Below are 56,797 nucleotides of genomic sequence, written 5' to 3'. Positions count from 1 at the left end.
TTTATTGGAGAAAAGAGTAGGGGTATATCGTTAACATATAAAAAAGAAGCTAAATGAGATTAGCTTCTTTTTTATGTTTTATTTATTTCCACCAATCATCAAACATTGACGCTGGTACTTGTCTTTTATGCTCACTCACTGTGTAACGTTTTTCAATTTTCTCTGCAACGTCAGCTGGAACTGCTTTACCTTCTAAATAATCATCTAATTGATCATAAGTAATACCTAACTCTGTTTCGTCAGCTTGACCTGGTTTTTCATCTAATAAATCAGCTGTTGGCATTTTTAAGTAAAGTCGCTCGTCTGCACCTAACTCTTGTAATAATGCACGTCCTTGGCGCTTCGTTAATCCCGTTAATGGTAATAAATCTGCACCACCATCTCCGAATTTTGTAAAGAACCCTGTTACAGCTTCTGCAGCGTGATCTGTTCCGATAACAAGTAGCCCTTTTTGTCCACCAATTGCATATTGAGTAACCATACGGATACGTGCTTTCACGTTACCTTTATTGAAATCTGTTAATGATTCACCCAATAAGTTTTCATATTGATTTGAAAAAGCATCAACAGTCGAAGCAATATCAAATGCAACAGATTGATCTGCTTGAATGAATTGTAATGCTAATTGTGCATCATCTTCATCTTTTTGTACTTTATAAGGAAGACGCACGGCGATAAACGTTGCATTACCACCTTCATTACGAATTTCTTCAACTGCAAGTTGTGCTAAGCGTCCTGCTAATGTAGAGTCTTGTCCGCCGCTAATACCAAGTACAAATCCTTTTGCACCTGTTTTTTTTACATAATCCTTTAAGAAATCAACTCGTTTACGAATTTCAATTTTTGGATCAATTACAGGCTGAACATGTAATGCTTTCATAATCTGTTCTTGTAATGTCATTATGTTTCCTCCTATTCATATTAAAGCGGTAAATAAGTTTATATGTATAATGGTACATACTTCTATCCTTTATTATTTCGCAAAATTAACGAATATACAATAGGATGTGTGTATGAATATGAATGTAGTCATTATAAATAAAGTACTACGTATAAGCAATTTTTTTAAACCTTTCAAAACTGTAAGGTTTTTGTCATTTGAATCGATGGAAGGTATTTCCGTACTTTACTAATATAAAAACATAGTTAGTAGAAAGAAGGGCGGAGAAGTAATATGAACATTAGAGAACTCGCATATCGGAATGTAACGCGAAATAGACGGACATACTCAGCCTATTTTTTGAGTAGTGCATTTGCTATTATGGCCTTTTTTGTGTATTCATTTTTTGCGTTTCATCCGGCATTAAGTGCAGGAGAATTGGGTCAGTACGTATTCGTAAGTATGTCTTTTGCACAGTCTATTATTTACTTATTTACATTCTTCTTTATTTTATATTCGATGGGAATGTTTTTAAAAACGAGAAAGCGTGAGCTAGGAATTTTAATGATGCTAGGTATGACGAAATATCAATTAAAGCGTCTTATCTTTTTTGAAAATATTATGATTGGAATAGGGGCAATTATTTTTGGTATTCTTTCAGGTATGTTATTTTCAGGGGTATTACTATTTGTCGCCCCGATGATATTAAAACTAGATATCTCCTTATCCTATTACATACCGATGAAAGCAATTGTTGTAACAAGTATTATGTTTTTCATATTATTTATGATCATATCATTGTTTAGTGCAGGAATGATTCGTAAAAATAAAATTATGAAGTTGTTTAGAGGGTCAGCAGAGGCAAAACCGGAACCGAAAGCATCAATCATTTCTTCAATATTAGCAGTAGTATTGCTTAGCGCTGGCTATGTAGGAGCTCTTCTATCGCATGGCGCAATGGTATTTATTATGATGATTCCTGTTACAACGGTAGTTATTATTGGGACGTATTTGTTGTACAAGCAGCTGAGTGTCTTTATTATTCGATTATGTAAAAAAAGTAAACGTTTCTATTGGACACAGACTAATATTATTACGTTATCAGATTTAGCGTATCGCATGAGAGATAACGCAAGAATGTTCTTTATTGTAACCATTATTTCTACTGTAGCATTTTCCGCAATAGGGACATTAGTCGGCTTCGCATCCATGACGAAAGGGATAATGGAGAGACCAATTGCGTTTCATTACCATTCTAAGCAAGGGAATAGTAACGAATCACAACATATACAAATGATTGACAAAGGATTAAAGAAACATAATATAGCAGCTTCAAAAACTAATATTTCGACAAAGAAAACGGAGGAACAGTCGTTAAGAAGCGCCACTTTTATAAAAGAATCAGATTATAAGGAATATGCAAAGTTAACAGGAGAACCATTTAATACTGTAGCAAATAAAGAGGTTGTATTTTTGTCAGCTGATATACCAGGGCCAGCGATGAAAGAAAGAAAAGAAATTACTTTACCCAATATGAATGAAAGTTTAAAGGTGAAAAAAGTTACTTCATCTTCATTGGGGAAAATATTAAGAGGAAATGTTTATGTAATCTCTAATAATCAATATGATTCATTACAAGATGGATTTATAGAGACAAAAGATTATATGTATAAAACTGAAAGAACGAAAGATGAGATTGAAATTGGTAAAGAGCTTACTCATCAAATTAAACCGTATCAAGAACAGTCAACGTTTAGTGCGGAAGAGTACGAACAAAACCAAAGTTTACAAATTGCAGGACCGATTTTATTTGTAGGTTTCTTTATTGGTATAGTATTTTTCGTTTGCGCAGGAAGTTTCCTTTACTTCCGTTTATTCTCCGATTTGGAGGATGATGTTCGCTTGTTCGAAATGATTCGAAAAGTTGGATTGACGAGTGGGGAATTATCGAAGGTAGTTACAATTCGATTGGCGCTTTTATTCTTCGTTCCAATTGGTGTTGCAACATTACATGGGGCAGTAGCCTTAACTGCGTTAGGGCAAATGTTTGAGTACTCATTGTTTAAAGAAAATACAGTTGTATTAAGTATTTTCATAGGTATTCAAATTGTATACTTCTTACTTATAAGATCAAGTTATGTAAAACAATTGAAAGAGAGATTACGTATGCATTAAATGTGTTTTTTTAACTCGAGTACAAAATTTTCTAAAAAGAGGCAAGTATTGCCAAAAAGTGATAAAATGGAAAAAGCGAGGTGAAAAAATTAATATAGAGTAAGGGGGGGAGAAATATGAAAGCAACAGGAGTTATTCGAAAAGTAGACGAATTAGGACGAATTGTTATCCCTAAAGAATTACGCGATGTATTGGGAATACAAATCAAATCACCGCTTGAAATTTTTGTAGAAGCAGATAAAATCATTTTACAAAAATATCAACCTTACAATGCTTGCCAAATCACAGGTGATGTTTCAGAACAGAACATATCATTAGCAAATGGAAATATTACTGTTGGGATAGAGGGAGCGGAATATTTAGTAAAAGAAATAGAAAAGTTTTTAAACAAGAGTGAGGTTTAGTCTTAATTTATATTATTTTTCAAATTACATATCATTCTTTTAAAAGACTGTAAGAGGACCATTAATTGGTTCTCTTATTTTGGTTAGTAGTTGAACGACATGGGGTGTTACTTCCTACAAATCATAGGGAAAATAAAAAAGTAGTATAGAGTTAGTAAATGATGTTGAGAAATATTTGAAAAGAAGGAAAACAAAAAGAATAAAACGAATGTTACATTTACAAGTATTCAAAAGTGGTCTGAAATGAAAATAATACATTTTCAGGAGGGATTACGATGAGTAGTACAGTGAATAAACAAAAAGGTATACAATTGATTCCGTTTACCGTAAATAAGGTGGTAGAACAAGTAAATGAAATTCCACCAGGTGTACAAATGATTCACGCTCCGCAAGTATGGGAAAAGAGTGTGAAGGGGCAAGATGTAGTCGTTGCCGTATTAGATACAGGGTGTGATACTAATCATATAGATTTAAAAGATCGTATTATCGACGGAAGAAATTTCACAAAAGATTATGAAGCTGATCCAAATGTGTATCTTGATAATAACGGACATGGTACTCATGTAGCGGGGACGATTGCCGCGACTGAAAATGGTGTCGGTGTATTAGGAGTTGCACCACTTGCTAAAATGTTAGTATTAAAAGTTTTAGCGGGAGATGGTTCTGGAAGTTATGAGCAAATTATTGAGGCAATTCATTATGCTGTAAATTGGAGAGGGCCGAATCAAGAGAAAGTGAGAATTATTTCAATGTCACTTGGTGGTCCGCAAGATGTTCCAGAATTACATGAAGCAATTCAAAATGCGGTAAAGCAGGATGTTCTCGTTGTATGTGCTGCTGGAAATAATGGAGATTGCGATGATGAAACAGAAGAATTAGATTTCCCAGGTGCTTATTCTGAGGTAATTGAAGTTGGTGCTGTGAATTTAGAGCGGAAGATTGCATGTTTTAGTAATTCAAATCAAGAAATTGATCTAGTAGCGCCAGGTGATGAAATATTATCTACGTATCCAGATGGGAAATATGCTGTGTTAAGTGGAACTTCCATGGCGACGCCGCATGTTGCTGGGGCGCTCGCCTTGCTCATTAAACAGTGTGAGAAAGAATACGGTCGAAAGTTATCAGAGCCGGAAATATATGCACAACTCATTAAAAGAACTGTACCTTTAGGGTACGAACGTACATCTGAAGGGAATGGATTAATAGATTTATTAAAAGAATAGCCATATTAAAAAACATCTCATATGAATATGAGATGTTTTTTAATATGGCTCTGTCGCATGTAATACAACTTGTAACAAACCTGGGAATCTAGCATTTAAATCTTCTTGACGAATTGAAATGAAACGTTGTGTTCCTTCAAGGCGTGTGTACATAACACCTGACTCACGTAAAACTTTGAAATGGTGAGATAAAGTTGATTTCGCAATAGGAATGTTTAAAGCACCACAAGATTGTTCATTTTTCTTTAGTAACATATTTACAATTTGTAAACGGATTTGATCGCTAAGTGCATATAAGACAGAAGAAAATTGAATTTCTTCTCGATTTGGATGATAGAGTGTACGCATATTTCACCTACTTGTATAAGTTAAGATATTTGCACTATAACATATAAAGTGATATATTTCTATTGTTCAAATATATTCGAACAATAGAAATATAGGGGGAGAAAAAATGAAGTATACAAAATTGCAAAAGGCAGGACTAAATATTTCAAAGTTGGGTTTAGGTACAAATGCAGTAGGGGGACATAATTTATATGCTGATGTGAATGAAGAAGAGGGAAAGCAATTAGTAGAAGAAGCTATTCAGCAAGGGATTACATTTTTTGATACAGCAGATTCATATGGTTTCGGTAGATCAGAGGAATTAGTAGGAGAAGTATTAAAGGGAACACGTCATGAGTTTATACTTGCTACAAAAGGTGGAATTCAACCGTTGTTAAATGGAGAAACTTATATTAACAATGAACCAAGTTATTTAAGAAATGCTGTGGAGAATAGCTTAAGAAGATTACAGACTGATTATATTGATTTATATTATTTACATTTTACAAATCCTGAAACAAGTTACATAGATTCAATCGGAGAGCTTACTCGTTTAAAAGAAGAAGGGAAAATTCGTTCAATTGGAATATCGAACGTAAACATAGAACAATTAAAAGAAGCGAACCAACATGGTCATATAGATGTTGTACAATCTCCGTACAATATGTTAGAACGTACGGCTGAGGAAGAACTGTTGCCGTATTGTATAGAAGCGGGTATTTCATTTATTCCATATGGGCCTCTTGCTTTTGGAATATTAGGTGGAAAATATACAGAAGATTTTAAATTGAACGAAGTCGATTGGCGCCAAAATGTAAATCTATTTGAAGAAAATACATATAAGAGTAATTTTAAGAAAGTGGAAAAGTTAAAAGGGCAAGCTAAAGAAAATGATATTGAAGTGTCTCATTTAGCGTTAGCATGGTTATTAAATAAAGAAGGAATTGATACAGTTATACCTGGTGGAAAGCGGGCAGAGCAAATAAGAGAAAGTGTGAAAGCGGTAGACGTTTCATTGAATGAAAGAGTCATGAAAGAAATCCAATCTATTTTAGAAGATTAGTGAAACAGAGGGATAGTACCCTCTGTTTATATAAGGAGAAGGTCTAAATGAATAGAGTACTAGCTGTATTTTTCACGATAATGTTTATGATCGGTACAGATACTTTCTTAATTTCACCACTGTTGCCGACATTACAACAGGTGTATCATGTTTCAACCGAGTTGTCAGGATGGATGGTGAGTTCGTATGCTTTAGGGTATGCTGGATTTGCGCTTATTGCTGGTCCTATATCAGATGGATTAAACAGAAAAAAAAGTGATGGTACTAGGTATGAGTTTTTTTGCAATAAGTACGTTTTTGTGTGGAATTGCACCGAGTTTTTTATGGATGCTAACATTTAGATTTTTAGCAGGTGTAAGTGCAGCTTTTGTATCTCCACAAGTGTGGGCATCCATTCCGCTCCTTATAGAGAAAAAGCAAATTGTGAAAGCAATTGGGGTTGCAACAGCAGGGTTATCAATCTCTCAAATTTTAGGGCTGCCACTGGGAGCTTATTTAGCAACGATACATTATACAATCCCATTCTATTTCATTGGTATATTATCAGCACTACTTGTTATTCTTATTTATGTTGTATTACCAGAAATACAGTCGGTTCATATAGGTGGAAATAAAAAAGTGATTTTACAGCGTTATAAACAATTACTTACAGATTCAAAGGTTTCACTTTCTTATTTTGCATACTTTGTTTTTCAAACCGGAAATTTTGCTGCATTTTCATTTTTTGGTGTATGGCTTTCCATTCAATTTGGCTTACAAGTTCATGAAGTAGGTACAGCTATGCTCGTAGTAGGATTAGGAAATTTAACTGGTAATATTTTTGGTCCTAGAATCGTAAATAAAATTGGTTATAACCTTTCTTTCTACGGTGGAATTATATTTACAGCAGTGCTATATGTATTACTTCCACATGTAAAGAACATTGTATTGGTGGAGTTATTGTTCTTTGCTTTGTTTTTTGTGACAGGAATTTTGTTTGTATTAATGATGAGGCACTTACAAAACATGTCTAGTGTAGCAAGAGGAACAGGTGCTGCCCTTGCTAACGCCTCGATGTACATTGGCCAAATGATTGGTGCGGTAATAGCAGGAATGTTATTTGCAACATCTCACAATTTTATACTAGTAGGTAGCTTTACAGCGTTATTATATGTTGTAGCTTTATTTCTGTTTAGAAAAGGTGAAAACATTAGTAAAGATAATGAAAAAGGAATTGCATCATAAAGTTTTAGTAAATCAAAAAACAATTTTTTAGGATAAGTTAAAAAGGTGCTTTTTGATTGCATAGTTGCTGTATTTTTAATAATTCGTCGTTGAGCTGTATGATTGAAAAGGATTTGTAATAAAATTATGGGAAAATAAAAAAACCCTATATAGATAGGGGTTTATATATCGGCATATAGCTCCTCGGAAAAGGATATACTTAGTTTAACATATAGGAGTACTTATAATTGTGAAATAGATGTGAAAGTAATGTGAAAAATGTTGTAATAAAAAGCACTGTTTTAGCTAATGTAGCTAAAACAGTGCTTTTCTCTTTGATTGAACAGTTGCAGCATTTTCATCATGTATACCTGCATCTTTAATAATTCGTTGTTTTGCTTTATTTAATAGATGGTTTACTGCTTCACCAAAATAGTTAGCTTCGCTTTTTGTGCGGGCTTCTCGTAAACATTTATAGTTTTCTAGCAGTTCCTCTTTTTCGGAGTTTGTTAAGAAATCTTCTATTTTCTTTTTTGTCATACGAAACACCCTTTCTCCTGACAAACGACGCAATAGAAAATATTTATTTCTCATTATAACAATAATTTTAAAAGAAAGTATACACTAACGTCGCAATAATTTGTCAATTTCTTGAATCTTCTCATCAGCTTTCCCAATTTGCGTATTTTTAGCCTGTTCGCCACCAAGAGCTTGATGTAGTAAGAAAGTTTGACCGGAAATAGCAGTTACAATGGATACTTTTATAATTTCTTTTATTGCGGTGACATCGAATAAAACGAGTCCAAGAAGTGCAGCTAGGCTACCGGTAAAAACATCAGTTAAAAATCCAAAGTGAAAAAAAGTTTTCAAACGGCGTGGAAGCAATAACTTACCTTGGTTATTGATTAGATGGGAAACGAAGCCAGTAATGCCACCAACGAGAACAGCGGTTAGCCATTGATACATTTCCATCGAATCCACTCCTTTTAGTGAATAAGATTCGATTATTTTATATTGATTCCTTTTAATATTTCATATAAGCATATTGAGAAAGTTTGTTTGGGTATATTTTGTATTCAATTTAATTATAACAGAAAATTTCGATAGATTTCAGTCTATTATATGAATCATTTTTACAATAATATGAATGCAGAAAGGGGTGCGTCATATGAATATAGATTATCGAATAAGAAGTGTAGATGGTTATACAAAAAAAATAGGGGAATTAGTAAGCATGCTTGAGCATACGAGAGCTGTAACATTAGGCGAAGTAAAAAATTTATCAGTTGAGCAATTAGATTTAATTATGCAGAGCAGCGGAAATTCAATTGGCGCCTTATTAAAGCATATAGCAGCTATTGAAAAAGTTCATCAGCTTATTTCATTTCAAGATCGTGACTTTACAAAAGAAGAATTAGAAATATGGGAAGATGCATTGTATTTAGGGGAAGCAGGTAGAGCCATCTGTGGTCATGAAATACAGTATTATGTACAACTTCTACAAAGTGTTCGAGAAGAATCTCTGAAGTATTTAAGTGAACAAGGTAATGAGTGGCTCATGTCAGAAAGAAAGTGGCCTAACGGTGTAGTATATAACCAGCACTATCTTTGGTTTCATGTGCTAGAAGATGAAATTAGTCACCGAGGACAAATTAGAATGCTCAAAAATGAGTTATTTGAAAATTACGTTAAATGATGTAGCTTTTTATAGGAGAATTCCATATAATGAGAGTAATTAAAATAAGAACGGGGTGATGTATTATGGCGAAAATAACTTATATGAATAATAAACCAAATACAAAGGTGGATGGAAAGGGCGAAACGATATAAGTGAGCGCACTATCCTTCCACTTAGCTTAAACTAGGGAGGATATCAATTTGAATCAAAATATTTTAGAATCGTATGGCTGGGATTCTTTTTTTGGGGAACAAGCTGTAGAGAACTTTGAAGTAGGGCGTATTTTACTTGAGCATAAGCATATATATCGAATTATTTGTAATGATGGTGAATATATGGCAGAACTGTCTGGAAAGTTTCGGCATGAAGCAGTAACGAAGGGAGATTATCCAGCTGTTGGTGATTGGGTGTATATAAAGAAAATAGAGAATGAAAAGAAAGCTATCATTCATCGTATTTTTCCGAGAAGAAGCTCTTTTTCTAGACAAGAAGCTGGTACTCGAACGGAAGAACAAGTAATAGCAGCAAATGTAGATTATTTATTTTTAGTGAATGCACTTAATCATGATTTTAATGTTAGAAGGATGGAACGTTATTTATTATTAGCGTATGAAAGTGGCGCTATGCCAGTTATTGTTTTAACAAAGAGTAGTATATGTAATGATGTAGAACAGAAAATTGTAGAAACGGAAGCTATAGCAATTGGTGTTCCTATTTTCGTTGTTGATAGTTTAGAGCATACAGGTATTGATTCGTTGAAACAATTCGTTTCTTCAGGGAAAACAATTGCTTTAGTTGGGTCATCAGGGGTAGGAAAGTCAACTTTGTTAAATGCGCTAATAGGAATTGAGGTAGCAAAAACGGGAGATATACGTGAAGAGGATAGTAGGGGGAGGCATACGACAACGCATCGAGAGTTATTTCAATTGCCAAGTGGCGCTCTCGTAATTGATACGCCCGGCATGAGAGAATTGCAACTTTGGGAAGGAAGCGAAGCGATTCAAACAACATTCTCTGATATTGAAAAACTTGCGACAACATGCCGTTTTCGTGATTGTAAGCATGAGAATGAACCAGGATGCGCGGTGCATAGTGCAATTGATAACGGACTTATTACGATAGATCGTTTGAAAAGCTATAAAAAATTACAAAGAGAACTGGCGTATTTTATGAGAAAACAAGATGTAATCCTTGCCAGAGCAGAGCGTGATAAGTGGAAAAAGCTTTCTAAACAACATAAAAAAATGTAAAAACCAAAGGGTGCCCTTTTGGTTTTTTCTATTTGTAAATTTTATAATAATATTATTCATATATATAGACAAAGGGAACTTAATTGTTTAAACTTTACAAAGTATTCATCATAATAGGTTATGAAAATAATAATTAGGGATTGGGAAATATTCATAATTAACTCAATTTAACTTTTAAATTTGAAAATTAGGAGGTTCATAATGGGGAAACTATTAAATTTGTTTCGTGATATGAAAGTAGCAAAAAAGCTATTAATTTCATTCTTTGTAATTTTAATTACGGCTGTGTCTATTATCGGAGGCATGTCTTATCAAACAGCCAAAAAGAATTTTGAATCGCAAATTAAGAGTAGTGCCAACGACAATATAAAAATACTGGATAATTTAATCAATCAAATGATTGATGCAAAATTTAATGATGTGAATAATTTTGCACGGGTGATTCAGGGGAATATGTATCAAGGAGATAATCAGGATGAATTAAGAAAAATGTTATCTCAATATATAAATTTAAATAAAGATGTTGAACAAGTATATGTTGCCGGAAATGATAAAAAATTTGTACAAGAACCAAATATACAAATGGCAGCAGACTATGATCCAACAGAGCGTTCTTGGTATAAAGATGCGGTTGCAAAACAAGGTGGTATTGTTGTTACTGAGCCATATAAGGCAAAAGGAAATGGACATATTGTCGTAACAATCGCAAAACAAACAGAAGATAAAAATGGGGTTGTTGCGCTAGATTTAAGTTTAGATAATTTATTAAAAACATCAAAGTTAATTAATATTGGTAAAAAAGGATATGCCTTCATTTTAGATGGAAAGCAAAAAATAATTGCTCATCCACAAGAAAAATCAGGGGAAAAAGCGGCTGATTCTTGGGCAAAGAAAATTTATGAAGATAATCACGGTGCTTTTTCATATTCTTATGGCGGTAGTGAAAAGAATATGGTATTTGCTACAAATGTAAAAACAGGTTGGAAAATTGGTGGGACTATGTACTCAAGTGAAGTAATTGAAGCTGCTCAACCTGTATTTTATAATATGTTAATTGTTATGCTTATCTCATTAGTAATAGGTGGAGCACTTATTTATTTTGTAACACTTTCAATTACGAAGCCTTTAAAGAGATTAGTTGTTACCTCTAAAGAAATAAGTGAAGGGGATTTAACGCAAACAATTGAAATTCATTCTAATGATGAAATCGGCCAACTTGCTAAAGGATTTAATGAGATGACGAATTCGTTACGGACGTTAATCGGAAGAATTAACGATTCAGCTGGGCATGTTGCAGCGGCATCAGAAGAGCTAACTGCAAGTGTAAGGCAAGCAAGTGAAGCGACTGAGCAAATCACAATCGCAATGGATGAAATATCAAGTGGGGCAACGACGCAAACAACAAGCGTAGAAAATGGCGCTATGTTACTGTTTAATGTAACGGAAGGAATTCAGCATGTAGCAAATAGTTCATCATCTATTAATACGGCTTCTGCACATACTCGTGAAAAAGCAGAAGATGGTGGGAAACTAGTAGGAAGAACAGTAAACCAGATGCAGTCTATTGCAGAATCTGTGTCACAATCAGATGCAGTTATACAATTACTAAATAATAAATCAAAACAAATTGGTGATATTTTAGAAGTAATTCAAAATATTGCAGATCAAACAAACCTTCTAGCTTTAAATGCGGCGATTGAAGCCGCAAGAGCCGGTGAGCATGGAAGAGGTTTCGCAATTGTTGCAGATGAAGTACGTAAATTGGCAGAGCAGTCTAGCGTATCTTCTAGTGAAATTAGTAAATTAATATGTGAAATACAAGATGATATGGGTAAGACAGTCAAATCTATGAATCATGTAAATGAGGAAGTTCAATCTGGACTTGTTATCGCAAATGAAACGAAGCAAAACTTTGCTGAAATTTTACAATCTACAAATGAAATAGCTAATCAAATTAAGACGATGGTTGAAACGGCTAATGGAATGTCAAAAGGGGCAAATGAAGTATCTATTTCGGTAGGACAAATTGCAATGACAGCGCAAAATAATGCGACAAGCACACAAAACGTTGCGGCTTCAGCTGAAGAACAGCTAGCTTCGATGGAGGAAATTGGATCCGCAGCGGGCACGTTATCTCAAATGGCTGAAGAGTTACAAGGACTAATTGACAGATTTAAAGTTTAATAGAGAACAGACTATCCCCTAGTAGCATTATGCCACTAGAGGGTAGTCTGTTTTATTGTGTAAAATCAAATAGGGATGTAGACTTCCTTTATGACGTTTAAAATGGCATTTTGCATAATGTTTGTCGAAAAATAGAGGTATTTGTTAGCTTTGTGTATAATTATTAACGTATAGAATACAAATAAAAGGAGAGTATTATGGGAGTGTATTGGGGGACAAAAAGACATTCTTGGCTTAGTTACGTCTCATTTTGGCTAAGTATTTCATTTTTTATTGTTTTTCTAATTGAAGTGTTTATATTAAAAACACTTTCGAATAGCTCGGTACAAATTGTTAAATATTTTTATTTTATACTTGTACCAGTAAATATTTTTCTTAGTTTAAAGTTACTATTTAAGAAGAATGAAAAGAAAGCGTTACCTATTTTTAGTTTCATTGTCTCATTATTATTTGCAATTTTAATAATCGTATTAGTTTTAGCAGCTATAGGGAAGTTCTTTTAAGGGGAGTGGTATAAGTCACTCTCCTTTTTTATTTGTGGTAGTCTTACTATATGTAAAAATGTGAATGTTGTGAGCTAATAAAAGCGGAGAGTAGACAATATTTGTATGGATTAAAGTCTTACGTTATTTGAACTTGTAAGAGTGTATGGAGTAATGAGGTAATATACATAATAATGGAGATAGAATTAGTTATTTTATAAGTATGTATAAAGCAAATGAATACGGTAAGAACGGTGATATATGGTACAATAGCTATGGATAGTGATAGAGATAAAGGGTATATAAAATACTCATCGTTTTTTAGTAAGAGAGGGGTTATCTTATGCTATACGAGGATTTGGAGACATTATTTCAAACAGCTCCGAAAGAAGATAGAGGCGGATGGAAATATATAATCCAAGAACAAAATAATACATTTAAAATTGTTGATGAAATACTGAAAAATCAAATGAGTGTCGAATTGTATTTTAATGAATACGATGAGGTGAAAATCACTTTATATAAAGATGGAATTCCCATTACGACTATGCAAAGAATTGCGATTTCAAAAGTTGAATTAGACGAAGATGAAGAAGGTATCCAATTTGTTTTAGAGCGCATGCCTAGTCGAATGATTCGGTTGCAGTTAAAGCCATATTTAGCATTAGAAATGGGGCCGTACTGGGAAGTATGTGATGATTGTGAATGAGCATAAAAAAGCATCCAATAACATGGATGCTTTTTTATGTTTTTTGAAGTTGTTTAAACGCAATGATTGGAAGTATAACAATACTTACCCATCCGATGATAGGATATAGAATGTGAAGTAAGTCACTGTAACCGATGTAACTAAAGCAATAACTAATTAGTAAAATGAAGAAAATAATATTGTGATTTTTCCACCCAGTAATAGATTGCATCTGTTTTGTCATACCGAACACATTACCAACTAAAGTTGTGAAAACTTCACCGAAAATAATGAGAACGAAGAAGAAGTGAAAAGTTGCATTAAATCTTCTTATGACTTCAGCCATTGGGATGTTATATTGATAAAATTGATCGACTGATAAGATTGCTAAATGGCTGCATAATAAAATTAAAGAAAGTCCAGCACCACCTAAAATCCCACCCCAAAAAATGGCTTTTCGATCCTTTACTTCACTGGCTAATGGGACGAGAACACTTTGGGCGAGAGAAAGATTTAAGGCGACATATGTAATAGGGCTAGTAATCCATTTCATATTCCAACTCTCTGCAGGAATAGTGTTATTAATGGAAGGTGTGCTGTGAAGAAAGGTTGTAATAGCAAGTCCGATAATAAAAATCATCATAATAGGTACGACAAGTGTATTTACTTCAAAAACACCTTGTAATCCGCGGCTACTTATAATGAGACAAGCGATAACTGTAATGAGAATACCGAGTTGTCTTGGTAAGCGAAGTTGCTCTTCAAATACTGCACCAGCTCCTGATAACATAACGCTCGTTACGCCGAATAAAACGAGTAATAATAATGTGTTTACAACATTCCCAAATACATCCCCAAATAAATATTTGTTAAATTCTTGCGCTGAAAATGCCCCAATTTGTGATGAAAGTAACATCATCTTTGTGCCGAGCCAAATAAAAAAAAATCCACTTACACATATGCCAATGGTCCCGTATAATCCATTCACTGTGAAAAATTCAACAATTTCTCGTCCAGTAGCAAATCCAGCTCCAACGACAGTTCCGATATAAGTAGCAGCTACTTTCTTTGCTACTTGCCATTGTTGATTGTCCATGTTATCCCTCTTTCTACTATGATGAGCTTGATGTACTATTATGCATATGTATGAGCTTGGACAATTAGACGTATGAAGTGTTTGAAAAAATACATGAATTAAATGATATTAGGGAAGTATTAAAGGTGTTAAAACTTTGTTACATATAAGCCGATTGTTCGAAAGGAAAGGGAATGTATGGTAAAATGTAATTAGGTTATTAAAAGATAAACATTACAAAATGATAAGAGGAGTGGATTGTATGGGTACGAAAACAAATGTTGTTGAAGTATTAAACAAGCAGGTAGCAAACTGGAATGTGTTATATGTGAAACTACATAATTATCATTGGTATGTGACAGGGCCACACTTCTTTACATTACATGAGAAATTTGAAGAGTTTTATAATGAAGCTGGAACGTATATTGATGAGTTAGCAGAACGTATTTTAGCTTTAGAAGGTAAACCATTAGCGACAATGAAAGAATATCTCGCAACATCTAGTGTCAGCGAAGGGACAAGCAAAGAATCTGCAGAAGAAATGGTGCAAACATTAGTGAATGATTATTCTGCACTTATTCAAGAATTAAAAGAAGGTATGGAAGTTGCGGGCGAAGCTGGCGATGAAACATCAGCTGACATGCTGTTAGCAATTCATACAACATTAGAACAACATGTATGGATGCTAAGTGCATTCTTAAAATAACGATAAAAAATATAAAGAAACCCATTGAAAAATTATTTCAATGGGTTTTTTTATGATTTTTCAGTTTTCTTTTATGCTATAATATAGTAAAAAGGAGGCGATGCGATGTTTCGCTTTTTCAGAACTGGAAAAGAAGAGCGGGAAATTACGAAAGATGAATTAGAACAAGCGATGGCTCAGTTTTTAGAAACGAATGCTAATATCGTTTATACAGTATTAGTAAATGAAGATTATACAGTAAATTATGATTTGTTAAAACCGTATTTACCTGCATTTCCAACAAATGATTTTCTCATAACGAAGGAAACGCTTGAGGTATTTGAACATACAGCAGAAAATTTAAACCTAGTGAAAGAAATTGATGTCGTACAAAAGGCAGTAGATCAATACGTAACAGAAAAAGAAATGTTCCCAATTGTTGAAGGTAGCGAAGATCGCCTCATATGCGGAATGAAACTAGGACCTTACTTAAATCGTAGCTTAAAAAGAGACTTATATATTTCAGAAAAACATTATTTAGTTTCAAGTAAACCAGATAGAAAAAAACAAAAGAGCGGGTAAACGTAATGAAAACAACAATACATATATTGTTGTCTTTTTTTGTTTGTTAAAATATTGACTTTTCAGTTTATTAATATTTATATTAAATGTATTGGATAGGGAAGGATAACTATTAAGTATCATTCGGAGAATAAGATATTGCTAGGGCGAGTTATATAAAATCTTCACAAAGTGGTATAAAGATTCGCAAAATAAATATTATAAAAAGTTTCGGGGGAATTGGTACATGAAAAATAGTATGACTTACATTCAATTATTAAATGAAACGTTACGTTGTTATGCAAATAAAGGAAGTTTTGAAGCGTACAATTATATAATGGAAAACGCTACAGGTGTAATAGGGAATGAGGCGCAAATATATAATTTTAAGTATGCGCTCGCAAGTGCATCAGGACTTGAAAAAGAAGCATTACATTTAATGAGGGAGGCCATTATAGAAAAGGGATTCTGGTATGGAAATGAATATTTAATTTCCGACGAAGATTTAAAATCACTACATAAATTTGAAGAATTTCATACAATGGTGCAATTATGTAAAGAAAGAGAAGAATTAGCACATAAAAAGGAAAGACCAGATGTGAAATATATATACAGCAAGAAAGAGGGGAATCTACTACTTACATTACATGGTGACCAAGAAAATATTCAAATAGTAGAGCCATATTGGAAATCAGTTTTGACACAAGATTACACGTTAGCTTTACCACAGTCTTCACAAATTCAGTTTTCAGATGGATTTGTTTGGGATGATATAGAGAGAGGGAAAGAAGAATTAAAAGAGCATTACAATAAGTTTATAGAAAATCATACAGTAGAAAATGTAATAATTGGCGGTTTTTCTGCAGGGGCAAGAGTAGCTTTATATACGATTTTGCAAAAAGATATAGATGTGGATGGTTTTGTTTTTATAGCACCGTGGCTTCCCGAGATTGAAGAATGGGATGAGTTGCTAAGAGTGCTGCAGGATAAACATATAAAAGGATATATAGTATGCGGGGATCAAGATGGAGATTGTTTCGAATCCACGCAGCAATTTGTACGATTATTAAGAGATAAGAATATAGAACATAAGTATAAAGTTGTGCCTAACTTAAATCATGATTATCCTATTAACTTTGATGAGCTATTAAAAGAAGCTATTGAATATATAGGAAATAAAAACAATAAGTAGTAAGAAAAAGAGATGCATCATATGTGATGCATCTCTTTTTAGAGTTATAAATTAAAAGCATTTGCTAGTAAGCGATAAGACTTTAATTTATGTTCAAATTGATGGGTAATCGTGACAATCATAAATTCGTCAGTATTGTATGCTTTGCTTAAGTTTATTATTTTTTCTTTTACAGAAGACGGATCACCAACAATCATACGTTGACGATTTTCTTTTATACGGAATAAATCATAAGCACTGTATGAATAATTTTGAGCAGTTTCAATAGAAGGTGTACCAGTAGTTCGTTTTCCTTGCTCTAATAATAAGATTGATAAATCTAAACTAGAAGCAATTTTTTCCGCTTCTTCATTTGTTTCTCCGCATATAACAAAGATGGCAACGATTGAATTAGGCTTATCTCCTAAAAATGAAGGCTGATATTGTTCTTGGTAAGCCCTCATAACTTCAGGGCCTCCGAAGCCATTAATAAATTGTGCAAATGCGAAAGAAGCTCCATTGTTTGCAGCAATTTTAGCGCTCTCTCCGCTAGAACCGAGCATCCACATTTCAGGAGATGTTGGGATAACTGGAGTGGCTTTTAAGTTTGCATAGTGATGGTTTTCTGGTATTTGATCATGTAAGTACATTGCAACGTCTGCAATTTGTTCTGGATATTGATCAAGTGAGACCATTTTCCCTTCTTGAAGTGCGCGAGTTGCTATTGGCATACCACCAGGAGCTCTACCAACACCGAGATCGATGCGGTTCGGATACAGTGCTTCTAGAACACGGAAATTCTCAGCAACTTTATATGGGCTATAATGTGGTAACATAACACCACCTGAACCGACTCTAATACGATCCGTTTTTGCGGCAATATGAGAAATAAGTATTTCTGGACTTGAACCAGCTAAGCTTACGGAATTATGATGTTCGGATACCCAAAAACGTGTGAATCCGAGTTTTTCAACTTCTTGTGCAAGCGTAACTGTATGTGAAAAAGCTTGGGCTGCTGTGCTACCATCTGAAATAGGTGATTGGTCTAATACACTTAACTTGATCATAGAATATACCTCTCAATCTTAATGTACATCCTATTATATATTTACTTATGAAAAATGCGTAGTGAAATGCTCAAAATGAAAAGTGGATAATCCTATTTCCGCTTTTAATGAGAAAATCCGCGTTCATAATGATTCATTTCAACCAGATTTAAAATATATTCATAGTTGTCAACTTCACATTTTAGCTGTTCACGTTCTTTTTCAGATAGTGTCATATTGCTAAGTTTTTTACATAAGTTTTGTTTCTTTAATTCTAAATGCTTTTTTGTAGCGTGGTAATCATAAGTATGTTTCATTTTTTAGTCACTCCTTCGTTGCGATTGCTATATTATACGAAGCATAAAGAAATATGAAATCTGTCTCTTATGTACTTTTAGTGAATATTCAAATTGCAATGGTGTTATGTTTATGGAGATTTATGAATAAAATGCACTAAACCACTAACGTCTATTTGATGAAGTAAGGGGTGGAATTGTGCAGAAAGATATAATGTATAACACTGAAATGGATGAAGCGTTAAAAGTTATAGATAAAGGATTGAAGAAGACGATAAATCCAAAACAAATTATTGTAGTGGGAGCTGGTATGGCTGGATTAGTTTCAGCATCTTTATTAAAGGCTGCAGGACATGATGTGAAAATTTTTGAAGCAAACAACCGGGTAGGTGGCCGTATAGAAACGGTTAGAATGGAAGATACCGGATTATATTTAGATGTCGGAGCAATGAGAATTCCGTATTCGCATACATTAACGATGGCGTATATAAGAAAATTTGGGCTACAGGTGGGTCCTTTTATTAATAGAAATGAGACGGATATTATATACGTAAATGGACGGAAAACGACGTTGAAACAATATGAAAAGGATCCAAATATTTTAAGGTATCCTGTGGAAATGAATGAAGTGGGAAAAACGTCTGAAGAACTATTGTTATTAGCAGTACAGCCGATAATAAATTTTATTAAAAGAAATCCAGAGAAAAATTGGGATGTTGTAGTGAAGGATTTTGGGAGATATTCCACAGGACAATTTTTGAAGTATCACCCTTATCAGTATAATACTTACTTTTCGCCAGTAACAATTGAGATGATTGGTGTTCTATTAGATTTAGAAGGTTTTTTGGAACGATCGTTTGTAGAGACTTTACGCTTTCTATACATTATGCAAGAGGAGAGCGGATTTTGTGAAATTGTGGGCGGGAACGATAGATTGCCAAAGTCATTTTTACCGCAATTAGAAGAGAATATTATATATAATCAAAAATTAATGAAGCTACATCAACACGATAATGGTGTGACAGCTTTCTATCGGAACGAGGAAACTTTTGAATATAGCAGTATTACAGGAGATTTAGTTATTGTTACCATTCCGTTTTCGACAATGCGTTTTGTAGAAGTAGATCCGTTTGATTCTATATCTCATGAAAAATGGAAAGCAATTCGTGAATTACATTATATGCCTGCGACGAAAATAGGAATTCAATTTAAAAGCCGATTTTGGGAAGAACAAGGACAATTAGGTGGCAGAATTATAACAGATTTGCCAATTCGTTATGCCTATTATCCAAGTTATGGAATTGGTGAGAAAGGACCGGCTATGATGTTAGGTAGCTATACATGGTCTTATGACGCATTGTTATGGGATGGTTTATCAAAAGGTGATCGTATTTATTACGCATTACACAACTTAGCAACAATATTAGGTGGTCAAGTGTATGATGAGTTCATATCTGGAATATCAAAAAGCTGGACATTGGATCCGTATGCGCTTGGAGGATTTGCACTTTTTCAAGCAGGTCAAGAATCTGAGCTGCAACCAGCGATTGTCAAACCAGAGGGGAGAATATTCTTCGCTGGAGATCATACAACGCTATATCACGGATGGATTCAAGGTGCGATTGAATCTGGAATTCGTGTAGCGGCGGAAGTGAATGAGTAAAAGGTTTTCAATTCAGAAAATTCTTTACTATATAACTTGAGATGGATATTATTATATATAAAAGAATTATGGGGAGTGTTTACAGTGAATCCGTTATTATTCGATTTTCCTTCTGAATTTTATACTGACAGGCTTTTTATTCGAATGCCGAAACCAGGAGATGGTAAAGTTGTATATGATGCAATTCAGGCTTCAATACAAGAACTAAAACCTTGGATGGTGTTTGCACAAAAAGAGCAAACAGAGCAAGAAATAGAAGAAAGTATTAGAAAATCACATATTCAATTTTTGCAACGTGAGGATTTAAGATTACTAGTATTTTCGAAAGAAACAGGTGAATTTATTGCTTCAGCCGGATTACATCGTATTAATTGGGATATACCTCAATTTGAAATCGGATATTGGATTGATACAAGGTTTAGCGGAAAAGGCTATATGGTAGAGGCTGCGAAAGGTATAACGGATTACGCTTTTTCTGAATTGAAAGCAAACCGTGTAGAAATTCGTTGTGATTCTTTAAATAAGAAGAGTAGAGCGATACCTGAGAAATTAGGCTTTAAGTTAGAAGGTACGTTAGAAAGTGCGAGTGTTGCGGTAGATGGAAACGGATTAAGGGATATGTGTGTATTTGCCATGACTAGAAATACATATGAAAAAGAAGAGCTGTAAGAAAACAGCTCTTCTTTTTATGCATTATGGTACAGGATGCCCATTAGAGCTTTCGAAAATTGTAAACCATTGTTGACGGTCTAAGTTAACGTTTGTAGCAAGAGCAGCCGTTTTTACGCGATCTAATTTACCAGAGCCAACGATTGGCATCATATTAGCTGGATGAGCAAGTAACCAAGCATACATAACCGTATCGATACTAGAAACACCTAGCTCAGTAGCAACTTTTTGCATAGTTTCACGTACACGTACGGCGCGTTCTGATTGACCAGTAAAGATTTCCCCACCAGCAAGAGGTGACCAAATCATTGGATTGATTCGTTTTTCTTGGCATAAATCAATTGTCCCTTTTTCAAAATGCTCAAGCTGCAATGCAGAAACTTCAATCTGGTTCGTAATAAGCGGGAAATCTAAGTACGAACTTAACATATTAAATTGTGAAGGTAAGAAGTTAGATACACCGAAGTGACGAACTTTTCCTTCTTGTTTTAATTGTGAAAATGCTTTTGCCACTTCATTTGGATCCATAAAAGGATCGGGACGATGAATAAGTAATACGTCAATATAATTTGTATGTAAATTTTTAAGTGATGCTTCTACACTTTGCATAATATGCTCTGCACTAGTATTGTAGTGAGCAACATATCGCTCTGGAAATTTCGGTGATGGGGGAGCGATTCCACACTTTGTAATAATTTGCATGTTTTCTCGTAAGGAAGGCTTTAATTGTAAAGCTTCGCCAAATAAACCTTCACACGTATATCCGCCGTAAATATCAGCGTGATCAAAAGTAGTAATTCCCATATCCATACAATCTTCAATGAAAGAAAGTAATTCTTGTTTCGTCATATTCCATTCTGCTAAACGCCAAAATCCTTGAATAATACGAGAAAATTCTAGCGTTTCAGCCATTTGAACTCGCTCCATTATAAGTACCCCCTTGATGAATAATAATGTTTTGAAAAGGCTTTCTTACTACATGTTATTATATAGTTAATTAGGTGTACAGACAATAAATATGTTTTGCTACAAAAATGATTTTCTCTATATGCTATAATGTAGAAACATATAGCTATAAGGAGAGGTACGAAATGATTCCAGTAACAATATTAACTGGTTTTCTTGGATCAGGGAAAACGACTTTATTAAATCGTATTTTATCAGAAAATCACGGTAAGAAATTAGCGGTGATTGTAAATGAAATAGGGCAAATTGGCATTGATAATCAGTTGATTATGAATGTAGAAGAAGAAATTATGGAAATGACAAATGGCTGTTTATGCTGTACTGTACGTGAAGATTTACTTGTTGCTTTAAAACAGTTACTGGACGTAAAAGCAGAAGGGAAAATGGATTTTGATGGTTTAGTAATTGAAACGACTGGACTTGCAAATCCAGGGCCGATTATTCAAACATTCTTTTTAGATCCAGTCATTCAATCTGCATACCAAATTAACGGTGTTGTAACGGTGGTAGATAGTTATCATATACATAAACATTTTGAAAAAGGATTAGAGGCAAAAGAGCAAATTGCGTTTGCGGATGTCGTTTTAGTAAATAAATTAGATTTAATTGAAGAGAGTGAGAAAGAAAATCTCTTGCATGAAATTCAAGGAATTAACCCGACTGCAAAGTTAATTGAGGCGACTAACTGTGAGGTAGATATACCATCTTTATTACAAATCCAAACGTTTAAAACGAAAGATACGTTGCAAATTTACCCTCATAAAGAACATAATCACTTAGAAGGTGTGAAATCATTTGTATTACGTGAAGAACGTCCGCTGGATTTACAAAAGCTTAATGAGTGGATGTCAGCTGTCGTTCAAGAGCTAGGGGAATATTTATATCGTTACAAAGGAATTTTATCGATAGACGGAGTAGATAAACGTATCGTTTTCCAAGGTGTACATACGTTATTTGCCGCTTCGTACGATAGAGAGTGGCAAGAGGGCGAAGAGCGAGTAAGTGAAGTAGTTTTCATCGGAAGAGATATTAATAAAGAGTGGTTCCAAGAACATTTTGAAGAGTGTGTGAAATAAGTCTGCGTAAATTGCAGGCTTATTTTTATGAGCATTCTATTAGATTACAAAACAGAATTAAATAAGGGAAAGAAATTAAAAATTGATACATGTATAATAAAAAGCCTGTTTTCACAGGCTTGTATTTTCGTCTATTAGTAACTCCATTACAACACCTACAACTGGACCTTCATCATCAATATCACCATTTAAGCGGAAACCAAATGATTCATACAGTCCCATTGCAAGTTTGTTGTCTGGATGTAAACTTAAGTAAATTATTTTGCATTCAAATTTTTCTTGTAAGAATTGAATGAGTAAGCGAAGGAAACGTTTTGCGTATCCTTTTCCTTGATATTGTTGGTCAATCATAAAGCGATCGAGCCATACACTTTTATGTTTTACTGAATACCATCCATACATTGCATAACCTACAAGTGTTTCTCCATCATATAAACCTACTGACGTTCCGTTTCCTTCATATAATGATTCTGCTAAAGAAAACGCGTTACTTTCAATAAATTGTTGCTGATCTTTTGCGACGTCTAAAGCAACTACTGAACGCCAATTTTTTGCTGTTACTTCACAAATGTGAAGATTCATAATTCCAACTCACCTTCTAAATTAATATAGCTTTAAAGCTAATATGGATAATTTTACTTGTTATTTTGGTCAAGTCAAGGATAAATACATAAAAAGGCAGCTGAATACTAGATTCAGCTGCCTAGAAAATATAATGGATTAGTTTGTTGCTTCTTTCAATGTGTTTACGTTTTCTTCCATTAAAGTGAAGTAATCTTTATTATTTTTTGCATCATCTTCAGAAACAGTAGCTAAGTGATTTAAGCGTAAAACTTTTGTACCAGTTTCTTTTTGAATAACAGATGCTACTTTTGGAGTAGAGAACGTTTCGAATAAAATATATTTTAGATTATGTTCTTTTACTGTTTTTGTAATGTCAGCAAGCTGTTTTTGAGATGGTTCATCAGAAGCTGAAATTCCAGCGATAGGAATTTGTTTTAGGCCGTATCGTTGTTCCCAGTAACCATAGGCAGCATGAGAAACTAAAATTTCTTTCGTTTTTGCGTTCGCTACAGCTGCCTTAAATTGATCGTCTAAATCAGTAAATTTAGTTTGAAGTGCTGCGAAGTTTTTTTCGAATTCTTGTTTATGTTCAGGTTGTAATTCTACAAGTGCATTTTTAATTTTTTCTGCCTGTTTCATTGCTAGAGTAGGGTCTAACCAAATATGCGGGTCTTTATCGTGATGGTGTTCATCTTCTTTATGGCCATCTCCATGATCATGATGCTCTTCTTCAGTAGAAGCACGAAGCTCAATACCTTTAGATGCATTTACAATTTTAACATTTTCTTTTTGTAATGTTTTTTCCATTTTTTCAGCAAATGGTTCTAATTCAGCGCCGTTATAAACGAATAAATTGGCTTTTGCAACTTGTACTGTTTGTTTTTGACTTGGTTCAAATGTATGTGAATCTGCACCAGGTGGGTAAATTGCTTCAACATTTACATAGTCGCCACCGATTTTCTTTGCGAAATCAGCAAGTGGGAAAATCGTTGTATAAACTGTTAGCTTTCCATCTTTCTTGGCATTACTTTCTTTTTTATTTGAGCAGCCAGCGAAAATTAAGGTAAAAATAAGTAAGAATGAAAATATAGTCAATCTTTTAGGCATGAAGTTCTCCTCTTTTCTTTTTTACGGATATATTTTCCCCAATTATAGAAGAAAAATATCATTTTAATACAAAACGGAATAATTACGTTTTAGTTTGCGAACTTAGTATAATACATCTTTAATAAAGTTGCAATAAATAATAATCATTCCGATTTGTTTTTGTTATAAAGTTGTCAAATAAAGGTGTATTATTTTTGCAAATGCATGCATATGTGACAACGCTGTTTTCATATATTGAAAAGGAGGTAAAGAGGGGGATGAGCGCTTGGGTTACTTAATGGAAGCTATTTTATTAATATTAGCGGTAGTATTGCCATTATCTTTCGTATTAATTTTTTTAAGAAGATTAATAAGTAATTTAGGGGACGCTACAACAATAACGAAATTACAAGAGAGAGATGAGAAAAAAGAGTGAGTAAAGCACTATGCGTACGCATAGTGTTTTACTTGTGGTAAAATAAGAGCAGGAAACTCCTAAAGGTTGTATTTTACTGAAGGAGAGAAAAGTAAAATAAGAGGTATATGCATATATGAATAAGCGAACAGCGTTAATACTTGGTGCAAGTGGTTTAGTTGGACAAGAGATAACGCGTCTATTACTTGAATCAGATTACTACGATTCGGTTACTATTTTTGTAAGAGAGCCAATGCAATTTCAACATGAGAAGTTACAGCAGAAACAAGTTGATTTTTCGGTATTAGAGGAATATAAAGAGTTCTTTGCTGTGGATGATGTTTTTAGTTGCTTAGGAACAACAATAAAAAAAGCAAAAACAAAAGCAAATTTTAAAAAAGTAGATTATGAATATACGTTACGAGCTGCTTGTTTAGCTGAAAAACAAGGGGTGCAAAATTTCCTTGTTGTGTCTTCTATGGGAGCGAATCCTAAATCATTTTTCTTTTATTCACAAGTGAAAGGAAAAATGGAAGAAGAATTGCAAAAGTTAGTAATCGGTGGTATTCACATTTTTAGACCATCATTATTAGTAGGAAACCGACAAGAATTTCGTTTCGGCGAACGAATGGCTGAAAAGTTATCTCGTATTATTCCTTTTATTTTTAAAGGGGCTTTCAAAAAGTATAAACCAATTTCAGCTAAAGATGTGGCGAAAGGTATGTATATAACCGCGCTGCGAGAAGAATCGGGTATCCATACTTATAATTCAAATGAAATTACAACGATAGAATAAATAAAACCGAGAAGAATGACTTCTCGGTTTTATTTATTCGTATGAATTTTTCCTGGTGCTCGCTTATATTGGTGAGGTTCTTGCAATTCAAAGCCAAGTTCATTGGCCGCTATTCTTGGGAAGTACGGATTGCGAAGTAATTCACGTCCGATGAAAATTAAATCTGCTTCGTTATTATTTAAAATTTGCTCTGCTTGTGACCCAGTCGTAATCAATCCCACTGCACCAGTTGCAATGTTAGCATGCTCTTTAATATGTTTAGCATATTGTACTTGATACCCAGGATAAACATCGATGCGTGCAGGGACAACAGCTCCAGAGCTACAATCGATTAAATCTACTCCTTGTTCTTTCATCCATTTTGTATACTGAACATAATCTTGAACTGTTAACCCTTCAGGATGATAATCATTTGCTGAAATACGGACAAATAACGGTCCGTTCCAAACTTCATTTATCGAGTCAATGATTTCGCGTAAGAAACGATAGCGGTTTTCAGGTGAACCACCATATTCATCAGTCCGCTTATTGGAAAGCGGAGAAAGAAATTCATTAATAAGATAACCGTGAGCACCGTGTATTTCAATAACATCAAATCCAGCTTGTTTTGATCGTACTGCAGCTTGCTGAAAAGCTAATACAGTATTTTTAATTTGGTGTTTGCTCATTTCTATTGGCATTTTCATTGTTTCATTAAATGGAATGGCTGAAGGAGCTAACGCATCTGTTTCTAATTCTGCTTTTCTTCCGGCGTGAGCGAGTTGAATGGCAGCTTTTGCGCCGTTATCATGTATAAAAGTAGTCGTTTTATGTAAGCCTTCAATTAGGTTGTCATCCCAAATACCTAAATCTTTGTTAGAAATTCGTCCTTCAGCTAACACCGCAGTTGCTTCAACCATAACTAAACCTACTTGGCCAGCAGCGCGAGTTCCATAATGAATGAGATGAAAATTCGTAACGCTGCCATCCTCATTCCCCGATGAATACATACACATAGGCGACATAACGATACGATTTTTTAGTGTAACGTTCTTAATTGTATAAGGTGAAAAAAGCTTGGAATTCATCAAATAGCCTCCTTGATTGAATTTTCTTATATTTTACCATTCTCTTTTTTGTTTCTCTAATAAAACGCTTATACGAAAAATTTTGTATATTCGTGTTACAATGACTAATATGAACTGAATTGGAGGATGGCATATGTACCAGGCTTATTATGAAAGCGAAGTAGGTTTGCTTGAAATTACAGCGAATCAAGAAGGAATTACGTCTGTTATATTTGTTGATGAACGACAAGAAGAAAATAAAAATGAAATGATAGAACAATGTATAAATGAGTTAGATGAATATTTTAAAGGGAAAAGAAAAGAGTTTACGGTCCCGCTGTCTGCGGAGGGAACAGCATTTCAAAAAAATGTATGGGATGCACTTTATACTATTCCATACGGCGTAAGTGCTTCATATTTAGATATTGCAGAGAAAGTTGGAAATATAAAAGCTGTACGGGCAATAGGAGGGGCAAATAGTCGAAATCCAATTTCAATAATTGTTCCATGTCACCGTGTAATAGGAAAGAGTGGAAAGCTTGTTGGATATGCTGGTGGTTTATGGAGGAAAGAGTGGTTATTAAAACACGAAGGTATTTTGAAATGACGTATGGATGGGAAGAGGGATTGTTTTGAAATGTATAAATTGTGGGCAACCTTGCGAGGAGGAACAGTTAAATTGTGCAAGTTGTCAGCGAAACTTGGATAATGAACAAGAGGAAGGTAGCTCGTTAATAGATAAAGAACTAGAAGTATATGTAGGGAGACAATATCCGTATTACAAAAGGAAATGGGAACTTGAGAATAAGCGGATTGCTAGGTGGAGTTGGAATGGTTGGGCTGCTATTTTCAATATAGGCTGGCTAGGATATCGTAAGTATTATGTACCAGCTGCTTTATTTATGTTGTTATTAGTAGCGTGTGATGCATTTTCGTATTATATGGGATTTAATGTAGCGTTGCCAATCATTAATATGGTGCCTCTTACGTTTTTATTACTCATTTTTATTCTGTTTGGAATGGGGATTTTTGCAAATGGATTATACTATCAATTTGCGGAAAGATGTATATACCGAATAAAAGCAAGAGAAATAAAAGATAAATCAGTTGAAAACTATCTAATCAATGATAGCGGCGGAACGAGCAAAATGGGAGCGACAATTGTTACTATTTTAGCAGTTGCTAGCATATTTTTTAGTCATTTCTTTTTTCCGACTGATCGAGACGTTATTCAAAAGGTTCGTACAAGCTCGCTTTATGAATATCCTTTCTTTTCAATAGGTGAATCTTTCGAAAATTATTTTCAAAATTCAGGTTGGATATATTATCGTGGAACGGAAGGGTTAGAATTAGTAGAATTCCAAGGATATAACACCGGAACGCCAAGACAAAAGGTGAAGATTCAATTTGTTGTCGATTATAAATTAGGTGAAGTGGAACCATACTCACTTATGGTTAATGGTGAATCTAAAACTGAAGAAGAGTTTTTGAAGCTGATGGAAGAAATATTTAAAGTTCAAAATCCATTTGATATAGAGGATGGATTACAAGTAAATGCTATTCAAGAAAGCGGCTGGAAAGAAATTTCCGATCGCTTTTTTCTATGTTTGTTAAAATAAATATTTAAAATAATCAGAATCTTTTGTATAATGAAATATATTATATAGGATTTAACTTATACATATAGATTGGGGGAAGGAAGAATGAAGAGAAAGACAACAACAATTGCTGCACTTGCGTTAACGACGAGTGTATTGGTTGCAGGATGTGGGAATGGTGAGAAGGCTTCGACAACGAAGAAAGAATCGAATAAGGGAATGGCTGATAAACAAGTTTTAAATTTGCTAGAAACAGCTGAAATTCCTTCAATGGATACATCTAAATCAACGGATTCTGTATCTTTCCGTGTATTTGTAAATGCAATGGAAGGTTTATATCGTCTAGATAAAGATAATAAACCAACACCAGGTATGGCAAAAGATGTGAAGATTAGTGAAGATAAAAAGACATATACATTTGAATTACGTGATGCGAAATGGTCAAATGGTGATCCAGTTCGAGCACAAGATTTTGTATATGCATGGCAACGTACATTAGATAAAGCAATAGCGGCAGAATATGCATTCATTTTATTTGATGTGAAAAATGCACAGAAAGTAAATAAAGGTGAATTACCAGCAGATCAATTGGGTGTTAAAGCGAAGGATGATAAAACGTTGGTAGTAGAATTAGAGCAACCAACACCTTATTTTCTTGAGCTTACGTCGTTCCCTACATTTTTCCCATTAAATGAAAAATATGTGAAAGAGCAAGGAGATAAATACGGATTAGAAGCAGATAAATTAGTATATAATGGACCATTTACAATGAGTCAATGGAAACATGAACAAAATTATCAGTTAAAGAAAAATCCTAATTATTGGGATAAAGATACTGTAAAGTTAGACGAAATTAATGTAAGTATTGTGAAGGAAACAAGCACGGGAGTAAATTTATATGATAGTGATCAAGCAGATCGAGTTATTTTAACTTCTGAATTTGTTGATAAATATAAAAAGAATAAGCCAGATGAATTTAAAACGAAGTTAGATCCACGCATATATTTCTTACGTTTTAACCAAAAAAATGCAACATTTAAAAACCAAAAAGTACGTGAAGCGATTGATTTAGCATACGATAAAAAAGGAATTGCTGATGTCATTTTAAATGACGGTTCATTGCCAGCATATTTCTTAGTACCTGAAAAATTCACGACAGGTCCGGATGGAAAAGATTTCCGCTCTGTAAATAAAAACTTCCGTGATAGTAAAGATAACGCAGAGAAAGCCAAAAAATTATGGGAAGAAGCGAAGAAAGAGCTTGGGCAAGATACAATTACGGTTGAATTACTAAACGATGATAACGGTAGCCGTAAAAAAGTAGGCGACTTTATTAAGGAAGAACTAGAGAAAAACTTGCCTGGTATTAAAGTGAATTTGAAACAGCAACCATACAAGCAGAAGCTAGATTTAGAAAAGAAATTCCAATATGAATTCTCATTATCTGCATGGAGTCCTGATTATCCGGATCCAATGACTTATATTGATATGTTTGTTACTGGAAGCTCATTTAATGAAATGGATTATTCTAATCCGAAGTATGATGATTTAGTAGCGAAATCAAAAGGAGAGCTATTAAAAGATGATAAAGCACGCTGGAATGCACTTGCGGAAGCTGAAAAAATCTTAATTGGTCAAGACGCAGCAATTTCTCCTACGTACCAACAAAGTACAGCTTATTTAGAGAAGCCGTTTGTAAAAGGCATTGCTAACCATACGTTTGGCGGGGACTTCAGTTATAAATGGGCATATATTACAAAAAAATAGTATAATAAAAGATGAGTGAATTTTCGCTCATCTTTTATTTGTATAAGGAGGAATTATAGTTGTTAAGGGGAATCAATCATATTTGTTTTTCGGTATCTAATTTAGAAAACTCTATTATGTTTTATGAAAAAGTATTAGAAGGAGAATTATTAGTTAAAGGAAGAAAATTGGCTTATTTTAACATATGTGGAGTATGGATAGCGCTTAATGAAGAGACGCATATTCCGAGAAATGAGATTCATCAATCTTATACGCACATTGCATTTTCTGTTGAACAAGAAGACTTTAAATGTCTAATACAGCGATTAGAAGAAAATGATGTTCATATTTTACAAGGAAGAGAACGTGATGTAAGAGATTGCGAATCTATATACTTTGTTGATCCTGACGGTCATAAATTTGAGTTTCACTCAGGGACACTGCAAGACCGTTTAAATTATTATAGAGATGAGAAACCTCATATGACATTTTATTAGGGAGGGATAGCATTTGCATGCACTTGTAATTGGTGGAACAGGAATGCTAAAGAAAGTTTCTATGTGGCTTTGTGAGAAAGGATTTTATGTTTCTATTATCGGGCGAGATGAAGTGAATTTAGAAAATGTTAAGCGAATGAGTTCTGCACCAGAAAATATTACATGCCTTTCGTTAGATTATCATAATGATGAAGATGTAAAGCTAGCTATTAAAAGTACAATTAAGAAAAATGGCCCGATCACATTAGTTGTTGCATGGGTACACACAAGTGCAAAGCATGCACTATCAAATATTTGTAAAGAACTAGATTTGTCGTCTAAAACATATAGTTTATTTCATATTTTAGGTAGTAAAGCATCACGTATGCCTGCACAAAAAATAGGGAGTACGCGATGTATTTATTATAGAATTATTTTAGGTTTTATTTTAGAAGATACATATGGAAGATGGCTTACTCATGAAGAGATAGCTGATGGAGTTATAAAAGGGATTGAAAGTAAACGAGCGGAGTGGATTGTAGGGAGAGTTGAACCGTGGGAATTACGACCAACATGGTGAGGGGGAGTAAGAAATGAAAACAACTATATATGTAACAAGGCATGGTGAAACAGAGTGGAATGTAGCGAAGCGAATGCAGGGACGAAAAAATTCTGCTTTAACTGAAAATGGTATAGTTCAGGCGAAACAATTAGGGAATCGAATGAAAGATTTACCAATCCATGCGATCTATAGTAGTCCGAGCGAAAGAACACTTCATACGGCAGAGTTAATAAAAGGGGAACGTGATATACCCATTATAGCGGATGAGCATTTCTATGAAATCAACATGGGTATATGGGAAGGACAAACAATCGCGGATATAGAAAAGCAATTTCCAGAAGAAGTACATCTATTTTGGAATGAGCCACATCTTTTTCAGTCAACATCAGGCGAAAATTTCGAGGCCGTTTATGAAAGAGTAATTGAAGGGATGCAGCTTCTTTTAGAGAGGCATAAAGGACAAAACATATTGATTGTTTCTCATGCGGCAGCAGCAAAATTACTTATAGGGCATTTCGCGGGAATGGAAATAGAAAATGTGTGGGATGATCCATTTATGCATAGTGCCAGTTTGAGCATAATAGAATTTGAAGAGGGTATTGGTAAAGTGAAACAATTTGCAGATATAAGTCACTTTCAATAAATGTAAAAAAGGCCGCAAAACGGCCTTTTTTGGGTGGTATAAAAACTAGCAGTTACGTTTTTTATACCAGAAGTGATCGAATTTCTTATTTTTGCAAGATGGGAATTTATGTCCGCCTTTGCAATCATTCCATTTGTGTCCGCTATCGTGACAGTCTTTACCATGATCACATGAATCATCGCAAGAGTGACCGTGTCTGTTAGGGAAGAATTCGCATTTTTTACAGAAACTTCGTTTTGTCCAGAAAAATTTCTTTTCAAAGCGTATGCATTTTGTAATGAATGTACAATGTTTTCTGCGAGTCCGCTTTGTAACTAATACGCATTCTTTTCTACGCGTTACTTTCGTAACGAACGTCCATTTTTGAACACGTACACGTGTACATTTCGTAACAAATGTCCATTTTTTTACATGCGTACATTTTGTAACGAACGTACAATGTTTCACGCGAGTACATCTTGTTCTTGGACATTTACCCCCAGTTGTACATTTACATCCAGTTGTACAATGATGATGAGTGAATTTATCATCATCGCATTCAAAAGTACTTGGATCTTGGTGTAAGAAATCCTCCATCCCAGCACTTTTGATTTCTTCGACAGCTTTTCTAATATCACGTTTCATAGAAATCCTCCTTATCATGTATTAAAGTGAAAAGGTATTCTTTTTCCTTAACATGATATGTATGTAGGCATCTTTCTGAACAGGACAAGAGTGTAATTTTATATAAATAGATGATTGCGGATGTATGGACAAGACAAGGCGCATACATTGAATGAAGAGAACTGAGAAGGGATGAGAAAACATGCTGCCTTCATATGATTTTTTTGTTCATCCAATGTACTTAGTGGAATTGAAAAAGGACATTTGGTCAGATAGTCCAGTGCCAGCAAAATTAACTTATGGAAAAAAGAAGTATGACATTGATATCGTATACCGAGGAGCTCATATTCGCGAATTTGAGAAAAAGTCTTATCATGTTATGTTTTATAAGCCTAAAAAATTTCAAGGTGCGAAAGAGTTTCATTTGAATTCGGAGTTTATGGATCCGTCTCTCATACGAAATAAATTATCTTTAGATTTTTTTCATGATATTGGTGTACTTTCGCCAAAATCACAACATGTATTTATAAAAATTAATGGTCAAATTCAAGGTGTGTATTTACAGTTAGAATCGGTTGATGAAAATTTTTTGAAAAATAGAGGATTACCGAGTGGTTCTATTTATTATGCGATAGATGATGATGCGAATTTTTCATTAATGAGTGAACGAGATAAAGATGTTAAGACAGAGCTCTTTGCGGGTTATGAATTTAAATATTCGAATAAAAATAGTGAAGAACAACTGAGTGAATTTGTATTTCAAGCGAATACTTTGACGAGGGAAGCCTATGAAAAAGAAATTGGGAAGTTTCTACATGTAGATAAATATTTACGATGGTTAGCAGGAGTTATTTTTACGCAAAACTTTGATGGTTTCGTTCATAACTATGCACTATATCATAACGATGAAACAAATTTATTTGAAGTTATACCGTGGGATTATGATGCGACTTGGGGGCGAGATGTACAAGGGAGACCACTTAATCATGAATATATTCGCATTCAAGGGTATAATACGTTAAGTGCAAGATTGCTAGACATACCTGTATTTAGAAAGCAGTATCGAAGTATTTTGGAAGAAATATTAGAAAATCAATTCACAGTTTCGTTTATGAGGCCGAAAGTAGAAGGGTTGTGTGAATTGATTCGCCCATATTTACTACAAGATCCATACATGAAAGAAAAATTAGAAACATTTGATCAAGAGGCTGATATGATTTATGAATATATAAATAAAAGAAGAAAGTATATACAAGACCACTTACATGAATTAGATTAATTTTGAAAGAGATTGAAACGTTATCAATCTCTTTTTTTTGTATAATAAAGATGTATCAATAAAAATGAAGTAATATATTTGATAGAGAATGGGGATGCGGATATATGACGATTAAATGGATTGATTGGGTAAAACAAATACAATCTATAGCTCAAGCGGGTTTAACGTATTCTAAGGATGTGTATGATATTGAGCGTTTCCAGCAATTACGAGATATTTCTATTTCAATGATGTCACATTACACGAAAACAGATTGGGAAGTCGTAGAGAAATTATTTGCAAGTGAGACAGGCTATCAAACACCTAAAGTTGATATAAGAGCGGTTGTTTTTCAAAATGAAAAGTTATTATTTGTGAAAGAAAAAAGCGATGGGAAATGGGCATTGCCAGGTGGATGGGCTGATGTCGGTTACACGCCAACTGAAGTTGCAGCAAAAGAAGTTTTCGAAGAGACTGGTTATGAGGTAGATCATTTTAAGTTACTAGCTATATTTGATAAAGAAAAACATCAACCATCTCCATCGGCGACGCATGTATATAAGATTTTCATTGGATGCGAGATTATTGGTGGAGAAAAGAAAACTAGTATTGAAACAGAAGAGGTGGAGTTTTTTGGTGAAAATGAATTGCCTAATTTATCAATTGCTAGAAATACAGAAGACCAAATTAAAGAGATGTTTGCCTACATGAAAGACCCGCAGAAAGAGAAATTAATAGATTAATCCTGCTTGAATTGTACATATTGTTAAAATGAAGATATTGGCAGATTGCAGCCTTTATGTAATAATGGGATGGTATGTGAAGAAAAAAGGAGATAAAAAAGAACATGTTAGCAAACATAATAGATCAGTTATTGCAATTTTTTGCAAGCTTAGGTTACTTTGGAGTAGCTCTTGCTTTAATGATTGAAGTAATCCCGAGTGAAATTGTACTTTCGTATGCTGGCTTTTTAGTAGCGAATGGTAAAATTAGTTTTGTGGGTGCAGTTATCGCCGGAACGATTGGTGGTACTTTAGCGCAAATCTTTTTATACTGGCTTGGATACTACGGAGGGCGTCCGGTTGTAGAGAAATATGGGAAATATCTACTTATTAATAAACATCATTTAGACATAGCGGAAGGTTGGTTTAAGCGTTATGGAGCAGGCGTAATATTTTCTGCGCGCTTTATCCCAGTAGTACGTCATGCGATCTCTATTCCAGCAGGACTAGCTAAGATGCCATTAAAACTATTTACACTTTATACGGTTGTAGCGATCATTCCATGGTCAATTCTATTTATATACTTAGGTGAAAAACTTGGTGGGAATTGGCGACAAATTAAAGAGTATGCATCTGATTACACACATTACATAATTATAGGAGCTGTTCTTTTTATTGCTCTATACTTTGGTTTAAAGTATTTCAAAAAGAAAACAGCAGCGCGTTAAAGTCAATGATTTTTCATTGGCTTTTTTTGTTTGTTTCGGTTCTAAAGAAAAGGAGTTGTCCATAATGTGTAATAATAAAGCGTAGCGGAGGAATGTGATGAAAGGGTCACCGTTTATACGTGGAACAATATTTTTAACGATGGCAACGATGATATCAAAAATGTTAGGGTTTATATATGTTATACCATTTACAGCGATGGTCGGTACGAGTGGTTACGTTCTATACACATATGCATATCGTCCTTATACCATCATGCTCAGTATAGCAACAATGGGATTACCGCTAGCTGTTTCAAAGATGGTATCAAAATATGATCAACTGAATGATTATCATACGGTTAAGAGAGTGTTGAAAAGTGGAATCGTGTTTATGTTTATAATGGGAGCCATTTCGTGTTTTACGTTATATATGCTAGCTCCGCATTTAGCTAAACTTGTCATCGATGGGAATGATCAAACGGGGAATAGTGTAGGAGCGGTTACTACTAATATTCGAATTGTAAGTTTTGCGTTAATACTTGTGCCAGTAATGAGTTTATTAAGGGGCTTCTTTCAAGGATTCCAATCGATGGGGCCTTCTGCATTAAGTGTAGTTGTAGAGCAATTTTTTCGGGTTTTAACCATTTTAATAGGAAGCTTTGTCGTTTTATATGTTTTAAAAGCTTCTGTTTCGCTAGCGGTTGGTATTTCAACGTTCGGTGCATTTATGGGAGCTGTAGGTGGATTAACTGTTTTAAGTGCGTATTATATAAGAAGGAGAAGGCACTTAAAGAAAAAAGAGATGGAAAGTATACCACAAACAACGAAATCTTTTTTCTCATTGTATAAGGAGCTCTTTACATATTCTATTCCTTTTGTTGTGGTGGGCTTAGCAATTCCGTTGTATCAGACGATTGATACATTTACAATTAATAAACTACTTATACAAATAGGGTATATGCAAGGAGAAGCGGAAAAAATTAATGCGATAATTGGTCTTGTTCAAATGGTTGTGCTTATCCCGGTATCCGTTGCGACAGCTTTTAGTATGTCTCTCGTACCAGAGATGACGAAAGCTTACACAGCAGGAAATACGAAGCTATTGTACAAACATTTTACGAGAACAAATGTATTAGTAGTAGCAATTACGGTACCGGCGGCAATTGGAATGATGGTGTTAGCCAAACCTGTATATACTCTTTTATTCGGTGCTGGAAATGATCCAGAGATGGGGAGAATCATTTTACAGTATTATGCTCCTGCTTGCATACTATTTTCTCTTTTTACAGTAACGGCTGCTATGCTACAAGGAATCAATCAACAGCAGAAGACGGTGCTAGGACTAGTGATTGGAATTATTGTGAAGATAGTTTTAAATGTTGTATTGCTTCCGTATTTCGATTATGTAAGTTTTATCATTTCAACATACGCGGGCTATACGATTTCAGTCGGGTTTAACTTGTGGATGCTTTCTAAATATGTTATAAAGGCAACATAAGCTTTTAAGGCAGAGAGCACTCTGTCTTTTTCTATGTTTATCCCGCTTTAACGGGCAGTGAGACCCTCACCTCAAAATTCAGCGAAAAAAAGAAGTTTGGTTGGGGGCGGATAACCCGTAAAAGCCCGATTTGTAAGGGCTAATAATTGGTGAGGATGAAGCCCCCCACTGATTAAAGTTTCACTTTATAATATTTTTCTTATAAAAACGTTTTCAAAATAATTTTTCTATTGAAATTTAAACGTATGTTTCATATGCTGAGAATGGCGGTTTAAAAACTGTGATTTAAGAGAGGTAGATTCCTACATGTAAAAAGAATCGGGGTGATAGTATGTTAAATATATATTTAACAGACCGAAACGGAAAACTACAAGAGATTGAGGAAATGCAAAAGGGGTGCTGGATTAATGTACTTCATCCAACAGAAGAAGAAATTCAATATCTAGTACAAACTTTAAATGTAGACTTAGATTTCATTAAAGACCCTTTGGATGATGAAGAACGCTCTCGTATTGAAAAGGAAGACAATAATACTTTAATTATCGTGGATATTCCGACAGTTAGACATGATGAAGAAGGAAATTCGATTTATGACACGATTCCAATAGGTATGATTGTGATGCCGGATTGTTTTGTTACAATCTGCTTAGAAGAGAATCCAATTTTTGAACGTTTTATTAATCAACGTATTAAAGAATTTTATACGTTTAAGAAGACGCGCTTTGCACTTCAGCTCTTATATACGATTTCTACTTATTATTTAAGATACTTAAAGCAAATAAATCGAAAAACAATTGATTTAGAGCATCAATTAAATCAGTCAATGAAAAATAAAGAGATTTTCACATTGTTAGGCCTTGAGAAAAGTTTAGTATACTTTACAACGTCATTAAAAGCTAATAAAATTGTAATTCAAAAGTTAATGCGTAATAGTACATTTTTAAAAATGTATGAAGACGATCAAGATTTATTAGAAGATGTATTAATTGAAAATAAACAGGCTATTGAAATGGCGGAAATATATAGTCACATTTTAAGTGGAATGATGAATACTTTTAGCTCCGTTATATCAAATAATTTAAATAGTGTTATGAAACTGTTAACGTCAATTACGATCATTTTATCTTTACCGACGATGGTTTCTAGTTTCTTTGGAATGAACGTAAAGGTTCCGTTTGAAGGGGAAGCCCACGGTTTTGTAATTGTACTCATCATATGTGTAACACTATCTTTCACGTTAGCTTTTGTTTTTTGGAAGAAACGTTACTTTTAACGATAAGAAAGCTGCTCTAGCATAGTTATATAACTACGCTAGAGCAGCTTTTTTGCTATGAAATCTCAAATTTTGAATAGAATATAACTTGTACAATGTAATGTATATAAAGGGTATGTATGCCATATAAACCTTGTTCAATTAATGAAATGGGGTTAAAATTACATATTGTTAATGAAAAGTTGGAGGAAATACATCATGGAATTGTTTCAATTACCGAAAGCATTCCTGCAAATGAATACAATTTTTATCTCCATATTGATCGAAGCACTTCCTTTCGTGCTCATTGGTGTATTTATTTCAGGATTCATTCAAATGTTCGTGACAGAAGATATGGTGGCAAAATGGATGCCGAAGAACCGATTTCTGTCTGTTTTATTAGCTACTTTTTTAGGTATGTTGTTTCCAGGTTGTGAATGTGGAATTGTTCCGATTGTAAGACGATTAATCGGAAAAGGCGTTCCACCATACGCAGGGATTGCATTTATGTTAACTGGTCCAATTATTAATCCAGTTGTTTTATTTGCAACATACGTTGCCTTTGGGAGTAGTATGCACATGGTATGGTATCGTTCTATTGTAGCGATTATCGTAGCCATTATCGTTGGAATTATATTATCCTTTATGTTTAAAGAACATCAATTAAGAGATGATCACTTCCCAGAAGTGAATAATAAGCGTCCACTGCGTAAAAAAATGTGGGATGTATGTACACACGCTGTTGAGGAATTCTTCTCAATGGGAAAATATTTAGTACTAGGTGCATTAATTGCAGCAGCGGTACAAACGTTTGTACAAACTTCAACACTTCTTGCTATTGGACAAGGTCCGTTTTCTTCATCAGCTGTTATGATGGGACTTGCTTATATATTATCACTTTGTTCAGAGGCAGATGCATTTATCGCTTCTTCGTTCCAAAGTACGTTTTCAACAGCTTCACTTGTCGCGTTCCTCGTTTACGGACCGATGGTGGATATTAAAAATATGTTTATGATGCTTGCGACATTTAAAACTAAATTTGTAATTGTTGTTATAGTTACAGTTACTCTTGTTGTTTATGCAAGCTCACTACTCATTTATGCGATGGGGTGGTAGGTTATGTTTCGAGCATATATATTATTAGGTTTTACAATATTAATTGCGCAGCTTCATATTTCCGGTAACATTACGAAGTATATCAATATGAAGTATGCCTATTTATCAACAACAGCAGCAATTATTTTAGGTTTCTTAACGATTATACAAATTATCGTCGTTTTCCAAAAAGAGCACCAAAAGGAAAAAGAGAAAAATGATTGCAGTTGTGACCATAGCCATTGCGGGCATGATCATTCAAAAGATGAGAATACATGGTGGAAAAAAGCATTTTCGTACTCCTTGTTTTGTTTTCCAATTATCTCAGGGTTATTTTTCCCAATTGCGACGTTAGATTCGGATATTGTTAAAGCGAAAGGATTTCACTTTCCTGTTGCACAAGCAGAAAGTAAGGATCCATTTATGACAAGACAATTTCTAAGACCTGATACGAGCATTTATTACGGGAAAGAAGGATACCGTGGTGTAATGGAAAAAGGGAAGAAAGAGTTTGTTACGAAAGACAATATTAATTTGAAAGATGAAGACTTCCTAAAGGGTATGGAAACAATTTATAATTATCCTGGCGAGTTTACTGGGAAAAAATTATCTTTTAAAGGGTTTGTTTTTAGGGATGATTCTTCTAAAAAAGAACAATACTTCTTATTCCGTTTCGGTATTATACATTGCGTAGCAGATTCTGGTGTGTATGGTATGTTAGTGAAAAAGCCAGAAGGCGTAGAGTGGAATAATGATGACTGGATTCAAGTAGAAGGAGAGATAACTACTGAGTTTTATCAGCCGTTTCATGCGAATATTCCTGTATTAGAAGTAACAAAATGGAATAAAGTTGAACAGCCGAAAGAACAATATGTATTTAGAGGAGCCGATTGATAAAATCGGTTCTTTTTTGTGGACTAAAAGTTCTGAATGTTGTTAATATTAAACGTGTAGTTCATTTAGTATAGTGATTATTGAAATATTAGGGATAAATCATTAAAGGGGTGATAACAATGACAGAAGTAAAGGGGAAAACAGCCAATGAGTCAAGGGTGTTCAAAACGAGCCGAGTATTCCCAACAGATTTAAATGATCATAACACGCTATTTGGTGGGAAGATATTAGCGGAGATGGATATGGTTGCTTCTATTTCAGCATCCAGACATTCGAGAAAGGAATGTGTCACAGCATCTATGGACTGGGTCGATTTCTTACATCCTGTTCGTTCTTCAGATTGTGTTAGTTATGAATCTTTCGTAATTTGGACGGGAAGAACTTCGATGGAAGTGTTTGTGAAGGTAGTGGCTGAAGATTTAATTTCAGGTGAGAAGCGTATAGCGGCAACGTCATTCGTTACTTTTGTGGCACTTAGTAAGGAAAATAATCCAGTTCCTGTACCGCGTGTTATCCCTGAAACAGAAGAAGAGAAAGAATTACATCGTATTGCTGTGTTACGTGCAGAACAGCGTCATATACGTAAGGCAGAGAGTAAGAAAGTAGCCACATTGTTAACCTTTTGAGATGAATATTTAGCCATTTAAGTTACTATATTAGGCGGAAATGGTTTTAAAATGAAAAGCGGACACCTAAAAATAGGTGTCCGCTTTTATAGTTTTTTCATCCACATATCATATGACAGTAGCTACTTAGCAGAAGCAAGCAGCACCGACGATGATTAAGAGGATAAATAATACGACTAATAGCGCAAATCCATTACCATGTGCGAAGCCCATTGTTATTTCCTCCTTTTATTTTAAGATACAACATACAATATGCAAATGAGCTATTGTTTGATATGGACATATATCATGCAATGACATATTTTCTTGAATGATAATGTAATAAAAAAGGGAAGATATAGAAATAACAGTAAGTGGAGAAAGGAATTTATCCATGAAGCACTTTTTCGCTATAATCCTTTGTTTAATAGGTGTATTCATTTGGATGAACATCGATGTGGAAATGGGGAAGGAAATGGCTAGTGAATATGAATTAGGACAAGTTCGATTAGGTGAATTTCAATTATATACGAACGGTGAAGAGTTATATAGAAAATTATTTGAGGATATAAACGATGCAGAAAAGTATATATATATTCATTTTTATATTGTAGGAAAAGATGAAATAAGCCAAGAGTTTTTACAGTTATTAGAGAAAAAAGCATCTAGCGGAGTAGAAGTGAAATTGTCAGTCGATCGGATAGGTGGATATAAGCTGAAGAAAAAGGTAATTAGCCGATTAAAGGAAAACGGTGTGAAGTTTACATTTAGTAAAAAACCGAAACTGAAAAATGTGTTCTATTCTTTGCATCAACGGAATCATAGACGTATTGTTACGATAGATGGAAAGGTATCATACGTCGGTGGTTTTAATATCGGAAAGGAGTACCTTGGACAAAATCCAAAGTTTGGGCCATGGCGTGATTATCACGTGCGCATCCATGGTGAGGGTGCAGCGGATATGGAAAGAAAGTTCGCCGAAGATTGGAAAGAAGATACAGGAGAAAAAATGCCTATACATGAAAGTATACCTACATTAGGGAATGTGAAATATCAATATTTATTTTCAAATGGAAAAGGCTTATGGGAAAAGTATGGGGCACTTTTAAAAAAGGCTAAAAAGTCTTTAATTATCGCTACACCATATTTTGTACCAAGTAAAGAAATGGTGAAAGAGTTAAAAGCTGCATTAAATCGTGGTGTTAATGTGAAAATTCTCGTGCCATTTAAAAGTGATGCCATATTGTTAAAACAAGCTGCCTATCCATATTTGAAAGATATGTTACATGCTGGAGCGGAGATTTATCAATATCGAAATGGATTTTTTCATGGGAAAGTAACAATTATTGATGGAGAAATTGTTGATATTGGGACAGCGAATTTTGATAATAGAAGTTTTTATTTAAATTGTGAGTCTAACTGTATCATATATGATAAAACAGTTGTTGATGAAGTATGGAGTCGATTACAGGTAGACTTTCATAAATCAAAACGATTTTCTGAAGAAGATTTTGAGAAAATTAGTAGATGGGATTGGTTTTTAGCGAGAATAGCGAATGTTTTAGCATCATATTTATAGTATATGGACAAAAAAAAGAGAAGGGAGGCGCTTTAATGGACTGTATGAAAGAATTAATGAAATATAGTTATATGCTAATATACAAGGTTGGAGAGTATGCTGGAAAGGTCAGAGACGAAGAATTAAAAAATCTATTACAGCACCATTTACCATATATGTTACAAGCATATAATGAACAAGTAAATTTTCAAGAAGGAGAGAATGTGCAGCATATAACCTGTGAAACAATGGAGTTTGATTTGCATGAAATGGGAAAGGAAACAGTTAGTAAATATACAGGGGATATTCATATTGCAACCAGTTATATTGCGCATTTGAAACGATTAGCTTTAAAGTTTGCTCAAGTTGCAGTGGAAGTTGCTAACCCAGAGTTTCGCTCATTTTTGGAAAATTGTTTCCTGAAAATGAACCGTTACGCTTATAGTGTGTGGCAATATGTTATGAAGAAGGAATATAAGATTACACATCTATATGAAAATGAAAAGTTTGCATGAGAAACTAAGGCGAAATGGTATGCGCCTTAGTTTTTTTACGTCTATTGAGAGAAAAAACTAGTTTTATTGTGTATCGATTGGAAATGAAATATATAAATTAAAATTAGGTTTTGTTATCGGAAAATTTACAAAAATTTACCGTATATTTACTGTTTTTCAATCTCTCCTTTAAAAATAGAGAGTAATATGAGGTTGTACATATTCTATCACAAGGAGGAAACGCAAATGAACAAATGGGTTAAATCATTAACTGCTATGGCACTTGCAAGTTCTTTATTAATGGTAGGTTGTAGTAAAGGTGAGGACAAGAAGAAAGAAGACGACACAACAACACAACAAGAGGACAAAAAGGATAAAGAAACAAGCGGAACCGAGAAGTCTACTGATTCTAAAGAAAAGAAATAAAGTAATAATAAAGCTTCCTCTTATATATGAGGAAGTTTTTTTGTTGTAAATTGACTGAGATTATTGAAAAATAGAAAGAGAATGAAAGAGGGGGAAAACAAATGAAAGTATGTATATTGGGAGCAACAGGACGAGTAGGTTCAAACATAATTAATTTAGCATTAAAGGATTCAGCTGAAGTGACTGCATTAGCGCGTGATTTAAATAGAATAGAAATACAACATGAAAGGTTAAGAGTGATAGAAGGGAATGTATTGAACGAAAATGATATAAAGAAAGCGATAGAAGGAAGTGATATAGTAATTAGTGCACTTGGAACGGATCAAAATGGAACATTAGCGAAGAGTATGCCACAAATTATAAAGGAAATGGAAGAAGATGGGGTTCGTAGGATCATAACAATAGGAACAGCTGGTATTTTACAAGCAAGAACAGATCTAAATTTATATCGTTTTCAATCAACGGAATCAAAACGGAAAACGACAACGGCAGCGGAAGATCATTTGGCTGCATATAAGGTACTAAGTAATAGTAATAATTTATGTTGGACAGTTGTTTGTCCGACACATTTAATAGATGGTGAGGCGACAGAGGTATATCGAACTGAAAAAGATATATTGCCAGAGGGTGGATCAAAAATTACAGTGGGTGATACAGCACACTTTACATGGGATCTATGTAAGAAAAATATATATGAAAATAGTCGAGTAGGTATTGCATATTAAAAAACCATCCCGAAGTCGGGATGGTTAAAAGATGATATAACACAAGAAGATGATAATCATAATGATTTGGAGAATTGCTTTCGCTACTGTACTGCTTAAAAAACCAACTACAGTAGCGACTCCAACTAGAAAAGCATCTTTTGGCGATTTTTTATGTACTAGTTCTGTTATAAATACTGATAAGAACGGTATGATAATAAGTCCGAATGGTGGGAAGAAGAACGAGCCTACAATGATAGAAATCATTCCGACACGTTCGCCCCATTTAGAACTACCGTATTTTTTTAAGAAATATCCATTTGCAATAAAATCAGCAACGAAAATGAAAAGAGTGAAAATGACTTGAATAATCCAAAAAGAAGTTGTTAATTCGCCTCCATTTATACCGAAATGGTAAATCAAATATCCAGCCCAGACAGCTAGTATGCCAGGGATAATTGGATAAATAAAGGCGAGAAATGAAACAACGAAACAGGCAATGATACAAATTGTTAATAAAACAGTCACTTTATAGCTCCTTTTTAATATCTAGTTTATGTACAGCAACTTTTTTGACTTGATGTCCATCAAGTTCTAATACTTTAAATTGAAAACCAGCGTATTCAATGGAATAGCCAGCTTCAATATTTAAGTCAACTGCTTGAGAGAGAAGCCATCCTCCGATTGTATCTAAATCACTATCATCAATATGTAGGCCAAACATATCATTTACTTCAGAAATAAGCACCTTTCCATCTAAAACAGTAAGCTTAGGTGTACGCTTTTCAATCATAGGTGATTCATCAGCATCGAATTCATCTTGAATTTCTCCAATGATTTCTTCAAGAATATCTTCCATCGTTAAAAGTCCGGCAGTACCACCATATTCATCCATAACGATTGCCATCTGAACGCGATTTTTTTGAAGGTGGACTAACGTTTTACGAATTGGAACGGTTTCAAATACAGTTAGAACAGGATGTATATAAGATTCAAGTGGTTTATAAATACCTTTCGTTTGATCATGGAATACTTCTTTCGTATTGATCATCCCAATGATATCATCTTTATCTTTTTCAATGATTGGATAGCGTGTATATTTTTCAGTAGCGACGATATCCATATTTTCTTCTAACGTATTTTCAGTAGACAAGCAAATCATTTCGGTACGAGGAACCATAATTTCTTTCGCAACTCGATCATCAAATTCAAAAATGTTATTTACATATTTATATTCGGTTTGGTTTATTTCACCGCTTTTAAAACTTTCACCTAAAATGAGTCGCAATTCCTCTTCAGAATGAGCAAGTTCACTTTCCTTCGCAGGTTCTAATCCGAGTAGTTTTGTGAAAAATATAGCTGTACTATTGAGTAGCCAAATGAATGGATACATAATTTTATCAAATAAAATAAGCGGTCTTGCAAATTTGAGTGTGATTGCTTCTGCTTTTTGAATTGCGAAAGACTTTGGAACTAATTCACCTAATACAACGTGGAAAAATGTAATAACACTAAAAGCAATAACAAAAGATAAAGTGTTAGCCATTGTTCCAGTAATATTAATTTTTTCAAAGAGCGGTCGTAGTATATGTTCCACAGTCGGTTCACCAAGCCAACCAAGCCCTAAAGAAGTGATTGTAATTCCGAGCTGACAAGCTGATAAATAAACATCTAAATTAGATAGGACGCTTCTTGCAGCTAAAGCTTGTTTATTACCTTCATTTGCAAGTTGGTCAATTCGACTTTTTCGTACTTTTACAACAGCGAATTCTGATGCAACGAAAAAGCCAGAAATAAGAATAAGTACAAAGATGAGAAAAATATTTAATATGTCCAAGCGTGTTCTCCATTCCAAGGTCTGGAATAAAGATGTCACCTCCTGCAATTATGTTATACTTTTATAATAAATCCAAATGAAAAGAATAGTCAAAGGAAAAGGGTAAATATTGGTATGTTTCTGTAATAGTTTTTGAATTTGCTGTTATTTTGTCCGCTATACAAAAGGAATAACCCCCTACTTTTAGATTATAGAGGGTTATTTTAAATTAAGGTTTTGGAACACTTCTCGTTAAAGTGTATGACTGTTGCTTGGAGTAGTTTGTGGTCCATAGTGTTTGAAGGAAAGAAAGTATGCTATATGGGATATAGAGTAGTAATAAGCCGATTGTAACAATTATAGGTGAATTTCCGCCAAATTGAACGATAAATTGTAACAGTCCATTTGCATGAAAAACGCATTCCATAAAAACGAATGAAAGAATAATGGAACCTAAAATTGATTTATGATTTGAAGTAAGCGCTAAAAACAATGTGTCTACAAGAAAAGAATCATGTTTTATTTCATATTCATTTGTGTTTTTTAAGAAAGGAATCCATTTTTTTACTGCTTGCATAACGATAATCATGGAAGTACTACATACGATGATAAATGATGAGTAGTAAGGAAGGTTTATAAATTGTGCGATGTATAGAAGTAGTAATAAGACTGAACATTGTAATACTACAGTGCAAAAAGAGTAAGGTATCCATTTCAATACAGTAGTAAACTTTTTAAACGAGTTAGGTACTTTGAAAAATAAATGGCCGATACCCAAACTTATGAAAAATCCGATCGCAAGGGTAAAAGTAAAACGAACAATCGATATAAAATATATTTCCCATATGTAAGGGAATAATGGTGTTGAATGATTAGAAGTATGTATCATTTGGTTTGCTGAGAAAAAGATAGATTCATGCATCCAATCAACCTTTGGAATTGATATAGAAGAAAGCTGTGCGAAGTTTTGAAAAATGCTAATAAATCCATTTTGATAAGAGTAATTGTGTGTAATAAAAAGAGCTGGAATAGGACTTATGGCAAAAATAACAATAACACCAATTATAAATTTACATATATGTGAGCGTAATAAGGACATATAACCACCTACTCTTAGAATATTCAGAAAATTCTTATTCTTATTTTAGCTTTTTTTGAAAGAAGTTACAATATATTTTTCATTTAGTAATTCAGAGAGAAGATTTGATAGCAAAAATATACAAGTGAAGGATTCATGAATAAATTATGACAAGAAAATGAATAATTTTCAGAAAAATAAAATAAATCGTTTATTTTTTTCTGAAAATATAATATAGTTATGGCACAGAAAGTATTTTAACATAAGGAGGCTTTTTATGAGGATTAAAGGGAATTACGTGCCGAAAAGGGAAGTTTTACTGTGCTCAAGTTCGATTACGATTGGGGAAGCGTTAGAGCATTTAAATAAAACGGGGTATCGTTGTGTACCAGTTTTAGATGAAAAAAAAGAGAAATTTTTAGGGAATATATATAAAGTAGATATTTTAGAATATAAAGGATCACTTGATGAGAGTGTAATACAATTATTAAACGATAAAGAAGGATTTGTGAGAGAAGATTCATCTTTCTTTAAAGTATTTTTTACAATAAAAAAATTGCCTTATTTATCAGTAGTTGATGAAAAAGGGGTTTTCCTTGGAATTTTAACGCATAAAAAAGTTTTTGAGTTATTAGAGGATGCATGGGGCGTTCACTCTAGTAAATACTCTGTCATGATTGGAACGCAAGACTATAATGGAGCAATCCAAAAATTATCGACAGTTTTAAAGAAATACACTGGTATTCAAAGTTTGATGACTTTTGATAATGATGCCTTATTAGTTCGTAGAATTATGTTTACATTAGGAGAAGAGTTTAACGACGGTGAATTAGAGACATTATTGAAAGATTTAGAAGATCACGGATTTAGAGTTGTGTATGTGGAAGAGATGAAAAATCCACGTGAAGTTGAAACGATAGAGTAACATACAAAAGCCATCTAATTATATATTAGATGGCTTTTGTATGTTACGTGTATAAAGTTATTTGAAAATAACAATTGAATAATAGGTGAGATTGTAACAATATTTGTGTAAGAGAATAAAAATGTAGATAATTTCGATTTTCAAAAAAATCAATTTGAAAATATGTTTTTATTTTGCAACTAAATATGTTACTATATGTGTGATAAAAACAAAGAGGTCTGACATCTACACTCCACGTAATAACACTCTAATGATTTAAAAATTCAAAAAAATCAAAATTCAAAATAATAATTGTATTAATGATTAGAGTAAAAATAAGGGGAATGGAGAAATTATGGAGAAAGACACTGCTTTGTAAGGGGCATATTTTATCATCTTGAGCAGAGAGGAGGATGCATAGCATATTGTAAAATATAGAGATAAACAATGAAAAAGTGCTATGCAAATGAAGAGCATGAAGGGACGTTTAAGGCCAGGTGATACGGTAGCAATTGGTTTAATGCTATTTGCATTATTTTTAGGAGCAGGAAATTTAATTTTTCCGCCAGTTTTAGGTCAACAAGCAGGAGAGAATGTTTGGATTGCTACAATAGGATTTCTTGTAACGGGAGTCGGATTACCCCTACTAGCTGTAACAGCTGTCGCGTTTGTAGAGGGGGACCTGAAAGCGCTATCTTCTAGAGTCCACCCTATATTTGCGTTTATTTTCCCATTGATTAGTTATTTAGCAATTGGACCATTTTTCGCGATTCCTCGTACTGGAGCTGTTTCGTTTGAAATGGGTATGAAGCCGTTTTTATCAGAAGCAATGGTTTCAGAGTGGTACATGCTATTTCTTTTCACGATAGTTTTCTTCGGAATAACGTGGTATTTATCATTAAATCCATCTAAATTAGTGGATTGGTTCGGAAAATTTCTTACACCATTATTAGTATTAATTGTCGCTGTTATTGTCGGAAAGGCAATTATTGATCCAATTGGAGAGCCAGCTGCGCCGTTAGCTGCTTACAAAGAAAATGCTTTCTTTGGTGGATTTATTCAAGGATATTTAACGATGGATGCAATTAGCGCGCTTGTATTCGGAATTGTCGTTGTACAAGTTATCCGCTCTAAAGGGATAAAAGAGAGTAGTCAAATTGCAAAAATAACAGTAGTATCAGGTATTATTGCTGTACTTGGTTTAACGTTAATTTATTTATCACTTGCTTATCTTGGTTCAACAAGTACATCACTTGGTATCTCAGAAAACGGTGGCCTTATTTTAACGAATGTTGTAAATGAGCTATATGGGACGAGTGGTAAAATTTTATTAGGGCTTGTTATTATACTCGCTTGTTTAACAACTTCTGTTGGGTTAACATCTGCGTGTGCAGGTTTCTTTACAAACTTATTCCCAAAACTTTCGCATAAAACGATTGTAACAATGGTATGTGTATTTAGTTTAATTGTATCTAACCTAGGTTTAACACAATTAATCGCAGTAACATTACCTGTGTTAATGATCATTTATCCAGTTGCAATTGTATTAATCGTACTTTCGTATTTCCATAAGTGGATTGGGAAGCGTAATACAATTTATATTGGAGCTATTTTAGGTGCATTGTTAATTAGTTTCTTTAACGGTTTAGAAAGTGCGAAAATTAAAATTGACGCGATTTCTAATGTACTACAAATGTTACCGTTATATAACGAAGGAATCGGATGGTTAATTCCATCATGTATTGGCGGGATTCTCGGTTTCTTCTTCTATAAATCAAATGAATCAAGTGAATTACAAAAGAAAGGTGCTTAGGCACCTTTCTTTTTTTGAAGGGGATTTTTGTATTTTGTCTAAGTAATAATTGGGGGGAATGATAAATGGCTAATTTTGAAGATTTTTTAAATTTGGATTTGAGAATTGGAACTGTAATACATGCAGAGGAATTTAAAGAAGCGAGAGTACCAGCGATTAAACTAGCAATAGATTTTGGAGAAATCGGGATAAAGCAGTCAAGTGCTCAAATTACGAAAAGGTATATTCCAGAAGATTTAATCGGTCAACAAATCGTTGCTGTTGTAAACTTTCCACCAAAGCGTGTAGCTGGATTCAAATCAGAAGTGCTTGTGCTTGGCGGCGTTCCTGAAGCTGATGATGTTGTGTTACTTCAGCCTAATATGGAATTGCCAAATGGAACAAAAATTAGCTAGGGTGAAGGTAGGGGCTAATATGGATATCGGACGAGAATATTTGCAATGTGCGATTTCGAACTTTAAAGCAACAAAGAAACAAGGGGAACGGGCACTTTCTCAATTATCATATGAACAAATACAATGGTCTTCTCATGAAGAAACAAATAGTATAGCGATTATTATTAAGCATCTGCACGGTAATATGCGTTCTAGATGGACGGATTTTTTAACGTCTGATGGTGAAAAAACAGATCGTAATCGAGATGGTGAATTTGAAGGATGCTATCATTCAAAAGAAGAAACCCTTATAGCTTGGCAAGAAGGATGGAAATATGTTTTTAATACGATGAATACTTTAACGCCGGAACACTTATTGAAGACGGTATACATTCGCGGTGAAGCACATACTGTCATGCAAGCAATTGAAAGGCAAATTTCTCATTATGCATTGCATATTGGTCAGATTATTTACATTGGGAAGATGTTAAAAGAAAACGAGTGGGAATGTTTAAGTATTCCGAGAGGTCAGTCTGCGCGTTATGTAGAGAAAAAACGTTCCACATAATAATAAGAAAGAAACCGATAAAAAATAGGAAAAAAGAAAGTCAGCCAAATAATAGATGGTTCTGTAATCATAAGAATACTGCCAAAAATAAGTCCATATATAATAAGAAAGAAATTGAAAAGTGTATTCACAGGGAGAAATCGTGAGATGAACACTTGCTGTCGTTTAAAACAATCACTGTGAAATAAATAAAAGCGGAAGTACCATGTGGCTGTAATAAGGTCTTTCTTTCTCACAATTTTTTTTTTGCATGTATGACAGATAAATGGTGGTTGCATTTCATTACGCTCCATTTTTTATTTTCATAATAATGTGAGACAAAAGTAGGTACAAAGTGTATGTTCCTATATACGCTCCTGCAATAAGGAAAAATGGATTCAGTAAAATTCCATGAATGCTCGTCATGAAAACTAAATCTTGTATTAAAACATCGTATATATTAATGGAAATAATTGTACCAAGTACATATAGTGCCAAGTACGCAGAAATATGTAGCACAATAGAGATTTTTGGTTGCTTAGCGGACAAATAAAAAATGAATGATAGAGCGATTGGTAATATTCCTATTAATAGCTTCAATTCATTTCACCTCATTAACAATATAGCCGAAATTTTAACGGTCTATTCTCTAGGGCTTGTACATAACTTGAAATAGAGAGGTGATAGTATGAATCGGGGCTTTTTTTTTATGAAGTTTACAAATATGCGTAAGTTAGTTTTATTTGTTATTACTACAGTGCTAGCGACTTTTTTTCTTATTAGTCTGATGGTAACCTCTATGAAAGAGACAAAGTCAACGTATTTATATAATTGGTTAAATGAGTTATCGATGAATGGTTACATGTATGTACTTGGAAAAGAGAATCATTATTTTACACAGGAGTATCGAAATTTGAATCAAGATTTTTCAATTTCTTCTTTTCTCTTTTCTATGGCTACAAATATTCGCTTTAATGATGTACGCAGTTTTGTCGGGAAAGAGCTCCCGGGATTTGGTAAGTACGATACAGAAATTGTTATTGCGGGTGAGGGTACAAATTATTCTAACTTACCGATAGAGTCGAGTGTTCCTCTTGAAGAAGTAGTGAAGGAACGGACTAGTGGAACTGGACAAGCACCTAAACAAGATACGAATAAAGAGAAAAAACAGCCGTCCCAAACGACTGGGAAGAGACAAGTTGCGTTTATTTATCATACACATAGCTGGGAATCTTATTTACCTTTACTTAACTTAACGAATGACCCGAATCCGAATAAAGCAACGAGTTCTGTGTCGAATATTTCTATATTAGGAGATCGTTTCCGTGAACAACTAGAAGGTGAAGGGATTGGAGCTACTAACGATAAGAGTGATGTTGGTCAAAAGTTAATAAGTAAAGGTTTAAACAGTAATAGTTCGTATAAAATGTCACGAGAAATTGTGCAGCAAGCTATGGCTGGAAATAAAGATCTTCAATACTTTTTTGATTTGCATCGTGATAGTGCCCGAAAGAATGTAACGACAAAAACAATTGGAGATAAATCATATGCAAAGCTTGCATTTGTAGTAGGGAAAGGAAATAAAAACTATGAAAAAAACTTACAATTAGCGACAGCTTTACATGAGGCGATTAATAAGAAATATCCAGGAGTGAGTCGTGGGGTCATTCAAAAAGGTTTCCAAACAGGAAATGGAATCTATAATCAAGATTTATCAGGACAAGCGATATTAATAGAAGTTGGCGGTGTAGATAATACGGAGGAAGAATTGAATCGATCAATTGATGCACTTGCTAAAGCATTTGGTGAATATTTTTGGCAGGCAGAAAAAGTGAATGGATAAAGTGAAACTTGAATTAGCCAGGGTATCTATCGATAATTATTAGCTCACTTTAATCTTGGAAAAGCGTAAGTGTAATGCTTACGTTTTTTGTGTTGGTTTGAAATGTGGATAGCAAGATGTCACAAAATGGACATGATTAATAATTATTATAGCGATATCGAAATTTGTCTAATTATAATAGGAGAATTAGAAAGGGATTTTTGAAATGGCAGAGAAAATCTTTTTACAAGGAAAATTTTTATATTATGAAATTGATAGGGTGATTTAGGTGATTAGGGAGATCAAAGTAGAAGATGCAGCATCATTTTTGCAATTAAGTAAGAAATTAGATGAAGAAACGAAGTTTATGTTATATGAACCAGGAGAAAGGAAAACTACAGCTGAGCAACAAGAAAAAATGATCCAGCGATTTATAGAAAATGAATATGCAACAATATTTGTAGCAGTTGAAGATGAGAGAATAATAGGTTTTATATTAGTGAATGGAAATAACATTCAAAGAAAGAGGCATGTGGCAAGCATTGTAATTGGTATTTTGCAAGAGTATAACGGGCGAGGTATTGGGACGAGATTGTTTAAAGAGGTTGAGAAGTGGGCAAAATTACATGATGTATGGCGTTTAGAATTAACAGTAATGGCCCACAATACAAGAGCTCAGGCACTATATAAAAAAGCTGGATTTGAGAAAGAAGGTGTCAAAAAAGCTGCTCTTATTATCGATGGAAAGGACATCGATGAGTATGAAATGGCCAAATTATTAAAATAAGAGGTCGTTATATGAAAAAAAGATGGGCACTACTCGGTATCGTAGCTGCAATAATTATTGTTGGAGTAGCAGGAATCAATTATAAAATGTATAAGGATAAGCAGGCGCGGGAAGTAAGTGTAAATAGCATATTTCCAAAAGCGAAAGAAACGATTGCTAATATGGATGGGGATATTGCGGTAATTAATAATCCGAATTCAATGCTTGTACTTGTGAATAAAAGTAGGCGTTTACCAGATGGTTATAGACCGCCAGATTTAGTTATTCCGAAAGTGCGCTACTCTAGTGAAGGTGATCAAGAAAAGAAAAAGATGAGAAAAGAGGCAGCGAGGGCGCTTGAGGAAATGTTCCAGCAAGCTAACAACGAGCGTATTTTCCTTTTTGCAGTTTCTGGATTTAGATCCTTTGATCGACAAAAAGCATTAAATACGATGTATAAAAAACAAGATGGGGAAGCAAAAACAGCAATGTCTAGCGCGGTTCCTGGCACAAGTGAGCATCAAACTGGATTAGCTATGGATATTACGTCTCAATCTGCTAAATTTCAGTTAGAGACGGTTTTTGGGGAAACGAAAGAAGGTCAGTGGGTTTCTGAAAATGCCCATAAATTTGGTTTTGTGATTCGATACACAAAAGCGAAAGAAACGATTACGGGCTATCGGTATGAACCATGGCACGTAAGGTATGTGGGAAATCCACAAGCTACATATTTGTATGATAATCAACTGACGCTTGAAGAAGTAACAGAGTAAATGATTGAGGGGAGAGACGTATAATGACGATGTTATATAAGAAAAAAGTACATGCATATATTACAAGAGAAAAAGAGGGGGTTATGCAATTACTGGTTTTTAAACATCGTGATATACATGAAGCTGGTATTCAAGTGCCAGGGGGAACGGTTGATGAAGGTGAAACGTTAGAAGCGGCTATATTGCGTGAAGTACAGGAAGAATCCGGATTACGTCATTTATGTATAGAGCGTTTTTTAGCAGATTACATTATACATGTGAAGGAAAAACAGGAATATGAAAAACGTCACTTTTTTCATGTAACTTTACTAACCGATGTAAAAGATACATGGGAACATATAGTAAGTGCTGGTGAGAAAGATCAAGGTTTAGCTTTTAGCTACGAATGGGTTAATATTGCAAAATGCCCTGAATTAGCAGGGAAACAAGGAGAGTTTTTACACTTATTAGATGAGATATATGTAAAGTAATAAAAGAGTCTGAAGCGAAAGTTCATTCGTTTCAGACTCTTTTTATTTTTCGGGAAATTAAAGGCTTTTTGAATAGATAAATTGAATTTCTTTAAAGGAATATTAGTTTGGAATAGTTGGGGTGAAAAGATGAAAAAGTAAGAGTTATACGCAAAAAAGTTGCTATAAGGGAGAATATAAATGGAGATTCAGTTTAATCCAGTATTAAAAAAAGAATTAACAATTCATGATATACAAACCGAAATGGAATCTGGGCAGTTAACTTCAAAGGAATTAGTGATGTATTATCTTCATAGAATCGCAAAGTATGACCAAGACGGACCGGAAATTAATTCTATTTTAGAAATCAATCCAGATGCTATTTTTATTGCAGAAGCGTTAGATTATGAAAGAAAGACAAAAGGTATAAGGGGGCCATTACATGGTATACCTGTTTTGCTTAAAGACAATATTGAAACGAATGACTCCATGCATACAAGTGCAGGTACGATTGCTCTAGAACAAAATATAAGCAGTGAAGATGCATTTCTCGTTACAAAATTACGAGAAGCCGGAGCAGTAATAATAGGAAAAACAAATATGACAGAATTAGCAAATGCAATGTCTTTTGAAATGTGGGCTGGATATAGTGCAAGAGGTGGTCAAACAATCAATCCATACGGAACGGGCAAGGACCATATGTTTGTTGGCGGATCTAGTACAGGATCTGCGATAGCAGTTGCCGCTAACTTTACAGTAGTATCTATTGGGACAGAAACCGATGCTTCTATTTTGAGCCCCGCTGTTCAAAATTCTGTAGTAGGTATTAAACCGACTGTCGGTTTAATTAGTCGTAGAGGAATTATTCCATTTACTTATTCGCAAGATACAGCTGGACCATTTGCTAGAACGGTAACAGATGCTGCTATTTTGCTAGGGAGTTTAATTGGAGTAGATGAGAAAGATGTTGCTACTCATAGAAGTGAAGGTAGGGCAGAGCAGGATTATACAAAATATCTTAATGTTAATGGCTTAAATGGAGCGAAGATTGGTGTGTTTAACGATGCACCAAAAGATTATTACGAAAATGGTGAGTATGATGAAATCTTGTTTAAGGAAACGATCCAAGTATTACGTAATGAAGGAGCGACAGTAGTAGAAAATATTAATATGCCTTCTTTTCATAGAGAATGGAGTTGGGGAGTGCCGCTTTATGAACTGAAGCATAGTTTAGATAACTATCTTTCTAAATTACCTTCTACTATGCCGGTACATTCTATTTCGGAGTTAATGGAGTTTAATAAAAACATAGCAGAAAGAGCTTTAAAATATGGACAAACTAAGTTAGAAGGAAGAAAAGATTTTCCTAATACGTTACGAAATCCAGAATATTTAAATGCAAGATTAGAAGATATATATTTTTCACAAGAACAAGGCATTGATTTTACATTGGAAAAATATAATCTTGATGCGATACTGTTTCCTTCCTATATAGCTTCTACTATATGTGCGAAAGCGGGTTATCCGTCTATAGCAATACCTGCAGGGTATATGGAAAGCGGGAGACCTTTTGGAATTACGATTGCAAGTACTGCCTTTAGTGAAGGGATGTTAATTAAGCTAGCTTATGCTTTTGAACAGGCGACAAAACATAGAAAAATCCCAAACTTGTCATGAATAGAATAAATAAAAAGGACAGGGAATGCCTGTCCTTTTTGTTTTAGTGATTAAAGTGAAATATCGTTCTGCTCTGTTTTATGATATTTTAATAAACTAAAAGATAAACAAGCGGAACATAAAATAAGAATAGAAGCGATGATATAAATTGTACGAACACCGAACATATCAGTAATAATGCCAACACTAAGCATAGATAGTCCAGAGGCTGTTGAAAGAAGTACACCATGTGCTGTATACATTTTTGATAATAAAGCAGGGGCGACACTTGATTGTAAAACAGTCGTTTGGGAAATATCTCTAATTTGATAACATGGTCCCATTAGAACACATAGAAAAAGCGCAATAAATCCGCTGCTCGTCATACCATATAAAAATGTAAGAATGCTAAATATAAGAGAGCCAATCGACATAGATCGTATTAAATTGTTTTGAATATAGGAACTCATTTTCCATGCTAATAGACCACCGATTAACGTGCCAACATAATAACTTGTATTAATATATCCCCACCATTCTTCGCCTTTATGAAGAATAGTCGTAACATATGCCATCGTAATAGCGCCAATCCATATTGTCCCGGCGAAAGTTTCAATTAAGTCCATATATGTAACGGTACGGAGAGAAGGATTTTGAAATAAGAGTTTCCAACCTTCCGATAAAGCAGTACTTTTTGAAGAGGGAGGATCTGCTATTCGTTCAGTATGTATGGTACGTAATGAAAGGTGTAATGCAATACATCCAAAAATCATTAACATGTTATTAATCATGAGTGTAGATGTAGCGCCAATGAGAAGAACGATAACACTCGTAAATGAATAAGCGGCGGCTTGCGCAATTTGTGTTGAAAAGGAAAAGATACTATTTACTTTTACTAATTTTTCTTTCGGTGTAAGGCGCGGAAGAATGCTGTATAGTAATGGAGCGCTCCATCCACTACATAATGAAATGAAAAAAATAAAAGTTAATAGAGCTATAATGTTTGTGGATAAGACCGGAAACAAAATCATTAATAATAGTAAAAAGACTGTTTTTAGCCATTGTAGCGTATATAACAACGTATAAGACGGAAAACGATTTATTATTAGTGGTGCAGAGATGTTAGCAATTAGATTTGTGATAACTTGTAATAATGGAAAAAGAGCAGTAATAGTTGAAGTGACCCCTAAAAGTTAGACACGGTTATTTCATTAGGCAGCTTGATAAAAGTGAGTCCGGTATTGTACCGGGCTCATTTTTAATTTTGCCTTAATCCGTTTCGTATT

64 protein-coding genes and 1 pseudogene (1 of these 65 cut by a window edge) are annotated in these 56,797 nt (G+C 34.1%); 46 read left to right on the top strand and 19 right to left on the bottom strand.

Annotated features, from left to right (window positions below):
- On the top strand, positions 1–34 hold the 3' end of the coding sequence (locus ACS2FK_RS15130) for an NUDIX hydrolase (protein ID WP_023521733.1). The gene continues 428 nt to the left of window position 1, outside the view; 34 of the gene's 462 nt are visible here — the last part of the coding sequence; its start codon lies off the left edge, out of view; the stop codon is at positions 32–34.
- Positions 35–82: 48 nt separating this feature from the next.
- Here the strand turns inward: ACS2FK_RS15130 and nadE are convergent, their stop codons facing one another.
- Complete coding sequence (nadE, locus tag ACS2FK_RS15125; protein WP_000174891.1) at positions 83–901, bottom strand: ammonia-dependent NAD(+) synthetase; 819 nt, start codon at positions 899–901, stop codon at positions 83–85.
- A gap of 273 nt (positions 902–1,174) precedes the next feature.
- On the opposite strand from nadE, the gene ACS2FK_RS15120 reads away from it, so the two are divergent.
- The 3 genes from ACS2FK_RS15120 to ACS2FK_RS15110 all read left to right on the top strand — a co-directional run bounded on the left by ACS2FK_RS15120 (position 1,175) and on the right by ACS2FK_RS15110 (position 4,682).
- Complete coding sequence (locus ACS2FK_RS15120; RefSeq protein ID WP_063547094.1) at positions 1,175–3,055, top strand: FtsX-like permease family protein; 1,881 nt, start codon at positions 1,175–1,177, stop codon at positions 3,053–3,055.
- Positions 3,056–3,171: 116 nt separating this feature from the next.
- Complete coding sequence (locus ACS2FK_RS15115; RefSeq protein ID WP_000648324.1) at positions 3,172–3,459, top strand: AbrB/MazE/SpoVT family DNA-binding domain-containing protein; 288 nt, start codon at positions 3,172–3,174, stop codon at positions 3,457–3,459.
- 275 nt (positions 3,460–3,734) lie between these two features.
- Entirely contained in the window at positions 3,735–4,682 is a 948-nt protein-coding gene (locus ACS2FK_RS15110) for a serine protease (RefSeq protein WP_063547095.1), read from the top strand.
- A gap of 39 nt (positions 4,683–4,721) precedes the next feature.
- On the opposite strand, the gene ACS2FK_RS15105 is transcribed toward ACS2FK_RS15110, so the two are convergent.
- Entirely contained in the window at positions 4,722–5,030 is a 309-nt protein-coding gene (locus tag ACS2FK_RS15105; protein WP_001259912.1) for an ArsR/SmtB family transcription factor, read from the bottom strand.
- A gap of 106 nt (positions 5,031–5,136) precedes the next feature.
- Here ACS2FK_RS15105 and ACS2FK_RS15100 point away from each other — a divergent pair, with 106 nt between their 5' ends.
- Positions 5,137–6,072, top strand: a complete 936-nt coding sequence (locus ACS2FK_RS15100) for an aldo/keto reductase (protein ID WP_063547096.1) — start codon at positions 5,137–5,139, stop codon at positions 6,070–6,072.
- Positions 6,073–6,119: 47 nt separating this feature from the next.
- Positions 6,120–7,296 (top strand): annotated as a pseudogene (locus tag ACS2FK_RS15095) (MFS transporter).
- Positions 7,297–7,590: 294 nt separating this feature from the next.
- On the opposite strand, the gene ACS2FK_RS15090 reads toward ACS2FK_RS15095, so the two are convergent.
- Both ACS2FK_RS15090 and ACS2FK_RS15085 read right to left on the bottom strand, forming a co-directional pair.
- Complete coding sequence (locus ACS2FK_RS15090) at positions 7,591–7,815, bottom strand: hypothetical protein (protein ID WP_000162602.1); 225 nt, start codon at positions 7,813–7,815, stop codon at positions 7,591–7,593.
- Positions 7,816–7,899: 84 nt separating this feature from the next.
- Complete coding sequence (locus ACS2FK_RS15085; protein WP_000426321.1) at positions 7,900–8,247, bottom strand: DUF4257 domain-containing protein; 348 nt, start codon at positions 8,245–8,247, stop codon at positions 7,900–7,902.
- Between the two features lie 196 nt (positions 8,248–8,443).
- Here ACS2FK_RS15085 and ACS2FK_RS15080 point away from each other — a divergent pair, with 196 nt between their 5' ends.
- The 5 genes from ACS2FK_RS15080 to ACS2FK_RS15060 all read left to right on the top strand — a co-directional run bounded on the left by ACS2FK_RS15080 (position 8,444) and on the right by ACS2FK_RS15060 (position 13,578).
- On the top strand, positions 8,444–8,971 hold the full coding sequence (locus ACS2FK_RS15080) for a DinB family protein (protein ID WP_001018101.1): 528 nt from the start codon (positions 8,444–8,446) through the stop codon (positions 8,969–8,971).
- 182 nt (positions 8,972–9,153) lie between these two features.
- Complete coding sequence (gene rsgA / locus ACS2FK_RS15075) at positions 9,154–10,203, top strand: ribosome small subunit-dependent GTPase A (protein WP_001073090.1); 1,050 nt, start codon at positions 9,154–9,156, stop codon at positions 10,201–10,203.
- 201 nt (positions 10,204–10,404) lie between these two features.
- A complete protein-coding gene (locus ACS2FK_RS15070) occupies positions 10,405–12,387 on the top strand; it encodes a HAMP domain-containing methyl-accepting chemotaxis protein (RefSeq protein ID WP_063547097.1) in 1,983 nt (660 codons plus the stop codon).
- Between the two features lie 197 nt (positions 12,388–12,584).
- Positions 12,585–12,890: a hypothetical protein gene (locus tag ACS2FK_RS15065; protein WP_000539571.1), complete on the top strand. Its 306-nt coding sequence runs from the start codon at positions 12,585–12,587 to the stop codon at positions 12,888–12,890.
- A 322-nt stretch (positions 12,891–13,212) separates the two neighbouring features.
- Complete coding sequence (locus ACS2FK_RS15060; protein WP_000965068.1) at positions 13,213–13,578, top strand: DUF3979 family protein; 366 nt, start codon at positions 13,213–13,215, stop codon at positions 13,576–13,578.
- Positions 13,579–13,612: 34 nt separating this feature from the next.
- On the opposite strand, the gene ACS2FK_RS15055 is transcribed toward ACS2FK_RS15060, so the two are convergent.
- Positions 13,613–14,653: a YkvI family membrane protein gene (locus tag ACS2FK_RS15055; protein WP_063547098.1), complete on the bottom strand. Its 1,041-nt coding sequence runs from the start codon at positions 14,651–14,653 to the stop codon at positions 13,613–13,615.
- A gap of 241 nt (positions 14,654–14,894) precedes the next feature.
- Here ACS2FK_RS15055 and ACS2FK_RS15050 point away from each other — a divergent pair, with 241 nt between their 5' ends.
- The 3 genes from ACS2FK_RS15050 to ACS2FK_RS15040 all read left to right on the top strand — a co-directional run bounded on the left by ACS2FK_RS15050 (position 14,895) and on the right by ACS2FK_RS15040 (position 17,070).
- A complete protein-coding gene (locus ACS2FK_RS15050) occupies positions 14,895–15,338 on the top strand; it encodes a Dps family protein (RefSeq protein WP_000536897.1) in 444 nt (147 codons plus the stop codon).
- A 105-nt stretch (positions 15,339–15,443) separates the two neighbouring features.
- Positions 15,444–15,899 carry a DUF3939 domain-containing protein gene (locus tag ACS2FK_RS15045; RefSeq protein WP_000488209.1) on the top strand — a complete coding sequence of 152 codons (456 nt, stop codon included), beginning with the start codon at positions 15,444–15,446 and terminating at the stop codon, positions 15,897–15,899.
- Between the two features lie 226 nt (positions 15,900–16,125).
- A complete protein-coding gene (locus ACS2FK_RS15040) occupies positions 16,126–17,070 on the top strand; it encodes an alpha/beta hydrolase (protein ID WP_000798316.1) in 945 nt (314 codons plus the stop codon).
- A 44-nt stretch (positions 17,071–17,114) separates the two neighbouring features.
- On the opposite strand, the gene ACS2FK_RS15035 is transcribed toward ACS2FK_RS15040, so the two are convergent.
- Together ACS2FK_RS15035 and ACS2FK_RS15030 are read right to left on the bottom strand one after the other, a co-directional pair.
- Positions 17,115–18,116 (bottom strand): LLM class flavin-dependent oxidoreductase, encoded by a 1,002-nt coding sequence (locus ACS2FK_RS15035; RefSeq protein WP_000594040.1) that lies wholly within the window; start codon positions 18,114–18,116, stop codon positions 17,115–17,117.
- Between the two features lie 104 nt (positions 18,117–18,220).
- Entirely contained in the window at positions 18,221–18,412 is a 192-nt protein-coding gene (locus ACS2FK_RS15030) for a DUF3896 family protein (RefSeq protein WP_000683367.1), read from the bottom strand.
- A 178-nt stretch (positions 18,413–18,590) separates the two neighbouring features.
- Between ACS2FK_RS15030 and ACS2FK_RS15025 the strand changes: the two genes are divergently transcribed.
- Both ACS2FK_RS15025 and ACS2FK_RS15020 read left to right on the top strand, forming a co-directional pair.
- The gene (locus ACS2FK_RS15025; RefSeq protein WP_023521742.1) at positions 18,591–20,054 is read left to right on the top strand and encodes a flavin monoamine oxidase family protein; all 1,464 of its coding nucleotides are present in this window, start codon (positions 18,591–18,593) and stop codon (positions 20,052–20,054) included.
- An 84-nt stretch (positions 20,055–20,138) separates the two neighbouring features.
- A complete protein-coding gene (locus ACS2FK_RS15020; RefSeq protein ID WP_016124471.1) occupies positions 20,139–20,723 on the top strand; it encodes a GNAT family N-acetyltransferase in 585 nt (194 codons plus the stop codon).
- 24 nt (positions 20,724–20,747) lie between these two features.
- Here the strand turns inward: ACS2FK_RS15020 and ACS2FK_RS15015 are convergent, their stop codons facing one another.
- The gene (locus ACS2FK_RS15015; protein WP_000442793.1) at positions 20,748–21,650 is read right to left on the bottom strand and encodes an aldo/keto reductase; all 903 of its coding nucleotides are present in this window, start codon (positions 21,648–21,650) and stop codon (positions 20,748–20,750) included.
- A gap of 164 nt (positions 21,651–21,814) precedes the next feature.
- Here ACS2FK_RS15015 and ACS2FK_RS15010 point away from each other — a divergent pair, with 164 nt between their 5' ends.
- A complete protein-coding gene (locus tag ACS2FK_RS15010; RefSeq protein WP_000613426.1) occupies positions 21,815–22,765 on the top strand; it encodes a CobW family GTP-binding protein in 951 nt (316 codons plus the stop codon).
- A 111-nt stretch (positions 22,766–22,876) separates the two neighbouring features.
- Here ACS2FK_RS15010 and ACS2FK_RS15005 read toward each other — a convergent pair whose 3' ends face one another.
- Together ACS2FK_RS15005 and ACS2FK_RS15000 are read right to left on the bottom strand one after the other, a co-directional pair.
- Positions 22,877–23,347, bottom strand: a complete 471-nt coding sequence (locus ACS2FK_RS15005) for a GNAT family N-acetyltransferase (RefSeq protein ID WP_001048677.1) — start codon at positions 23,345–23,347, stop codon at positions 22,877–22,879.
- A gap of 138 nt (positions 23,348–23,485) precedes the next feature.
- Complete coding sequence (locus ACS2FK_RS15000; protein ID WP_001126153.1) at positions 23,486–24,436, bottom strand: metal ABC transporter substrate-binding protein; 951 nt, start codon at positions 24,434–24,436, stop codon at positions 23,486–23,488.
- A 265-nt stretch (positions 24,437–24,701) separates the two neighbouring features.
- On the opposite strand from ACS2FK_RS15000, the gene ACS2FK_RS14995 reads away from it, so the two are divergent.
- Positions 24,702–24,851, top strand: coding sequence for a hypothetical protein (locus tag ACS2FK_RS14995; RefSeq protein ID WP_000540932.1), 150 nt, complete (start codon positions 24,702–24,704; stop codon positions 24,849–24,851).
- A gap of 115 nt (positions 24,852–24,966) precedes the next feature.
- Positions 24,967–25,626, top strand: coding sequence for an oxidoreductase (locus tag ACS2FK_RS14990; RefSeq protein ID WP_001042732.1), 660 nt, complete (start codon positions 24,967–24,969; stop codon positions 25,624–25,626).
- Between the two features lie 29 nt (positions 25,627–25,655).
- Here ACS2FK_RS14990 and namA read toward each other — a convergent pair whose 3' ends face one another.
- Positions 25,656–26,693: an NADPH dehydrogenase NamA gene (gene namA, locus ACS2FK_RS14985; protein WP_001086179.1), complete on the bottom strand. Its 1,038-nt coding sequence runs from the start codon at positions 26,691–26,693 to the stop codon at positions 25,656–25,658.
- Positions 26,694–26,826: 133 nt separating this feature from the next.
- Between namA and ACS2FK_RS14980 the strand changes: the two genes are divergently transcribed.
- The 6 genes from ACS2FK_RS14980 (at position 26,827) to ACS2FK_RS14955 (ending at position 31,697) form a co-directional block, all read left to right on the top strand.
- Entirely contained in the window at positions 26,827–27,279 is a 453-nt protein-coding gene (locus ACS2FK_RS14980; RefSeq protein ID WP_000283912.1) for a methylated-DNA--[protein]-cysteine S-methyltransferase, read from the top strand.
- Between the two features lie 7 nt (positions 27,280–27,286).
- Positions 27,287–28,291: a DUF2628 domain-containing protein gene (locus ACS2FK_RS14975; RefSeq protein ID WP_078993398.1), complete on the top strand. Its 1,005-nt coding sequence runs from the start codon at positions 27,287–27,289 to the stop codon at positions 28,289–28,291.
- Between the two features lie 84 nt (positions 28,292–28,375).
- The gene (locus tag ACS2FK_RS14970) at positions 28,376–30,037 is read left to right on the top strand and encodes a peptide ABC transporter substrate-binding protein (RefSeq protein WP_063547100.1); all 1,662 of its coding nucleotides are present in this window, start codon (positions 28,376–28,378) and stop codon (positions 30,035–30,037) included.
- A 59-nt stretch (positions 30,038–30,096) separates the two neighbouring features.
- Positions 30,097–30,513 (top strand): FosBx1 family fosfomycin resistance bacillithiol transferase, encoded by a 417-nt coding sequence (gene fosB / locus ACS2FK_RS14965; protein WP_000943769.1) that lies wholly within the window; start codon positions 30,097–30,099, stop codon positions 30,511–30,513.
- A 13-nt stretch (positions 30,514–30,526) separates the two neighbouring features.
- Positions 30,527–31,072: a short-chain dehydrogenase gene (locus tag ACS2FK_RS14960; RefSeq protein WP_000543127.1), complete on the top strand. Its 546-nt coding sequence runs from the start codon at positions 30,527–30,529 to the stop codon at positions 31,070–31,072.
- A 13-nt stretch (positions 31,073–31,085) separates the two neighbouring features.
- Complete coding sequence (locus ACS2FK_RS14955) at positions 31,086–31,697, top strand: phosphoserine phosphatase 1 (RefSeq protein ID WP_000858830.1); 612 nt, start codon at positions 31,086–31,088, stop codon at positions 31,695–31,697.
- A gap of 45 nt (positions 31,698–31,742) precedes the next feature.
- Here ACS2FK_RS14955 and exsB read toward each other — a convergent pair whose 3' ends face one another.
- Entirely contained in the window at positions 31,743–32,321 is a 579-nt protein-coding gene (gene exsB, locus ACS2FK_RS14950; RefSeq protein ID WP_000817498.1) for an exosporium protein ExsB, read from the bottom strand.
- Between the two features lie 181 nt (positions 32,322–32,502).
- On the opposite strand from exsB, the gene cotH reads away from it, so the two are divergent.
- From cotH to ACS2FK_RS14910, 8 genes are all read left to right on the top strand, one after another.
- Positions 32,503–33,579, top strand: a complete 1,077-nt coding sequence (gene cotH, locus ACS2FK_RS14945; RefSeq protein ID WP_000938001.1) for a spore coat protein CotH — start codon at positions 32,503–32,505, stop codon at positions 33,577–33,579.
- A gap of 104 nt (positions 33,580–33,683) precedes the next feature.
- Positions 33,684–34,301 carry an NUDIX hydrolase N-terminal domain-containing protein gene (locus tag ACS2FK_RS14940; protein ID WP_000153584.1) on the top strand — a complete coding sequence of 206 codons (618 nt, stop codon included), beginning with the start codon at positions 33,684–33,686 and terminating at the stop codon, positions 34,299–34,301.
- Between the two features lie 104 nt (positions 34,302–34,405).
- Positions 34,406–35,008: a DedA family protein gene (locus ACS2FK_RS14935; RefSeq protein ID WP_063547101.1), complete on the top strand. Its 603-nt coding sequence runs from the start codon at positions 34,406–34,408 to the stop codon at positions 35,006–35,008.
- Positions 35,009–35,105: 97 nt separating this feature from the next.
- Positions 35,106–36,485: a putative polysaccharide biosynthesis protein gene (locus ACS2FK_RS14930; RefSeq protein ID WP_063547102.1), complete on the top strand. Its 1,380-nt coding sequence runs from the start codon at positions 35,106–35,108 to the stop codon at positions 36,483–36,485.
- Between the two features lie 331 nt (positions 36,486–36,816).
- Positions 36,817–37,758, top strand: a complete 942-nt coding sequence (locus tag ACS2FK_RS14925) for a magnesium transporter CorA family protein (RefSeq protein WP_000932389.1) — start codon at positions 36,817–36,819, stop codon at positions 37,756–37,758.
- A gap of 198 nt (positions 37,759–37,956) precedes the next feature.
- The gene (locus tag ACS2FK_RS14920) at positions 37,957–38,853 is read left to right on the top strand and encodes a permease (protein ID WP_000418716.1); all 897 of its coding nucleotides are present in this window, start codon (positions 37,957–37,959) and stop codon (positions 38,851–38,853) included.
- A gap of 3 nt (positions 38,854–38,856) precedes the next feature.
- Entirely contained in the window at positions 38,857–39,726 is an 870-nt protein-coding gene (locus ACS2FK_RS14915) for a TIGR03943 family putative permease subunit (RefSeq protein WP_000488043.1), read from the top strand.
- Between the two features lie 119 nt (positions 39,727–39,845).
- Complete coding sequence (locus tag ACS2FK_RS14910; protein WP_000141164.1) at positions 39,846–40,352, top strand: acyl-CoA thioesterase; 507 nt, start codon at positions 39,846–39,848, stop codon at positions 40,350–40,352.
- A gap of 126 nt (positions 40,353–40,478) precedes the next feature.
- Here ACS2FK_RS14910 and ACS2FK_RS14905 read toward each other — a convergent pair whose 3' ends face one another.
- Positions 40,479–40,565: a YjcZ family sporulation protein gene (locus tag ACS2FK_RS14905; RefSeq protein WP_000505094.1), complete on the bottom strand. Its 87-nt coding sequence runs from the start codon at positions 40,563–40,565 to the stop codon at positions 40,479–40,481.
- 160 nt (positions 40,566–40,725) lie between these two features.
- Between ACS2FK_RS14905 and cls the strand changes: the two genes are divergently transcribed.
- The 4 genes from cls (at position 40,726) to ACS2FK_RS14885 (ending at position 43,534) form a co-directional block, all read left to right on the top strand.
- Positions 40,726–41,910 carry a cardiolipin synthase gene (gene cls / locus ACS2FK_RS14900; RefSeq protein ID WP_002023919.1) on the top strand — a complete coding sequence of 395 codons (1,185 nt, stop codon included), beginning with the start codon at positions 40,726–40,728 and terminating at the stop codon, positions 41,908–41,910.
- A 35-nt stretch (positions 41,911–41,945) separates the two neighbouring features.
- Positions 41,946–42,404, top strand: a complete 459-nt coding sequence (locus tag ACS2FK_RS14895; protein WP_000340527.1) for a spore coat protein — start codon at positions 41,946–41,948, stop codon at positions 42,402–42,404.
- Between the two features lie 225 nt (positions 42,405–42,629).
- Positions 42,630–42,809 carry a hypothetical protein gene (locus tag ACS2FK_RS14890; RefSeq protein WP_001045960.1) on the top strand — a complete coding sequence of 60 codons (180 nt, stop codon included), beginning with the start codon at positions 42,630–42,632 and terminating at the stop codon, positions 42,807–42,809.
- A gap of 101 nt (positions 42,810–42,910) precedes the next feature.
- Positions 42,911–43,534, top strand: coding sequence for an NAD(P)-dependent oxidoreductase (locus ACS2FK_RS14885; protein WP_049107633.1), 624 nt, complete (start codon positions 42,911–42,913; stop codon positions 43,532–43,534).
- 24 nt (positions 43,535–43,558) lie between these two features.
- Here the strand turns inward: ACS2FK_RS14885 and ACS2FK_RS14880 are convergent, their stop codons facing one another.
- From ACS2FK_RS14880 to ACS2FK_RS14870, 3 genes are all read right to left on the bottom strand, one after another.
- Positions 43,559–44,041: a DUF456 domain-containing protein gene (locus ACS2FK_RS14880; protein WP_000217339.1), complete on the bottom strand. Its 483-nt coding sequence runs from the start codon at positions 44,039–44,041 to the stop codon at positions 43,559–43,561.
- A 1-nt stretch (position 44,042) separates the two neighbouring features.
- Positions 44,043–45,350, bottom strand: coding sequence for a hemolysin family protein (locus ACS2FK_RS14875; RefSeq protein ID WP_000353738.1), 1,308 nt, complete (start codon positions 45,348–45,350; stop codon positions 44,043–44,045).
- Between the two features lie 208 nt (positions 45,351–45,558).
- On the bottom strand, positions 45,559–46,428 hold the full coding sequence (locus ACS2FK_RS14870) for a hypothetical protein (protein ID WP_000055268.1): 870 nt from the start codon (positions 46,426–46,428) through the stop codon (positions 45,559–45,561).
- A 256-nt stretch (positions 46,429–46,684) separates the two neighbouring features.
- Between ACS2FK_RS14870 and cbpA the strand changes: the two genes are divergently transcribed.
- The 4 genes from cbpA to ACS2FK_RS14850 all read left to right on the top strand — a co-directional run bounded on the left by cbpA (position 46,685) and on the right by ACS2FK_RS14850 (position 50,066).
- Complete coding sequence (gene cbpA, locus ACS2FK_RS14865; protein WP_001220526.1) at positions 46,685–47,332, top strand: cyclic di-AMP binding protein CbpA; 648 nt, start codon at positions 46,685–46,687, stop codon at positions 47,330–47,332.
- A 454-nt stretch (positions 47,333–47,786) separates the two neighbouring features.
- Positions 47,787–49,124, top strand: a complete 1,338-nt coding sequence (brnQ4, locus tag ACS2FK_RS14860) for a branched-chain amino acid transport system II carrier protein BrnQ4 (protein ID WP_011110049.1) — start codon at positions 47,787–47,789, stop codon at positions 49,122–49,124.
- Positions 49,125–49,189: 65 nt separating this feature from the next.
- Positions 49,190–49,519, top strand: a complete 330-nt coding sequence (gene csaA / locus ACS2FK_RS14855) for a chaperone CsaA (protein WP_001263013.1) — start codon at positions 49,190–49,192, stop codon at positions 49,517–49,519.
- Entirely contained in the window at positions 49,500–50,066 is a 567-nt protein-coding gene (locus ACS2FK_RS14850; protein WP_000435830.1) for a DUF1572 domain-containing protein, read from the top strand. The genes csaA and ACS2FK_RS14850 overlap by 20 nt, the downstream gene beginning before the upstream one ends.
- Here ACS2FK_RS14850 and ACS2FK_RS14845 read toward each other — a convergent pair.
- Both ACS2FK_RS14845 and ACS2FK_RS14840 read right to left on the bottom strand, forming a co-directional pair.
- Complete coding sequence (locus ACS2FK_RS14845; RefSeq protein ID WP_002178927.1) at positions 50,039–50,344, bottom strand: hypothetical protein; 306 nt, start codon at positions 50,342–50,344, stop codon at positions 50,039–50,041. The two genes, ACS2FK_RS14850 and ACS2FK_RS14845, sit on opposite strands and share 28 nt — an antisense overlap.
- 4 nt (positions 50,345–50,348) lie before the next feature.
- The gene (locus ACS2FK_RS14840) at positions 50,349–50,645 is read right to left on the bottom strand and encodes a hypothetical protein (protein ID WP_000770738.1); all 297 of its coding nucleotides are present in this window, start codon (positions 50,643–50,645) and stop codon (positions 50,349–50,351) included.
- A gap of 88 nt (positions 50,646–50,733) precedes the next feature.
- Here ACS2FK_RS14840 and spoIIP point away from each other — a divergent pair, with 88 nt between their 5' ends.
- The 5 genes from spoIIP to ACS2FK_RS14815 all read left to right on the top strand — a co-directional run bounded on the left by spoIIP (position 50,734) and on the right by ACS2FK_RS14815 (position 55,532).
- A complete protein-coding gene (spoIIP, locus tag ACS2FK_RS14835; protein WP_001079278.1) occupies positions 50,734–51,888 on the top strand; it encodes a stage II sporulation protein P in 1,155 nt (384 codons plus the stop codon).
- Between the two features lie 268 nt (positions 51,889–52,156).
- Positions 52,157–52,654 carry a GNAT family N-acetyltransferase gene (locus ACS2FK_RS14830; RefSeq protein ID WP_063547103.1) on the top strand — a complete coding sequence of 166 codons (498 nt, stop codon included), beginning with the start codon at positions 52,157–52,159 and terminating at the stop codon, positions 52,652–52,654.
- A gap of 11 nt (positions 52,655–52,665) precedes the next feature.
- Complete coding sequence (locus ACS2FK_RS14825; RefSeq protein WP_063547104.1) at positions 52,666–53,406, top strand: M15 family metallopeptidase; 741 nt, start codon at positions 52,666–52,668, stop codon at positions 53,404–53,406.
- A gap of 23 nt (positions 53,407–53,429) precedes the next feature.
- Positions 53,430–53,876 carry an NUDIX hydrolase gene (locus ACS2FK_RS14820; RefSeq protein WP_016512975.1) on the top strand — a complete coding sequence of 149 codons (447 nt, stop codon included), beginning with the start codon at positions 53,430–53,432 and terminating at the stop codon, positions 53,874–53,876.
- A 180-nt stretch (positions 53,877–54,056) separates the two neighbouring features.
- The gene (locus tag ACS2FK_RS14815; RefSeq protein ID WP_063547105.1) at positions 54,057–55,532 is read left to right on the top strand and encodes an amidase family protein; all 1,476 of its coding nucleotides are present in this window, start codon (positions 54,057–54,059) and stop codon (positions 55,530–55,532) included.
- A 50-nt stretch (positions 55,533–55,582) separates the two neighbouring features.
- Here ACS2FK_RS14815 and ACS2FK_RS14810 read toward each other — a convergent pair whose 3' ends face one another.
- A complete protein-coding gene (locus ACS2FK_RS14810; RefSeq protein WP_063547106.1) occupies positions 55,583–56,683 on the bottom strand; it encodes an MFS transporter in 1,101 nt (366 codons plus the stop codon).
- Positions 56,684–56,797: the final 114 nt, after the last annotated feature.

It is taken from the genome of Bacillus cereus group sp. BceL220 (genome assembly GCF_051776965.1).
Lineage (GTDB): Bacteria > Bacillota > Bacilli > Bacillales > Bacillaceae_G > Bacillus_A > Bacillus_A cereus.
Note: the sequence above shows the minus strand (reverse complement) of the source record. Positions and strands in the feature narration are given on the sequence as shown.

Excerpts from the sequence above, each read along its gene's own strand:
- ACS2FK_RS14930 (WP_063547102.1), top strand. The coding sequence starts at position 35,106 with ATGAAAGGGTCACCGTTTATACGTGGAACAATATTTTTAACGATGGCA.
- ACS2FK_RS15085 (WP_000426321.1), bottom strand. The coding sequence starts at position 8,247 with ATGGAAATGTATCAATGGCTAACCGCTGTTCTCGTTGGTGGCATTACT.
- ACS2FK_RS15070 (WP_063547097.1), top strand. The coding sequence starts at position 10,405 with ATGGGGAAACTATTAAATTTGTTTCGTGATATGAAAGTAGCAAAAAAG.
- ACS2FK_RS15115 (WP_000648324.1), top strand. The coding sequence starts at position 3,172 with ATGAAAGCAACAGGAGTTATTCGAAAAGTAGACGAATTAGGACGAATT.
- ACS2FK_RS14925 (WP_000932389.1), top strand. The coding sequence starts at position 36,817 with ATGTTAAATATATATTTAACAGACCGAAACGGAAAACTACAAGAGATT.
- exsB (WP_000817498.1), bottom strand. The coding sequence starts at position 32,321 with ATGAAACGTGATATTAGAAAAGCTGTCGAAGAAATCAAAAGTGCTGGG.
- cotH (WP_000938001.1), top strand. The coding sequence starts at position 32,503 with ATGCTGCCTTCATATGATTTTTTTGTTCATCCAATGTACTTAGTGGAA.
- ACS2FK_RS14970 (WP_063547100.1), top strand. The coding sequence starts at position 28,376 with ATGAAGAGAAAGACAACAACAATTGCTGCACTTGCGTTAACGACGAGT.
- ACS2FK_RS15120 (WP_063547094.1), top strand. The coding sequence starts at position 1,175 with ATGAACATTAGAGAACTCGCATATCGGAATGTAACGCGAAATAGACGG.
- ACS2FK_RS15065 (WP_000539571.1), top strand. The coding sequence starts at position 12,585 with ATGGGAGTGTATTGGGGGACAAAAAGACATTCTTGGCTTAGTTACGTC.
- ACS2FK_RS15045 (WP_000488209.1), top strand. The coding sequence starts at position 15,444 with ATGTTTCGCTTTTTCAGAACTGGAAAAGAAGAGCGGGAAATTACGAAA.
- ACS2FK_RS15005 (WP_001048677.1), bottom strand. The coding sequence starts at position 23,347 with ATGAATCTTCACATTTGTGAAGTAACAGCAAAAAATTGGCGTTCAGTA.
- ACS2FK_RS15000 (WP_001126153.1), bottom strand. The coding sequence starts at position 24,436 with ATGCCTAAAAGATTGACTATATTTTCATTCTTACTTATTTTTACCTTA.
- ACS2FK_RS14820 (WP_016512975.1), top strand. The coding sequence starts at position 53,430 with ATGACGATGTTATATAAGAAAAAAGTACATGCATATATTACAAGAGAA.
- ACS2FK_RS14935 (WP_063547101.1), top strand. The coding sequence starts at position 34,406 with ATGTTAGCAAACATAATAGATCAGTTATTGCAATTTTTTGCAAGCTTA.
- ACS2FK_RS15035 (WP_000594040.1), bottom strand. The coding sequence starts at position 18,116 with ATGATCAAGTTAAGTGTATTAGACCAATCACCTATTTCAGATGGTAGC.
- csaA (WP_001263013.1), top strand. The coding sequence starts at position 49,190 with ATGGCTAATTTTGAAGATTTTTTAAATTTGGATTTGAGAATTGGAACT.
- ACS2FK_RS14895 (WP_000340527.1), top strand. The coding sequence starts at position 41,946 with ATGGACTGTATGAAAGAATTAATGAAATATAGTTATATGCTAATATAC.
- cbpA (WP_001220526.1), top strand. The coding sequence starts at position 46,685 with ATGAGGATTAAAGGGAATTACGTGCCGAAAAGGGAAGTTTTACTGTGC.
- ACS2FK_RS14890 (WP_001045960.1), top strand. The coding sequence starts at position 42,630 with ATGAACAAATGGGTTAAATCATTAACTGCTATGGCACTTGCAAGTTCT.
- ACS2FK_RS14940 (WP_000153584.1), top strand. The coding sequence starts at position 33,684 with ATGACGATTAAATGGATTGATTGGGTAAAACAAATACAATCTATAGCT.
- ACS2FK_RS15100 (WP_063547096.1), top strand. The coding sequence starts at position 5,137 with ATGAAGTATACAAAATTGCAAAAGGCAGGACTAAATATTTCAAAGTTG.
- ACS2FK_RS15010 (WP_000613426.1), top strand. The coding sequence starts at position 21,815 with ATGATTCCAGTAACAATATTAACTGGTTTTCTTGGATCAGGGAAAACG.
- ACS2FK_RS15110 (WP_063547095.1), top strand. The coding sequence starts at position 3,735 with ATGAGTAGTACAGTGAATAAACAAAAAGGTATACAATTGATTCCGTTT.
- nadE (WP_000174891.1), bottom strand. The coding sequence starts at position 901 with ATGACATTACAAGAACAGATTATGAAAGCATTACATGTTCAGCCTGTA.
- ACS2FK_RS14915 (WP_000488043.1), top strand. The coding sequence starts at position 38,857 with ATGTTTCGAGCATATATATTATTAGGTTTTACAATATTAATTGCGCAG.
- namA (WP_001086179.1), bottom strand. The coding sequence starts at position 26,693 with ATGAATTCCAAGCTTTTTTCACCTTATACAATTAAGAACGTTACACTA.
- ACS2FK_RS15090 (WP_000162602.1), bottom strand. The coding sequence starts at position 7,815 with ATGACAAAAAAGAAAATAGAAGATTTCTTAACAAACTCCGAAAAAGAG.
- cls (WP_002023919.1), top strand. The coding sequence starts at position 40,726 with ATGAAGCACTTTTTCGCTATAATCCTTTGTTTAATAGGTGTATTCATT.
- ACS2FK_RS14910 (WP_000141164.1), top strand. The coding sequence starts at position 39,846 with ATGACAGAAGTAAAGGGGAAAACAGCCAATGAGTCAAGGGTGTTCAAA.
- ACS2FK_RS14990 (WP_001042732.1), top strand. The coding sequence starts at position 24,967 with ATGAATAAGCGAACAGCGTTAATACTTGGTGCAAGTGGTTTAGTTGGA.
- ACS2FK_RS14905 (WP_000505094.1), bottom strand. The coding sequence starts at position 40,565 with ATGGGCTTCGCACATGGTAATGGATTTGCGCTATTAGTCGTATTATTT.
- ACS2FK_RS15040 (WP_000798316.1), top strand. The coding sequence starts at position 16,126 with ATGAAAAATAGTATGACTTACATTCAATTATTAAATGAAACGTTACGT.
- ACS2FK_RS14870 (WP_000055268.1), bottom strand. The coding sequence starts at position 46,428 with ATGTCCTTATTACGCTCACATATATGTAAATTTATAATTGGTGTTATT.
- brnQ4 (WP_011110049.1), top strand. The coding sequence starts at position 47,787 with ATGAAGGGACGTTTAAGGCCAGGTGATACGGTAGCAATTGGTTTAATG.
- ACS2FK_RS14920 (WP_000418716.1), top strand. The coding sequence starts at position 37,957 with ATGGAATTGTTTCAATTACCGAAAGCATTCCTGCAAATGAATACAATT.
- spoIIP (WP_001079278.1), top strand. The coding sequence starts at position 50,734 with ATGAATCGGGGCTTTTTTTTTATGAAGTTTACAAATATGCGTAAGTTA.
- ACS2FK_RS15105 (WP_001259912.1), bottom strand. The coding sequence starts at position 5,030 with ATGCGTACACTCTATCATCCAAATCGAGAAGAAATTCAATTTTCTTCT.
- ACS2FK_RS14825 (WP_063547104.1), top strand. The coding sequence starts at position 52,666 with ATGAAAAAAAGATGGGCACTACTCGGTATCGTAGCTGCAATAATTATT.
- ACS2FK_RS14845 (WP_002178927.1), bottom strand. The coding sequence starts at position 50,344 with ATGCAACCACCATTTATCTGTCATACATGCAAAAAAAAAATTGTGAGA.
- ACS2FK_RS14980 (WP_000283912.1), top strand. The coding sequence starts at position 26,827 with ATGTACCAGGCTTATTATGAAAGCGAAGTAGGTTTGCTTGAAATTACA.
- ACS2FK_RS14955 (WP_000858830.1), top strand. The coding sequence starts at position 31,086 with ATGAAAACAACTATATATGTAACAAGGCATGGTGAAACAGAGTGGAAT.
- ACS2FK_RS15080 (WP_001018101.1), top strand. The coding sequence starts at position 8,444 with ATGAATATAGATTATCGAATAAGAAGTGTAGATGGTTATACAAAAAAA.
- ACS2FK_RS15055 (WP_063547098.1), bottom strand. The coding sequence starts at position 14,653 with ATGGACAATCAACAATGGCAAGTAGCAAAGAAAGTAGCTGCTACTTAT.
- ACS2FK_RS15050 (WP_000536897.1), top strand. The coding sequence starts at position 14,895 with ATGGGTACGAAAACAAATGTTGTTGAAGTATTAAACAAGCAGGTAGCA.
- ACS2FK_RS15030 (WP_000683367.1), bottom strand. The coding sequence starts at position 18,412 with ATGAAACATACTTATGATTACCACGCTACAAAAAAGCATTTAGAATTA.
- ACS2FK_RS14850 (WP_000435830.1), top strand. The coding sequence starts at position 49,500 with ATGGAACAAAAATTAGCTAGGGTGAAGGTAGGGGCTAATATGGATATC.
- ACS2FK_RS14975 (WP_078993398.1), top strand. The coding sequence starts at position 27,287 with ATGGGAAGAGGGATTGTTTTGAAATGTATAAATTGTGGGCAACCTTGC.
- ACS2FK_RS14815 (WP_063547105.1), top strand. The coding sequence starts at position 54,057 with ATGGAGATTCAGTTTAATCCAGTATTAAAAAAAGAATTAACAATTCAT.
- ACS2FK_RS15060 (WP_000965068.1), top strand. The coding sequence starts at position 13,213 with ATGCTATACGAGGATTTGGAGACATTATTTCAAACAGCTCCGAAAGAA.
- ACS2FK_RS15015 (WP_000442793.1), bottom strand. The coding sequence starts at position 21,650 with ATGGAGCGAGTTCAAATGGCTGAAACGCTAGAATTTTCTCGTATTATT.
- ACS2FK_RS14885 (WP_049107633.1), top strand. The coding sequence starts at position 42,911 with ATGAAAGTATGTATATTGGGAGCAACAGGACGAGTAGGTTCAAACATA.